Raw genomic sequence first — 49356 nt, forward strand, 5'->3', positions numbered from 1 at the left:
AAAACTCGGCAATCGCCGCGTAATGAAAGCGCGAGTTGGTATTGAGCAACGACCATTGCCGCGCCGCCACTGCGGCCATGCGCGGGTGACCATGGCCCAGCACCGCCACGTTGTTGAGCATGTCCAGGTAGGAACGGCCCTGCATGTCGATCAGGTGGTTGCGCCAACCCCGCTCGATGCGCGGCGGGTCGACGTAATAGTGCTTCTGCGAACGCGCGAAACTGGCGTCACGTCGCGCCAGCAGGGCTTCGGGGTCCAGTTCCGGCTCGGCATCACAGGCCAGGCCCAACAGTGTTGCGGGTGAGGGGCAAAGCGCCTGCCAGGCCGGCGCCCTGGAGGGCGTGCAAAACAACGGCGGCTCAAGCTCCACCCGGCACAACTGGACCGTGAGCGGCGCCTGCACTTGCCCCAGGACCTGCCCTTTGACCAGTGCCGAGCCAGGCGTCAACTGCGTCTTCACGCCCCATAAGCGCAGGCTCAATGGCGTACCCTGCAAACACACTAAACCGTCGGCGCCCGCGTGCAATGTCCCGGCAAAAGGCGCTTGTACGATACTGCCATGGGGAAGATGCAGCTCCACATGCAGGGCAAAGGTTTCCGGCTCGGCGGCGCTGTCGGGGCGCGTGCGCGACAACCGGTACTGCCCATATCGGCTGGCCGCCAGCCCATGCACCGCCGCCGCCTCATCCAGCAGCCGCTGGTCGATACCCGGCACTTCCCAGTTGCCGGCCTCGAAATGCGGGCTGAGTACGCCCAGGTCGATCAACGCAAACTCACGTCCTACCAGGCCAGGCAGCAAAGGGGCGAAGTCCTGCTCGGCAATCGTCGGCAACGTGTCACCGAGGCAACTGAAGATCGCGGCCTCCATCAACTCGAACGGTACCGATGTCGCCACATGGAAGATTTCCCACTCGTGCTCGGCGTTTTTCAACAGGTAAGCATTGTCCGGGTCCAGGCGTTGCTGCTGTTCGCTGCTCAGCACCAGCACCGCCGCACGGGCGACGATCAACGGCCATAGCACTTGCAGCTCTTCGCGTTGCAACGGCGTGATTGCGTGGCACGCCTGGATCGCCGGCAAAATAGCAAACGGGTCCCCTTCGGCATGGTGCAGCAGCGCCGCGCAGGTGACTGACAGGTCGGCAATGCGCCAGGTGTGTACCAGATCACCGAAATCAATCACGCCCTGGCATTGCCAATGCCGCTGGGCGTCGCGCTGCCACACGACATTGTCGTCAGTGATGTCCATATGCACCGCCTGCCATGGCAACCGTTGCGCCAGAGGCTTCACGTACGCTTCGACCTGCCGGGCCACCTGTGCCAGGGCGGCGCGCTGAGGCAGATCCTGCAGAGTCGTCAACAAATGGGTGATCAGTTCCTGTGCATGGCGCGGGTCCCACTGCAGGGTACGCTCCAGGCCCGGGTGCTCGAAGCCCGCCAGGGCCTGGCTCATCCGCCCGCACAGCGCTCCGAAGCCTTGGATCACTTCGCGGCTCAGGTGCGGCAAATCGGTCAGGGGCCGGCCGTCGATATACTCCAACAGCCGCAGATGCAGGGTTTGGTCATCGAGGCTTACCGTCAGCAGTTCGTCGCCCTTGAGGCTCTGGATGACCTTCGGCACACGTAGGTGCTCGCGTCCCTGCAGGTCCTTGAGGGCGGCATGCTGGGCCTGTAATTCAATGGCGGCGTAATCGCCCCGGCTGATTTTCAGAACAAACCGGCCACGCTCGCTGTCGATCTTGTAGTTGACGTCTTGTTGGCTACCCAATGACTGCAAGGAACCATCAAGGCCATAATGCTGCTTGAGTAATTGCGCCGCTTGGTCAGGGCTCACTTGTGGGCAAGGCAAACTGGCACGATGGATCAATGTGGCAAGCAACATTGTGACGCCCTCTGTTTTTTCAGGCGTCTATATCGCCATTGTTATGGGCAGTTAATCAACCCCTCATGCTCGCCGTGCTTGCACCAGCCCGCCTCACAACTCAAGCTATGCTTCTTTCGCCCAGTGTCCGTCTAAGGAAAAGGCCCTCGACATGCGCATTCTCATCACCGGCGGTGCCGGATTTATTGGCTCCGCCCTGATTCGCCACCTGATAGAACACACTGAGCACGAAGTGCTTAACCTGGACAAACTCACCTACGCCGGCAATCTTGAGTCGCTGACCAGCATCGCGTCCAACAGCCGCTATGAGTTCGTCCAGGCCGACATCGTCGACCAGGCCACCGTCAGCGCCGTACTGGCGCGCTTCGAGCCGCAGGCGATCATGCACCTGGCGGCCGAGTCCCATGTCGACCGCTCCATTGACGGTCCGTCGGATTTTATCCAGACCAACATCGTCGGTACCTACAGCCTGCTGGAAGCCACACGGGCTTATTGGCAGAAGCTGGCAGAACCGGCCAAAAGCGCGTTCCGCTTTCACCACATCTCCACGGATGAGGTATACGGCGACCTGCACGGTGTAGACGATCTCTTCACTGAAACCACGCCTTACGCACCCAGCTCACCTTATTCCGCGAGCAAGGCAGCCTCCGACCACCTGGTACGCGCCTGGCAGCGCACTTATGGCCTGCCGGTGTTGCTGACCAACTGCTCGAACAACTACGGGCCGTTCCACTTCCCCGAGAAGCTGATCCCGCTGGTCATCCTCAACGCCCTCGCGGGCAAGCCACTGCCGGTCTATGGCGATGGTTTGCAAGTGCGCGACTGGCTGTTCGTCGAAGACCACGCCCGTGCCCTGCTCAAGGTGGTAACCACCGGCGTAGTCGGCGAGACCTACAACATTGGTGGTCACAATGAGCAGAAGAACATCGATGTGGTGCGCGGCATCTGCGCCCTGCTCGAAGAACTGGCGCCGCAACGCCCGGCCGGCGTGGAAAAATTCACCGACCTGATCACCTTCGTCAAGGATCGCCCAGGCCACGATCAGCGCTACGCGATCGATGCCAGCAAGATCGAACGCGAGCTGGGCTGGGTTCCGCAAGAAACCTTCGAAACCGGTCTGCGCAAGACCGTGCAGTGGTACCTCGACAACCTGGAATGGTGCCGCAGGGTCCAGGATGGCAGTTATCAAGGTGAACGACTCGGCAACACTGACGCAAAGGATCTGATCGCATGATGAAGGGTATTGTATTGGCCGGCGGTTCCGGCACCCGTTTGCACCCCATCACCCTGGGCGTGTCCAAGCAACTGTTGCCGGTTTACGACAAGCCGATGATCTACTACCCGATCTCGGTGCTGATGCTGGCGGGGATCAAGGACATCCTGGTGATTTCTACACCAACGGACTTGCCGCAGTATCGTAACCTGCTGGGTGACGGCAGCCAGTTCGGCGTGCGCTTCAGCTATGCCGAACAGCCGTCTCCGGACGGACTGGCTCAAGCCTTCATCATTGGTGAAGAATTCATAGGTGAAGACCCGGTGTGCCTGATCCTGGGCGACAACATTTTCCACGGCCAGCACTTCGGCGAGCAGTTGCGCACCGCGGCCCAACGCCCGTCCGGCGCCACCGTGTTTGGCTATTGGGTCAAGGATCCTGAGCGTTTCGGCGTGATCGACTTCGACAAGGACGGCCGTGCCCTGTCCATCGAAGAGAAACCGGCGAAGCCCAAGTCGAGCTATGCCGTGACCGGGCTGTATTTCTACGACAACGACGTGATCCAGATTGCCAAGGCGGTCAAGCCTTCGCCGCGTGGCGAATTGGAAATCACCGATGTCAACAACGCCTACCTCAAGCGAGGTGACCTCCACGTTGAACGTTTCGGCCGCGGCTTCGCCTGGCTCGACACTGGCACCCATGACAGCCTGCTGGAAGCTTCAACCTACGTGCAGACCATCGAGCATCGCCAGGGCCTGAAAGTTGCTTGCCTGGAAGAGATCGCCTATCAGAACGGCTGGATCGACCGCGACTATCTGCTGGAGCGCGCCAAATACTTTGGAAAAACCGGCTATGGTCAATACCTGTACTCACTGGCCGACGAGGACACTAAATGAATGTAACCGCGACTGAATTGCCCGGTGTATTGATCATCGAACCGAAGGTTTTTGGCGATGATCGCGGTTTTTTCTATGAAAGTTTCAACGCCCGGCACTTTGAACAAGCCACTGGGTTGCAACAGCAGTTTGTGCAGGACAACCACTCACGCTCGCAAAAGGGCGTGTTGCGGGGCCTGCACTATCAGGTCGAGCACGCCCAGGGCAAACTGGTGCGTGTGACAGCCGGTGAGGTTCTGGACGTGGCGGTGGATATCCGCCGCAGTTCGCCCAACTTCGGCAAATGGGCCAGCGTGCGCCTGTCTGCCGGCAATAGTCGCCAACTGTGGATTCCACCGGGGTTCGCCCATGGTTTTGTGGTACTCAGTGATTACGCCGAGTTCCTCTACAAAACCACCGACTATTACACGCCGGCAGCCGAGCGTTGTATCAGTTGGAACGACCCCACGCTAAACATTGACTGGCAACTCGATGGCCCGCCGATCCTGTCTGCCAAAGACCAGAACGGCAAGAGTTTCAAAGACGCGGACGTGTTCTCGTGACCTCCCGTCTGAAAATCTTGATCACCGGCCAACACGGCCAAGTCTCCCAGGAGCTGCAACAGCGGCTCCTGGGCCTGGGCGAACTCATCGTACTGGGCCGCGACCAACTCGACCTGGCCAACGTCGAGCAGATCCGCCAACAGGTTCGCACCCATCGCCCCGGCCTGATCATCAATGCTGCGGCTCACACCGCTGTCGATCAGGCCGAAAGCGAACCGGATGCAGCGTTTGCCATCAACGCAACCGCGCCCGGCATCCTTGCCGAAGAAGCCAAGGCCCTGGGCATCCCACTGATTCACTACTCGACCGACTACGTGTTCGATGGCGCCAAGCCGGCGCCGTATACCGAAAACGACGCGCCAAACCCGCTGGGCGTCTATGGCCAGAGCAAGCTGGCGGGCGAGCAGGCAATTGCAGCGGTGGGCGGGGAGTACCTGATTTTACGAACCAGCTGGGTGTATTCGAGCCACGGCAAGAATTTCCTGCTGACCATGCAGCGTCTGCTGCAAGAAAAACCGCACATGCGAATCGTCGCTGACCAGATCGGCGCGCCGACCTGGGCCGGCAGCATCGCCGAGAGTACCCGCGCCCTGATCGAGCGCTGGTTGGCTGGTGCAGCGGGTGAATGGGGGGTGTATCACCTGACCGCCCAGGGCGAGACCTCATGGTTCGGCTTTGCCCAGGCGATTGGCGAACACCTGCGTGCGCAAGGCAAGCCTTGCGCCGAGCTGGAAGCGATCCCGTCCAGCGCTTACCCGACGCCCGCCCAGCGCCCGCTGAACTCGCGTCTGGATTGCAGCCGCCTGCAGCAACAATGGCAGGTCAGCCAGCCGCGTTGGCAAGACGCATTGCGCGAGTGTCTTGCAGGGCAGCACTAGGCATAATGCGCCTGTACCCACAGGCGCATGACTTCCATGACTCCACCCCTTCCACGAAGACCTCGCTGGCGCAGCCTCGCCCTGTTGGCGTTATGCCTGGCCCCGCTGCTGTGGCCGCTGGAACACTTGGCCGAGCGCTATTACGGCAGCGAGTTGGCGGGTCAGAACCGGCAAACCCTCGACCTGTACGTGGCCAACCTGTTGGGCACCCTGCACCGCTACGAAGTCTTGCCGCAGATCCTGGGGGACCTGCCCGCCCTGCGCACAGCCCTGGATGCACCTCAGGTGAGCACCAACCTGGCCAACGCCAACCAGTTGCTCCAGGACGTCGCCGCCCAGGCCGGGGCGGAAGTGATGTACCTGATGGACACCTCCGGCAAAACCCTGGCGGCTTCCAACTGGGACAAGCAAGACAGTTTCGTCGGCCGTAACTTCTCGTTCCGACCGTATTTCAGCGAGGCCATGGCTGGGCGTCTGGGGCGTTTTTTCGGCCTGGGCACCACTTCGGCCAAGCGCGGCTACTTCTTTGCCGCCGCCGTGCGCGATGGCGAAAAGATCATCGGCGTACTGGTGGTCAAGGTCGACCTGGACCATACCGAAAGCCTGTGGGGCAATACGCCGGAACAGCTTTTGGTGACCGACCACAATGGCGTGGTAATCCTGACCTCGCGCCCGCAATGGCGGTTTCGTGCCACCCGGCCACTGACCGCCGCAGAGCGTGAGGCGATTATCGCGATCCAACCTTACCCCACCCGCGACCCACAGCCGCTGGCGCTGAGTGCCACGGCATGGCTGCGTCAATCCACGGCCATCGCCGAAACCGGGTGGAATGTGGAGATCCTCGCGCCACGCTCACTGATCAATCGCCCGGTGCGCACGGTGGTCGCCGTCGGTGGCGCGACGCTGTTGGTGTTGATGCTGTTGCTGGGCCTGATGATGCAACGTCGGCGGCATTACCTGGAGCGCATTGCCTTCGAAGCCAAGGCGCGCCGCGAGCTGGAAGCACGCGTGGCCGAGCGTACCAGCGATCTGGAGGGCCTTAACCGGCGTTTGAAACAGGAAGTATTGGAACGCGAGCACGCTCAGCAGGAACTGGTGCGCGCCCAGGATGACCTGGTGCAAGCCGGCAAGCTGTCAGCCCTGGGCACCATGTCGGCGAGCATCAGCCACGAACTGAATCAGCCCCTGGCAGCGATCCGCAGTTATGCAGAAAACGCCGAGATCCTGCTCGACCACGAACGTACCAACGACGCCCGGGGCAACCTCAAGCTGATCAGCGAACTGACCGGGCGCATGGCCTCGATCATCGCGCACCTGCGTGCGTTCGCCCGGCGCGACCGCCATGCACCGGAAAGCGTGGCCCTGCAGCCGGCGCTGGATGATGCACTGGCGTTGCTGGCCAAGCGGCGGCGGTCGATGGAAGTCGAACTGATCCGCGATCTGCCGGAGGCGACCTTATGGGTGCAAGCCGGGGAAACCCGCTTGCGCCAAGTGCTTGGCAACCTGCTGGCCAACGCCCTGGACGCCCTCACCGAAAAAGGCCCGCCGCGAAAACTCTGGTTGAGTGCCCAAACCACCGAACAGGGCGTCAACCTGTACATTCGCGACAACGGCCCCGGGTTTTGCATGGAAGCCCTGGGCCGCGCCAGCGAACCGTTCTACACCACCAAGACCCGCACCCAGGGCTTGGGGTTGGGCCTGGCGATCTGCGAAACCCTGATGCGTGCCTTTGGCGGCGAACTGCTATTTGCCAACCACAAGGAAGGCGGCGCGTTGTTAACCTTGAAATTGCGTGCCGGTTCGCCGGGCGTCAGTCTGCAACCGTCCGAGGACCGCAGTGTATGAGTATCGATAACCAGATTCAGGTGGTGTTGATCGACGACGATCCACACCTGCGTCAGGCCCTGTGCCAGACCCTGGACCTGGCCGGGCTGGCTGTCCTGACGCTGGGTGAAGCGACCGGCCTCACTGCGCGCTTGACGCGGGACTGGCCAGGGGTAGTGGTCAGCGACATCCGCATGCCCGGCATGGACGGCCTGGAGCTGCTCGCCGAACTGCACGGCCAGGACCCGGACCTGCCGGTGCTGTTGATCACCGGCCACGGCGACGTGCCGTTGGCGGTGCAAGCCATGCGTGCCGGGGCCTACGACTTTCTGGAAAAACCCTTTGCCAGCGACGCCCTGCTCGATAGCGTGCGCCGCGCCCTGGCGCTGCGTCGCCTGGTGCTGGACAACCGCAGCCTGCGCCTGGCCCTCAGCGACCGCCAGCAACTGAGCACACGCCTGGTGGGGCACTCGCCACAAATGCTGCGCCTGCGCGAGCAGATCGGTGCCCTGGCGGCGACCAAGGCCGACGTGCTGATCCTCGGTGAAACCGGCGCCGGCAAGGAAGTCGTGGCGCGTGCGCTGCATGACTTGTCGAGCCGGCGCAGCGGGCCGTTCGTCGCGATCAACGCCGGCGCCCTGGCCGAATCGGTGGTGGAAAGCGAACTGTTCGGCCACGAGCCCGGTGCCTTTACCGGCGCGCAGAAGCGCCGTATCGGCAAGTTCGAATTTGCCAACGGCGGCACACTGTTCCTCGATGAAATCGAAAGCATGAGCCTGGATGTCCAGGTCAAGCTGCTGCGCCTGCTGCAGGAACGCGTGGTCGAGCGTCTGGGCGGCAACCAACTGATCCCGCTCGATATCCGCATCATTGCCGCCACCAAGGAAGATCTGCGCCAGGCCGCCGACCAAGGGCGCTTCCGTGCCGACCTGTATTACCGGCTAAACGTCGCTCCGTTGCGCATCCCGCCGCTGCGTGAACGAGGGGAAGATGCGTTGATGCTGTTCCAACACTTCGCGGACGAAGCCGGCAGCCGCCACGGCCTGCCATTGCAGGAGTTGCAACCGGGCCAGCGTGCGCTGCTGTTGCGCCACAGCTGGCCGGGCAATGTGCGCGAACTGCAGAATGCTGCCGAGCGCTTTGCATTGGGCTTGGAGCTGGCTCTGGACAACACCCAGGACAGCCCTTCCGCCGGCGTGCTCACCTCGACACCGGGCGGCTTGAGCGAACAAGTCGAACAGTTCGAAAAAAGCCTGATCGCCGCCGAACTGACGCGCCCCCACAGCTCCGTACGCAGCCTCGCCGAGGCACTCGGCATCCCGCGCAAAACCCTGCACGACAAATTGCGCAAGCACGGCTTGATCTTCGCCAACCAGAGTACCGACGAAGAATGATCCACACACACCAAGAGGCCCACATGAACCGCGACAGCCGTTACCTGGAATCCGTGCTGCACCATGACATCCCCCTCACCCGGGAAATGGGTCTCAAGGTACTCGACTGGCAACAGGGCCAATTGGCGCTGCATCTGCCGTTGCAGGCCAACATCAACCACAAGAGCACCATGTTTGGCGGCAGTCTCTACTGCGGCGCGGTATTGGCCGGCTGGGGCTGGTTGCACTTGAAGCTGCGTGAAGAAGGGGTTGAGGATGGGCACATCGTCATCCAGGAAGGACAGATCAGTTATCCGCTGCCGGTCACACGGGATGCCACCGTAGTGTGCCCTGCCCCCGAAGAAAAGGTGTGGAAGCGCTTCGTGGCGACGTACAAGCGCTATGGCCGTGCACGCCTGATGCTGGAAACGTGGATTGTGAACGAGGGCAGTGCAGATCGCGCTGTGGCCTTCACTGGGCAGTACGTCCTGCACCGCTAGATGCTACGACGCAAAACTGAATGTGGGAGGCGGGCTTGCTCCCGATAGCGCTGTCTCAGTAAACGAATATGTCGACTGGCCCACCGCTATCGGGAGCAAACCCCCTCCCACATTTTGGCGTGTGAGATCTTAACGGCGGGCCAGGGCCAGCAATCGCTCACGCCAGGCCGCCTTGGCCGGCAGAGCCAGGAAGAACGGATTCAGCAATGATTCCCGGGCCGGGTAACTGAACGGCTCGCCACTCAACTCCAACACTTCACCGCCTGCGCCTTCGAGCACACCTTGAGCAGCGGCAGTGTCCCATTGCGACGTCGGCGCCAGCCGCGGGTAGCAATCGGCACTGCCCTCGGCCAACAGGCAAAACTTCAACGAACTGCCGATATTGGCCAGCTTCAGCTCGCCCAACCCGGCGCTCAAACCGTCCAGCAGGCGCTCCTGCTCAGGGCTGGTATGGCGACGACTGGCAACCACCGTAAAGGGTTCGCCGACTGCCGGTGCCTCGCGCACCTGAATCTGCCTGGGCGCTTCATTTACATCGGAACGCCAGGCGCCCAGGCCCGCGCCACCGAAATAACAGCGACCACTGGTCGGCATGGAGACCACGCCAAATACCACGCGGCCCTGCTCAACCAGCGCGATGTTGACGGTGAACTCTTCACTGCCGCCGATAAATTCCTTGGTGCCATCCAACGGGTCCACCAGCCACCACCGCTGCCAGCCGGCACGTACGCTCTGGTCTATATTCGCGTCCTCTTCGGACAGCACCGGAATACTCGGGTCCAGCGCGGTCAAGCCGGCCAGAATCAGATGGTGAGCGGCCAGGTCCGCCGCCGTCACGGGGGAGTCGTCAGCCTTGGAGGTGACGGCAACATCGGCCCGCCAGTAAGGCAGGATGACCTCACCGGCCTGGCGGGCCAGCTCGATCACAGGAGCGATAAACGGATGGCCCAGAAACAGTTCGCTCATACGATAAACGCTCCACGCTGGGTCAACAGGTCTCGCACCAGATACAACGCGGCCAGGGCGCGGCCTTCGCTGAACTGCTCGTTCTGTGCCAACTGCGACAGCTCGCGCAGGTTGACCCGGTCCACCCGCATCGGCTCTGGCTCATCGCCTTCCAGGCGTTCTTCGTAGAGATCGGTGGCCAATACCACCTGGATTTTCTGGCTCATATAACCAGGCGACAGCGAGAGTTCGGTGAGATGTTCCAGTTGACGCGCGCCATAGCCGGCTTCTTCCTTGAGTTCGCGGTTTGCCGCCGCCAGCACGTCTTCACCGGGCTCGATCAATCCCTTGGGAAGGGACAACTCATATTCATCGGTACCGCCGCAGTACTCTTCCACCAGCAACGCATGATCGGCATCAATCATCGCCACAATCATCACCGCCCCATAACCGGTACCGCGCCCCACCAGGCGTTCGTAGGTGCGCTCAACGCCATTGGAAAAGCGCAATTGCACTTCCTCCACGCGGAACAAACGGCTACTGGCGACTATTTCTCGGGCGAGAACGGTGGGTTTCTGGCGCATAAGCGGCTCCTTGGCGTGATCGGGTTACTATACCGTGGCTTTTCCGATTGTCTGTGTCGGATATCTTTACTTACATGAGACCGCCCCATGCCCTCTTTGCCCTGGCACGCCATCGACACCGTCTTGCTGGACATGGACGGCACCTTGCTCGACCTGCATTACGACAACCACTTCTGGATGGAGCACCTGCCCCAGCGCTATGCCGAGCTGCATGGGGTGAGCCGCGCCATGGCCGAGATGGAGTTGCAGCCTCTGTTCGAGCGTAACGCCGGACAGTTGCAATGGTATTGCCTGGATTTCTGGAGCACGGAGCTGAACATTCCGGTGCGTGAGCTCAAGCTGGAAACCGCCCACCTGATCGCCTTGCGCCCGGATGCGGACACTTTTCTGGCGGCGATCAAGCAGGCCGGCAAGCGCGTGATCCTGATCACCAATGCTCATCGTGATTCGTTGTCATTGAAGTTGGAACGCATTGAACTGGCGCCGTATTTCGAGCGTTTGATCAGTTCCCACGACTATGGCTTCGCCAAGGAAAACCCGCAGTTCTGGCACGCCCTGCACGCCGACATCGGCTTCGACCCGGCACGCAGCCTGTTTATCGACGACACCTTGCCGATCCTGCGCAGCGCCCGGGATTTCGGGGTGAGCCATTTGCTGGCAGTGAGAGAACCGGACAGCCGAAAAGGCCCCAAGGACACCGCAGAGTTTGCCGCCGTCGGAGACTACCGTGATCTGATTGCCGGCCTTTAACGCAATGAGGGAGGGGGTTGCCCCCCTCCCTCATCAGGACCAGCCTGTTACTCAGGAATACGCAGCGTCTGCCCTGGGTAGATCTTGTCGGGATGCGACAACAACGGCTTGTTGGCCTCAAAGATCTTGTTGTACTGGTTGGCATTACCGTACACCGCCAGCGAGATCGCGCTGAGGGTGTCACCTTTTTTCACTACGACGAAACGGGCAGCCGCAACAGCTGGCCCGGATACAGTGATTTGATCATCCACACTGGCTACGCCGGCAATATTGCCTGCCGCCAGGATGATTTTTTCTTTCTCTTCCTGGCTGGCCACTTCACCGGTAATCGTGACCTTGTCACCGTCAACGGTGGCATGCACGTTCGGATTACCCAGCCCGACATCCTGGATATGCTTTTTCAGCTCGTCACTGGCGCTGGCATTACCGGGCGTCAGCAGATTGATCAGCTTTTCGCCTGCTTCCTTAACAAAACTGAGAATACTCATAGTGCGCTCTCCTTGGGATTTGGTTTCCAGATGCCCAAGACTAGACCAGTCCTACAGACTTGGGTTCCACGCCGACCAAAGACCCGTGATCGACGCCATCTATCAATAGATCAATACTGGCAATTAGACGCGACCCTTTGTCGCGCCTAGTCTAAGCCTAGATCAATCCGCTGGTAGCACTGCCGCAGAGTAGTACGCGCGGGTTTACAGCCCTGCGATGGAGACCCGCCATGAGCAATCATCACCAAGCCGACCAAACCCCTACCCCGCGCTACAAGCCCTATAAAGGCCCGGCCGGTGGCTGGGGCGCACTGATCAGCGTGGCGCAAGCCTGGCTGACCAGCGACAACGCGCTGAAAAACCTGCGCATGATGCTCAAGACCAACCAGAACGGCGGCTTTGACTGCCCAGGCTGCGCCTGGGGCGATTCGCCGGAAAGCGGCATGGTCAAGTTCTGCGAGAACGGCGCCAAGGCGGTCAATTGGGAAGCCACCAAACGCCGTGTCGACGCGGCTTTCTTTGCCAAGCACAGTGTCAGCGCGTTGCTGGAACAGAGTGACTATTGGCTGGAGTACCAAGGCCGCCTCACCGAGCCGATGCGCTATGACGCCGAGACGGACCGCTACAAGCCCATCAGTTGGGAAGCCGCCTTCGAGCTGATCGGCAAACACCTCAACGCACTGCCCAGCCCGGACATGGCCGAGTTTTACACCTCGGGCCGGGCCAGCAACGAAGCGGCCTACCTGTATCAGCTGTTCGTGCGCGCCTACGGCACCAACAACTTCCCGGATTGTTCGAACATGTGTCACGAGGCCAGCGGCGTGGCTTTGGCCCAGAGCGTGGGCGTGGGCAAAGGCACCGTGACCTTCGATGACTTCGAACATGCCGACGCGATTTTCGTCTGGGGCCAGAACCCCGGCACCAACCACCCGCGCATGCTTGAACCGCTGCGCGAAGCCGTCAAGCGTGGCGCTCAGGTGGTGTGCATCAACCCGCTCAAGGAGCGCGGCCTGGAGCGCTTCCAGCATCCGCAACATCCGCTGGAAATGCTGACCAACGGCGATAAGCCGACCAACACCGCCTATTTCCGCCCCGCACTGGGCGGCGACATGGCCATCCTTCGCGGCATGGCCAAGTTCCTGCTGCTGTGGGAGCGCCAGGCCCAGGCTGAAGGTAAGGAAGCCGTGTTCGATCACGATTTCCTCAACGCCCACACCGCCAACGTGCTCGATTACCTGGGCCAGATCGACGACACCTCCTGGGATGAAATCGTCAAGCAGTCCGGCCTGACTCTGGTGGAAATCGAGCAAGCGGCGCGAATGTACGCCACAGGCAAGAACGTAATCATGTGCTGGGCGATGGGCATCACCCAACACCGCCACTCGGTACCCACCATCCAGGAAATTGCCAACCTGATGCTGCTGCGCGGCAACATCGGTCGTCCAGGCGCCGGCCTGTGCCCGGTGCGTGGCCACAGTAACGTGCAGGGTGACCGCACCATGGGCATCAACGAACGCCCGCCGGTGGCCTTCCTTGATGCTCTGGAGCGCCGCTTCCAGTTCCAGGTGCCACGCACCAACGGTCACAACGTGGTCGAAGCGATCCACGCCATGCTCGAAGGCCGTTCCAAAGTGTTTATCGGCCTGGGCGGCAACTTCGCACAAGCCACGCCAGACAGCCTGCGTACCTTCCAGGCCCTGCGCAACTGCGACCTGACGGTGCAGATCAGCACCAAGCTCAACCGCAGCCACCTGATGCACGGCAAGGATGCGCTGATCCTGCCATGCCTGGGCCGTACCGATATCGACATCCAGGCCAACGGCCCGCAAGCGGTCACCGTGGAAGACTCGTTCAGCATGGTTCACGGCTCCAATGGCCAGCTGCAACCGTTGTCGAAGTTGATGAAATCCGAACCTGCGATCCTGGCCGGTATCGCCGCCGCTACCCTGGGCAGCAAGCCGGTGGATTGGAACTGGCTGGTGGCTGACTACGGACGCATTCGCGACCTGATCGCCGACACCATCCCGGGCTTCAAGGACTTCAACGAAAACATCAAGCATCCGGGCGGTTTCTACCTGGGCAACGCTGCCGGCGCGCGTCGCTGGAACACCCCTTCGGGCCGCGCCAACTTCCGTCCTAACATTCTGCCTGAAGACCTGATTCACGAGCGCACCCATGCGACCGGCCGCGTGCCGGACCTGATCATGCAGTCAATGCGTTCCCATGATCAGTACAACACCACTATTTACGGCCTGGATGACCGCTACCGTGGGGTGAAAGGCCAGCGTGACGTGCTCTTTGTCAACGAAGCCGACATCATCCGCCTGGGCTTCAAGCCAGGGCAGAAGGCCGACATCGTGTCGCTGTGGGAAGACGGGCGTGAGCGCCGTGTGAAGGGCTTCACCTTGCTCGCATTTGATATCCCGGCAGGGCAGGCAGCCGCTTACTACCCGGAAGTGAACCCGCTGGTGCCACTGGAAAGCACCGGGGATGGCAGCCATACACCGACATCGAAGTTCGTGGCTATTTGCCTGGAGGCGGCGAGTGACGACGGCCTGATCATGGCGCGCTCGGCGTAAATTCCAGGCACAAAAAAGGCCGCTTTTGCATAAAAGCGGCCTTTCCCAAGTAGCTAAAGACTCATAAAAAAGACTTAAGTTCCCCAGTAAAAACAGTAAGTTATAGAATTGTGTACAACTCGTGCTACTGGTCGGATTTCTATTGTCACAGTATCGATACAGCCCCAAGATCGCGCCGTCATCCTCTTGAGGTCTCCCTAATGAAGTTCTCCTCGATTCTCTTGTTGTCCCTTGGCCTGGTCAGTGGCGCAGCCATGGCCGGTGGCACCGCCGAAGCAGGCGTGGGCGGCGCATTGGGCGGGGTTCTAGGTTCAGTTGTTGGCCAGCAGCTAGGCGGCAACACCGGTTCGACCATCGGTGCGGCATTGGGCGGCGCAGGTGGCAGTGCGGTCGGCGCCGACAAACGCAGCCGTGGCGAAGCCGCCATTGGTGGCGCACTGGGCGCAGCAGGCGGCAACGTGGTTGGCCGCAGTGTCGGCGGCAGCACCGGTAGCCTGATCGGCGCAGCAGCCGGCGGCGGCGCAGGTGGCGCACTGGGCAACTACATGGGCAACAAGAGCGATGACGAAGACCGCCATTACCGTGGCCGTGACAACCGTCGCTACGACCGTGATGACCATCGCGGGCGCGGTCATGCTTATGGGCATCGCAAGAACAAGCATCACCACCGTTATGATGATTGATAAGGCCTGAAGCCTTCGGCCTGGGTGTAGGCGTGCGCGCCTACACCACCAAACGCTGCAATGCCTCGCGCAACATCCCCGGAATAGTGACCGGCTGGTTCGACCCTCGATCCACGAACACATGTACAAAACGCCCCGCCGCGCAGGCGTCCTCCTCGCCCGCCTTGAACACCGCCAATTCATACTGCACTGAGCTATTGCCCAACTTGCCCACCCGCAAGCCGACGTCAATGCGCTCGGGAAAGGCAACGGACGCGAAATAGTCGCACGCAGAACTCACCACAAATCCCACCACTTCACCGTCATGAATATCCAACCCTCCCTGTTCGATCAGGTAGGTATTCACCGTGGTGTCGAAGAAGCTGTAGTAGGTGACGTTGTTCACATGGCCGTACACATCGTTGTCGTGCCAACGTGTGATAATCGGTTGCAAGTGGGGGTAGTCGGCACGTGTTGGCACTGAATCAGGCATGGGCGCGTCTCGTGAAGTGAATTTACAGGCGCTTCAGATGGGCTTCGGCCCATTCGCGCACTTCGGCGTAAGGGTAATCCTCCAGCGCAGCAAACCCCGGGATACCCCGCGCCTTCAATGAATTGAACAAGGGCACGCTGATACCACCGAGAAACCGCGTCAACCGCTCGGAGCCGGGCAATTGGCCCGTCAATGCATGATGCCTGTGGATAAAATCCCCGCACAGCTCCATGAAATTTTTATCCACAAGGGGCGGTAAGCTTGGCGGTGGCGGAAGGTGCGCCACACGGCCGTGGCATACCGAACAGTGCCCGCAACGTTGAGGTGCGTTTTCGTCGCCAAAATATTCGGCCAGGCGCTGCCCCAGGCAGCGTTCGGTGGCGAACAGATCCAGCATGGCGTGAATCCGCGCCACCTCGGTAACCTCGTGCTGCTTGAAGCCTGTGTATAACTCGGCGCTCAAGGCCTGTGGATCAAAGTCGGTATCGAGCAGGCTGTAGACCTCGGTCATCTGCTTGCTTTCGAGTTCGATCAAGCCTTGCTCCTGAAAGTAATCCAGGGCTTTCACCACTCGATTGCGTTCGGCGTTGTGCTGCTGATACAGCGCGTCAAAATCCACCGTCGCCCAGGTTCGCGCACGCTTGCACACCTCGATGATCGCTGCGACGAACTGTTGTCGCTCCCCCGAAAACCTTGCCAGCAACGCCTCAGGTTCGACCAGGTATTTGAAACGGTATTCAGCATAGAACGCGTAGCGCGGCGCAATCACGCCCTTGAGTTCCAACTGCACCAGCAACGTCTTGAGCGGCAACTCGCGGATATTGCTGTGCTCAGACAATGACCTCAGCAAAAACTCCCATTGCCCCTCTGGCCGCGCCGCCTGCAATGCCTCCAGCACACGCAGAATGCCCTCTTGCTCGGGTGTATCACCGTAGACGAAATTTTCCAGCACGTTGAGGCTGTCGCGGTTAGCCAGTACCAGGCAGTCGGAGGCTTGAGCGTCGCGCCCGGCACGGCCGATTTCCTGACTGTAGTTCTCAATGGACTTGGGCAAGTCGAAGTGCACCACATTGCGGATATCACTTTTGTCGATGCCCATGCCAAACGCGATGGTGGCGACGATGCAATTGGAGCGTCCACCCATGAAGCGTTGCTGGATGCCCTCACGTTTATCGTGGGGCAAACCGGCATGGTAGGCCTGAGCCTGGATGCCATTGCGATTCAGGTGCTCGGCAATCTGCTCGGCGGTCTTCTGCAGGGTGACATAGACGATGCTCGGCTGGTTGGCGCGCTCGCTCATCCACTCGACCAAACGCCGACGCTTGTCGGGGCCGCTTACCGGCTCCACCAGCAAATTGAGGTTGGGCCGGTAGAAACCAGTGGTCACCACATCCTGCGGTGCAATGCTGAACTTGGCCTGCATGTCGGCAATCACCTTGGGCGTGGCCGTGGCCGTCAGCAGCAGCGCCTGTGGGATATTGAACTGCCGTTGGTAGTCTGGAAGCTTCAAATAGTCCGGGCGGAAGTTATGGCCCCACTCCGAAATACAGTGCGCCTCGTCCACCACCAGCAGAGAGATCTGCACGCTTTGCAGGAAATTACGAAAACGCTCGTTCTTCAAGCGCTCCACGGAAATCATCAGGATTTTCAGCTCGCCCGAGCGAGCACGGGCCATTACCTCATTGGCCTCATCGCGGCTCTGGGCCGAGTCGATACTGCCGGCTGAAATCCCGTGACGCTGCAGAAAGCCCAATTGATCCTGCATCAACGCCAACAACGGCGACACCACCAACGTCAGATGCGGAAGCAGCACGGCCGATAGCTGGTAACACAAGGACTTGCCCGACCCTGTAGGGAAGATCGCGGCTGCCGAACGGGCGGCCAGCACGGCCCTGACCGTTTGTTCCTGGCCCGGGCGGAACTGTGGATAACCGAAGACCTGTTGGAGGGTGTCGTGCATAGGCTGTCACTCCATTGACTGTTGAGATGGCTGGAAAACATAGCCTGTGAATCTCAGCGAATCGAGAAAGGTCGCAAGTAAAAAGAGACAGGATGATACATGGGGTCAGGGATGGCCCAGGGCCGAAGGGGGAATAATCCGAGGTGCCGGCAGGAAAGATACAGATCCAAATGTGGGAGGGAGCAAACCCCACCCCACATTCTTAGTTCTACAGCAGGGGCTGAATCAGCGGTTCTGTACCCGCTCGATCGCCGTGTCATACACCGGGTTGGCCTTCTGCTCCTTGGCTAACTGGTAGTGACGCAAGGCGTCCGGGAACTGCCCTGCAGCTTCGTAGATGCGCGCAATGTTGTAGTAGGCCCCTGCACGCACGGTTGCAGCGTTCGCACCGGTAGCCAGGGCGATAGCCTTGCGGTTGGCCCAGATCGACTCGGCGGTGTTACCGGCCTTCTGATACGCCAGGCCCAGGTTGCCATAGGCTTTACCGAAGCCGTTATCCAACTCGATGGCTTGACGGAACAGCTCGATGGCCTGGTCCAGATTACCTGCCTGGTAGGCTGCTTCACCCTGCACGTTCAGACGCTTCGCATCGGTTTGTGCGGAAGAGCTGACGGCCACCGCGGTCACTGCAACGCTGTCATCCAGCAACGCTTTGACTTCGTTGAGGACGTTCGGAGCATCGACTTGCACACCACTGAAATTGTTGATGTCCTGGAAATCACCGCTGCCGGTCATGCGGAAGACCGTCCACAAGTTACCGCTACGGTTCTTCGGCACGTAGTAGGTGCGTACCAGGGATTGGCCCATGTATACGAACACCTTGGCCTCACTGTTGGACAGCTGGCGAGAGCCTGGATTGCCGCTATTGGTGAAGTCATGCACGGCGTAGACATAACTTTCGCCGTAGTGCTTTTTCTGCAGGGTGATGGTTTCCGGGCCGTAGCTGTCGGTGTCATCCACATCCAGTTCGGCGTCGGTGCCTTTCTGGTTGCCGAAGAAGATATTGTTACCAGGGAAGATCATGTGAGAGTCGAGGTCTTCCGGGGTTTTGCCCCAGGTCAGCACGACCCGCAGGCCGTCGAGGTTTTCCATGACCGGGCTGATGGCGTAGGTCATCCCTGCGCAAGGACACTTCACCACCAGATTCGAGTAGCCGGCTTTTTTGATGATCAGCAGGTTGGACGCATCGTCGGCCGCTTCGCTGGTCAGTGTCACCTGGCCCTGGGCGTTGGTACGGCCCACGACGTTTTGCGCACCATTACGCTGCAACAGCACTTCGGCATCGGCAATCTTCTGGTCCTTGACCACCGCACTGAGCACCTCAATCGGCAATTGCTCGGCTTGAATTGAAAACGCCACCGCACACAATGACATCGCCGAGGCGACACGAAGCAAACCCATGCTTAACTCCCTTTAAGTGGTGGGCGGAATCGCCCTACGAGATTTTGCGGTGAAACATACGCTGAATTCAGACTGCTTGCGTTTTTTTTATACAGAATGTGACGTGGTTTTTATCCCGCCTGCTCGCTGATGTATCGCAGTGCTATGGCGGCTGTGTAGGGGACGTCTTCGGACGTGTCGGAGTGCTGTTTCCGGCTGGCCAACCCGCTCACAGTCCGCCGCCCATCAACGCATTTGCGCAGCCACGGACCTGCTGGAAGCTGCGCAACACGTTCAACTGCAACCCGCACAACCGCAAATCTAAGCGACACCCTGTGTAGGAGCGAGCTTGCTCGCGAAAATCGTCAACGATGACGCGGTAAACCAGAAGGCGCGCGGCCTCCTTTGGTTTTTCGCGAGCAAGCTCGCTCAAAGACCAGTGTTGCCTGTTGAATCACTGCCAAGCCTTCATGCCCCTGTGCAATGCCCTGGATATTTCGTCTTCCCGAGGTTGCCATTGTCTTCAGCGATTTCCTCTGTTTCTATTCTTGCCAGGCCCATAACGCCTATCCTCACCCACTTCTGCGTGCCCCCTACCAATGAACCTCGCCCCCAACTTCCCCGAAGACGTTGTTATGCAGCACCTCCTGCAACTGCTGCACGAAGAAATCGGCCTGCCGGAACACAAGACCCTTCGCCTGGAAACCTCGATCAACCTCGACCTGGGTTGCGACGGTGGAGAAGCCAAACTACTGATGGAAGCACTGGAACAGGAATTCGCGCTCGACCTGAGCGACTTCGACACTTATCGTTACTTCAACCCCCCGGTGTTTGATGTGTTTCTCAAACGTCGAGCCAAGGGACGAGGTGACAAAGTGCCGCTGACGATCGGTATGCTGTACCTGGCTATCAAGACCCAAAGCTGGGACACGCAAACGCTGGAAAACCTGAGCTGAAACACAAGGACCTTACATGGACGTAATAATGGGCCTGCTGGCAGCTCTGCTCTGGGGCGGCACGGATTTTCTCGTGGGTCTCAACGCCCGAGCCGTGGGCGTTAAACGCGCCGTCTATTTCGGCCAAGCCCTGGGTTTCCTGATCATGACGCTGTTCTTGGTCATTCTCCCCAGCCTCTTGTTCAAATCCCTGGATGCCCCGCTGAGCGTCTGGCTCCTGGGCATCGCCGCCGCCCTGCTCACTGTTTCCGGGGCCCTTGCGCTGTCCAAGGCCTTCGCCCTCGGCAAAGCGGCCATCGTCGCGCCGCTGGTGACGTCCTACGGCGTGGTGACCACCTTGCTGTCTTGGGCCAGCGGTGAGCACATCAGCCTGACGCAACTGGGCTGCATCGCCCTGTGCGTGGTCGGAGTGATGCTCTCCAGCATCCACAAGGACAACGACCTCCCCCACAACAACCCACGCCTTTCCATCGCCTACGCCATGCTCGCCGCGTTGCTGTATGGCACCAGTTTCTGGCTGCAAGGCCGCTACACACTGCCGGTGCTGGGGCCAATCATTATGCTGTGGCTCGGCTACCTGGTGGGTCTGTGCGTGCTGGTGGTTATGGTGCTTAACATCAAGGACGGTTTGAAAATCCCGCCGCTAAAAAACTGCGCGGCATTGACCGGGGCGAGTTTGATGAACCTGGGCGGTTTCTCGGCGTTTTCGTGGGGAGCGATGGCGGGGTCGGTGTCAGTAGTGACGGTGATCAGTACTTTGTCGGGCGGGATTGCAGCGATTCTGGGGTTTGTGTTCTTCAAGGAACGGCTGTCGGCGGTGCAGGTGTCAGGGGTTGCGTTAGTGCTGGTCGGGGCGATTATCTTGCACCTATAGATCGAGGCAGCAAGAGATTGAAGGTCTCTGATCGAAGAAGCCCCAAAACTTCAAAAATAAAAAAGCCGCCCACTAGGGGCGGCTTTTTTACAACGTTCGAACCTTACAACTTGGGACCCGCGGCCTTGATCGCATCGCTCACTTCAAACTTCTTGAAGTTCTCGATGAACAGGCCGGCCAGAGCCTTCGCCGCTTCGTCGTATGCAGCTTTGTCGGCCCAGGTGTTACGTGGGTTCAACAGGCCGGTTTCAACGCCCGGTACGGCCAGTGGCACGTCGAGGTTGATGGTGTCGAGGTGCTCGGTTTGCGCACCAATCAACGCGCCGCTCTGGATCGCTGCAATCACACCGCGAGTGGTCGGGATGTTGAAGCGCTTGCCGACGCCATAACCACCACCGGTCCAGCCGGTGTTGACCAGGTAGACCTTGGAGCCGAAGCCACGGATGCGCTTGATCAGCAGTTCTGCGTATTCACCGGCCGGGCGTGGGAAGAACGGCGCGCCGAAGCAGGTGGAGAAGGTCGACTTGATGCCGCTGCCGGAACCCATTTCGGTCGAGCCCACCAGAGCGGTGTAGCCGGACAGGAAGTGGTAGGCCGCTTGCTCTTCGCTGAGGATGGACACTGGCGGCAGCACGCCGGTCAGGTCGCAGGTCAGGAAGATCACAGCGTTTGGCTCGCCGCCCAGGTTCTTCTCGGAACGCTTGGCCACGTGCTCCAGCGGGTAGGCGGCGCGGCTGTTCTGGGTCAGGCTGACATCGGCATAGTCGGCGTGCTTGGCGTCGTCGATCACGACGTTTTCGAGCACGGCACCGTGCTTGATGGCTTTCCAGATTACCGGCTCGTTCTTCTCGGACAAGTCGATGCACTTGGCATAGCAACCGCCTTCGATGTTGAACACCACGCCTTCGCCCCAACCGTGTTCGTCGTCACCGATCAGGTAACGGCTTTCGTCGGCGGACAGGGTGGTTTTACCGGTGCCCGACAGACCGAAGAACAGGGTCACGTCACCGGCTTCGCCGATGTTGGCGGCGCAGTGCATCGGCAGTACGTCGGCGGCCGGCAGCAGGAAGTTCTGCACCGAGAACATGGCTTTCTTCATTTCACCGGCGTAACGCATGCCGGCGATCAGCACTTTTTTCTGTGCGAAGTTAAGGATCACGCAACCGTCGGAGTTGGTGCCGTCACGCTCTGGCACGCACTCGAAGTTGGCTACGTTAAGCACCTGCCACTCTTCACGACCGGCCGGGTTGTACTGGGCCGGGTTGATGAACAGGCAACGACCGAACAGGTTCTGCCAGGCAGTCTGGGTGGTCATTTTCACGGGCAGGTAGTGATCGTGCGCAGCACCGACGTGAACGTGGGAAACGAAATGCTCTTGCGCATTGTTGAAGGCTTCGACACGCGCCCACAGGGCGTCGAACTTGTCGGCCGGGAACTTGCGGTTGATCGGGCCCCAGGCGATGGCGTCCTGGGTGGAAGGCTCTTCAACGATGAAACGATCGACTGGCGAACGGCCGGTACGGTGACCGGTTTCTACGACCAGCGCGCCAGTATCGGCAAGCACGCCTTCACCGCGCTGCAGGGCTTCTTTGACCAGATCATCAACACTCAGATCGGTGTATACAGCGTTATTGGCTTGCGTCATGAGGTTCCCCGTCGGCCTGTAGCCGAGTGCTCCAAACGTTTTGTAGTAGAAAGTTGCGCACTACTACCGCGAAAAAAGTGGGCCGGATTATGCCAGAAAAGCCCAAAAAGAGTAGGGCCCTCCCGTCAGAACTGCGCTAATCCGGCGTTTGTCAGGTGATTTACCTGTGCTTAACCGTTTTAGTGGCGGGTGTCGGAAGGGGTGTCGATGCCTGCGCCGGCGAATAACTGGACTACATCAGCGGCATCGAACAGGTAGCGCTGGTTGCAGAACTGGCAGTCGATTTCAATATGGCCGCCGTGTTCCACCACCAGATTCTGTGCATCTTCAAGGCCCAGGCTGACCAGAGCATTGGCCGAGCGCTCGCGCGAGCAGCTGCAATGGAAGCGCAGGCTTTGGGCATCGAACAGCCGCACAGCTTCTTCGTGATAAAGGCGGTGCAAGATGGTTTCATTGTCCAGCGCCAGCAACTCTTCGGTGGTCAAGGTGCCGGCCAGTGCGGTGAGGTTGCGCCAGCTTTCGGCACGCTCGTCGTCGTCCTTGATGCGATCGGCCGGCAGTTGTTGCAGCAACAGGCCACGGGCACGCTTGCCGTCGGCTTTAAGCCAGAAACGCGTACCGACTTGCTGGGACATCACGAAGTAGTTGGTGAAGCAGTCCGACAGGGTTTCGCCATCGAGGTCGACAATCCCCTGATAGCGCTGGCCCTCGGTCGGGTCAACGGTGAGCGCCAGTACACCATTGGGCATCAGGTCGGCCAGGCACGCGTCCGCGGCAATCCGGTCAGCGTCGTAGCGGGCCAGGCCACGGATGTCGCGCTCGCTGGAGCACTCGATCATCAGCAGCGGAATCGGCCCTTCGGAACGCGCTTGCAGGATCAGCAAACCGTCGAATTTCATCGTACCCACCAGCAGCGCCGCCGCCGCCATCAGCTCGCCGAGCAGTTGCGCGACCGGCTCCGGATAGGGGTGCTTGGCGAGGACTTCGGCATAGCTGCGCTCCAACGAGACCAGTTCGCCGCGGGCGTCGGTCTCGTCGAAGATAAAGCGTTGGGTGAAGTCGGTATCCGGTAGATCAGTCATAGGTCTGGGTATCTGAGTTGAATAATATTGACGCGAAGATGACGCAGTTTATGAACAATCCGGTTTTGTTCCAAGCCAAGTGAAGCCCCAAGCGATTACCGGCGACTTTATTCGTCACCGCCACTGCCACGGAACTTGAACAGATCGCGGCGTTGCTTCTTGCTCGGTTTCCCATCGGTACTGACCCCCAGAGCCCCCGCCTTGCGCATGGCTGCTGCATGCTCACGCTTGGCGATACTCGCATCAGTCTCGGCATACAGCGTCTGAGCCTCGGGCGCGCCACGTCGTACAATCGACAGAGCCTGAACCACAATGGTCTTTTCATCAAAGCCGGTACGAATCTGGAACTCATCCCCTACGCGCGGTTCCTTGCCCGGTTTGCAGCGCTCGCCCCGGTGATGCACCTTGCCACTCTCGATGGCGGCCTTGGCCAAGGCACGGGTCTTGTAAAAACGTGCGGCCCATAGCCACTTGTCCAAACGGACTTTTTCGTCCTCTTCCTGCTTCTGAGCCACTTGAATTCCTCTCGCTGAAAAATGTCGCAACTTAACCGTTGAACCCCTTCGACGCATAAACCCCAAGGCTCACCTAAGATACGCCAGGTAGCACCCTGTTTTCGCGAGGATACGCCGTGACCGACTTCCCCGTTTCACTCACCTCGCCTGGCCAACGCTGCGTGGGCTGCCAGCAAAGCGAGCCGCTGGGTTTCGACTTCGCTTTCGCCTACCAGCCTATCGTAGACCTTCGCGATCATTCCATTTTCGCCAACGAGGCCCTGGTACGGGGGGTCAATGGCGAAGGGGCGCTATCGGTACTGGCGCAAGTCAACGAGAGCAACCGTTACCGCTTCGACCAGCGTTGCCGCACCCAGGCGATCGCCGGCGCAGCGGCATTGGGGATGCAAACCCACCTGTCCATCAACTTCATGCCCAATGCCGTCTATCGGCCGGAGCTGTGTATCCGCAGCACTCTGGAGGCGGCTCGGGCACATAACTTCCCGCTCGATCAGCTGATTTTCGAGACACTTGAAAACGAGCATGTAGATAACTATCGCCATTTGACGAATATTCTGCGTGAATATCGCGAATTCGGTTTCAAGACCGCCATCGACGATTTCGGCGCGGGCTATTCGGGGCTGAATCTGCTGGCCGATTTCCAACCTGACTTGATCAAACTCGACATGGCGCTGATCCGCGATGTCGATCAGGACCGTGTCCGTCAGGTGATCGTCCAGGGGATTGTCACAATTTGTGAGCAGTTGGGCGTTACCGTCATCGCCGAAGGCATTGAAAGTGCCGGCGAGCGCGACTTCCTGTCCGACTGCGGAATATTTCTGATGCAAGGCTTCTGGTTCGCCAAGCCTGCATTCAAAGCCCTGGCCGAGGTTTCCCCTCACGCCTGGGCGAATTGACCGGTTACCTATATTGAAGACATTTGACCATTTGACCGTTGTGGGTCTGCGCGAGTGGGTGGCCCTTCCTGATTTGGGGGTGGCGGGCCTGCGCGCGAAGATCGACACCGGCGCCAGCACCTCGAGCCTGCATGCCACCGATATAGAGCCCTTTGAGCGTGACGGTGAAAAGTGGGTTCGCTTTACCGCGCACCTGGGCAGCGTTGTGCAACTGCGTCACCGCCGTTGTGAAGCGCCCCTGGTGACGATGAAAACCATCAAGAGCTCCAACGGGCATGCGCAGGTGCGATACGTGATCAGCACTACGTTGGCGCTGGGTGACCGGGTATGGCGGGTGGAGTTCACCCTGGCCTGCCGCAAGGCCATGCGTTATCGCCTGTTGCTCGGTTCCAAGGCGTTGATTGACGGCCAGTTGGTGGTCAATCCCGGCGTCAAGTACGTTCAAGACAAGCCGGTGTTCCCGGTCTCAACTATTTCTGCCCCAGGTGCTGCATGAAGATCGCTGTGCTGTCGCGAAACCCGCGTCTGTATTCCACCCGCCGCCTGGTTGAGGCCGGTACCGAACGTGGCCACGAAATGGTGGTGATCGACACGTTGCGGGCCTACATGAACATTGCCAGCCACAAGCCCCAGATCCATTACCGGGGCAAACCGCTGGAGGGTTTTGATGCGGTGATCCCGCGCATCGGTGCGTCGGTCACTTTCTACGGCTGCGCGGTGTTGCGTCAGTTCGAAATGATGGGGGTATTCCCCCTCAATGAATCGGTAGCCATCGCACGCTCGCGGGACAAGCTGCGCTCGCTGCAACTGCTCTCGCGTCGGGGGATCGGCCTGCCGGTTACCGGCTTTGCCCACTCACCGGATGACATCCCCGACCTTATCGACATGGTCAACGGCGCGCCGCTGGTGATCAAGGTGCTGGAAGGCACCCAGGGGATTGGCGTGGTGCTGTGTGAAACGGCAACGGCCGCAGAATCGGTGATCGAGGCATTCATGGGCCTCAAACAGAACATCATGGTGCAGGAATACATCAAGGAAGCCGGTGGCGCGGATATCCGCTGCTTCGTAGTGGGCGACAAAGTGATTGCGGCGATGAAGCGCCAGGCCAAACCAGGGGAGTTCCGCTCCAACCTGCACCGCGGCGGCAGCGCCAGCCTGATCAAGATCACCCCGGAAGAACGCATGACCGCGCTGCGCGCCGCCAAAGTGATGGGGTTGAGCGTGGCGGGTGTGGATATCCTGCGCTCCAACCATGGCCCCCTGGTGATGGAGGTGAACTCGTCACCGGGCCTGGAAGGCATCGAGACCACCACGGGCAAGGATGTGGCGGGGATCATCATTCAGCATCTGGAGAAGAATGGCGGCCCGAATATGACCCGAACCAAAGGCAAGGGCTAATGAAGCAGCTGCAAGCTGCAAGAGAAGGCAGGCAGCTTTTTCTTGTGGCTTGTAGCTTATAGCTTGCAGCTGCTCCTATACCTATACCGCATCTCTAGGCAGCATCAAGCCAAGCGGCAGGCGCACACGAGCCTCCAGGCCACCTTCCTCACGATTACGCAGCTCAACATTGCCTCCGTGCATCGAGGCAATCCGCCGCACAATCGCCAACCCCAGGCCCGTGCCTTTGCCCCCACGGGCACGATCGCCACGGGTGAAGGGGTTGAAGATACCTTCCAGTTCCGCCGGGTCGATCCCCGTACCCCGGTCCATCACACTCAGCACGACATAGGGTGCGGCGCTGTCGCCGGACACGTAGGCCGCCACTTCCACATCTGAACCGGCATGATGCAAGGCGTTACCGATGAGGTTGTTCAGCAGACGCTTCATCGACACCCGACGCAGCGCAAACGGTTGGATCGGCTCCAGACGCATGCGCACCTGCTCACCGTTCTGGTTATAGGGGGCCACGACTTCACGCACCAGGTCCGTGAGGTCGACCTCTTCAACCACTTCATCGCGGCCATCACGGATAAACGCCAGGAACTGATCGAGAATCGCGTCCATGTCCTCGATGTCGCGGACCATGTCATCCGTCAGATCGTTGTGACTGCCCATCAATTCCAGGGACAACCGCAAGCGCGTCAATGGCGTGCGCAAGTCATGGGATACGCCCGCCAGCATCAGCTCGCGCTCGCGACCCGCCTGCTCGACATCCTCCGCCATCTGGTTGAACGCGCTGTACACCTCAGTCATCTCACTGGGCGTATCACTGACCGGCAGGCGCACGCTACGCCCCTGCCCCAGTTGGCGGGCTGCGAACACCAGGCGTTTCAGGGGCTGGTTGAGCTGGCGCACGAAAATCCAGGCGGATGCGGTAGAAAGCAAACCAATGGCCAGGAACCATCCCAACACGTTCCAGATCTTCTGCCCCCGCAGCGGATGCGGGTACAGCGGTACTTTCAGCCAATCCTGGCCCAGGCTGGGCGCCCTCACCCATAGCGCAGGCGACACATGCATGCGCAGCCGCACCTCGGTGTCGTCCCCCAGCTCGGCCTGCATCTGTCGCTGGTAGATCTCGCTGTAGGGCCAATGCTGTTCGCCCTCCGGCACACCCGCACCCGCCACGCGAACCAGCGTCGCGGCCTTGGCGATCTTCTCGCGGTTCTCCGGGTCGGCAGCCCAATAGGCGCGCAGGGTCAGGGCGACGCCGTGACTGTATTGCCGATCAACCAGCACGTCTTCGTTCATCAGCAGATAAACCAGCGTGAGGGCCTTGGAAAACAGAACGACGATCAGCACCAGCCAGAGCGTGCGGGAAAAGAAACTTTGCGGGAACCACAGCGGGGTTTTCATAGAGGACAGCTAGATACCTTGCAGGAACGAGGGGCGCTCGCAGAATTGCAGACGCCGGGCATCCCGTTGACTCTCATGGAGCCAAACACCGAAATACCCGCCCCTGCAAATCATGGATCAACTGGTTTTATTGCCATCCGGCACGAATACATAACCCACGCCCCACACCGTCTGGATATACCGCGGCTTGGACGGATCAGGCTCGATCATCCGGCGCAGACGGGAAATCTGCACGTCGATGGAACGCTCCAGGGCATCCCACTCCCGGCCACGGGCCAGGTTCATCAGCTTGTCGCGGGTCAATGGCTGGCGTGCGTTCATTACCAACGCCTTGAGGACCGCGAATTCGCCGGTAGTCAGCATGTGCACTTCATCGCCACGCTTGAGTTCACGGGTGGCCAGCGACAATTCGTAGTCGCCAAAAGTGACGCTTTCGTCTTCGCTGCCTGGCGCGCCCGGTACCGGCGGAGCCTGGCGACGCAATACCGCCTTGACCCGGGCCATCAATTCGTCCGGGTTGAATGGCTTGGCCAGGTAATCATCAGCGCCAAGCTCAAGGCCCTTGATGCGGCTCAGCTCATCGCCCTTGGCGGTCAGCATGATGATTGGAATCTGGTTGTTCGCACCGCGCAGGCGCTTGCACGCGGTCAGGCCGTCTTCGCCGGGCAGCATCAGGTCGAGTACGACCAGGTTGAACACTTCGCGCCCCAACAGGCGATCCATCTGCTCGGTGTTCGGCACCGCGCGGGCACGGTAGCCCTTGGAGTTGAAGAAGCGCTCCAGCAGGCTGCTCAGCCCTGGATCGTCGTCAACGATGAGAATTTTTTCGCCTTCAGCAGTTTGTACAGTGCTGCTCATTGGATGCTCCTCTTATCTCGGCGCGCATTATGGCTTAGGTGCCGTTATACGCACCGTGTGCATTGTTAGCAGATTTTTCCTCTGCCGCCAGCGAACCCGCGTGCGGCGACCAGCGGCGCAGTACCACCCAAGGTCGGAACGCTGGTTATAATGCGGCGCCTTCGTGCAGGGCAACGTCAGATCGTTACCGTTTACTGCCGGGCTTTTTTTCACCCGCTTGTCGTGATTTTTTCAATTTCGAGGGTCAATAGGCTGCCTCTTGACCCAGGCAGCGGCGCCAGACGGGCCGCTCAACCAGCCTTGCAAGCCTTGTTTTCCGGGCCTGCGAGCTGCTTTCAAGAATTTCAGGTGGTTTTATGGACAGCATCAACAGCCGCATCGCCGAGGAACTCGGTGTACGCCCACAACAGGTCGAAGCGGCCGTCGCTCTACTGGATGAAGGCTCCACGGTGCCCTTCATCGCCCGTTACCGAAAAGAAGTGACCGGCAGCCTCGACGACACCCAACTACGCCACCTGGAAGAGCGCTTGCGCTACCTGCGAGAACTCGACGAACGGCGCATCAGCATCCTCGCCAGCATCGAGGAACAGGGCAAGCTGACCCCACAACTGGAACGCGACATCAAGCTCGCCGACACCAAGACCCGCCTCGAAGACCTCTACCTGCCATACAAGCAAAAGCGCCGTACCAAGGGCCAGATCGCCCTGGAAGCCGGCCTGGGTGAATTGGCCGACAGCCTGTTCAACGACCCATCGCTGACCCCGGACACCGAAGCGGCCCGCTTCGTCAATGCCGACAAAGGCGTCGCTGACGTCAAGGCCGCCCTCGAAGGCGCCAAATACATCCTGATGGAGCGCTTCGCCGAAGACGCCAGCCTGCTGGAAAAACTGCGCACCTTCCTCAAGCAGGAAGCCACGCTCAGCGCCCGCGTCATCGCCGGCAAAGAGGAAGAAGGCGCCAAGTTCCGCGACTACTTCGAACACGACGAACCGCTCAAAAGCATGCCGTCCCACCGTGCGCTCGCCATTTTCCGTGGCCGCAACGAAGGCATTCTCAGCTCCTCACTGAAAGTCGGTGACGAACTGCCGGGCACCATGCACCCGTGCGAAGGCATGATCGGCCAGCAATTCGGCATCCAGAATCAGAATCGTCCTGCGGACAAATGGCTCGGTGAAGTCGTGCGCTGGACCTGGAAGGTCAAGCTCTACACCCACCTGGAAACCGATCTGCTGGGCGAGCTGCGCGACGGCGCTGAAACCGAGGCGATCAACGTGTTCGCCCACAACCTGCACGACCTGTTGCTGGCCGCCCCGGCAGGCCCGCGCGCGACCCTGGGCCTGGACCCGGGCCTGCGCACCGGTTGCAAGGTCGCCGTGGTCGACGCCACCGGCAAGCTGCTCGACCACGCCACCGTGTACCCCCACGTACCGCACAACAAGTGGGACCAGACCCTGGCGATCCTGGCCGCCCTGTGCGCCAAGCACTCCGTGGACCTGATCGCCATCGGCAACGGCACCGCCAGCCGCGAAACCGACAAGTTGGCCGCCGAACTGATCAAAAAATACCCAGCCATGAAGATGACCAAGGTCATGGTCTCCGAGGCCGGTGCTTCGGTGTACTCGGCGTCGGAATTGGCATCCAAGGAATTCCCGGACCTCGACGTGTCAATCCGTGGCGCGGTGTCCATCGCCCGTCGCTTGCAGGACCCGCTGGCCGAACTGGTGAAAATCGACCCTAAATCCATCGGCGTCGGCCAATACCAGCACGACGTGTCGCAGCTGAAACTGGCACGTGGCCTGGACGCGGTGGTAGAAGACTGTGTGAACGCCGTGGGCGTGGACGTAAACACTGCATCCGTAGCGTTGCTGGCGCGTATTTCCGGCCTCAACGCCACCCTGGCCCAGAACATCGTCACCCACCGCGATGAAAACGGTGCCTTCAAAACCCGCGCCGCGTTGAAAAAAGTCGCACGCCTGGGTGAAAAAACTTTCGAACAGGCCGCCGGCTTCTTGCGCGTGATAAACGGTGATAACCCGCTGGACGCGTCCGCAGTCCACCCGGAAGCCTACCCGCTGGTACAGCGCATCGCCGCCGAGACCGACCGCGACATCCGCTCGCTGATCGGCGACGCCGCTTTCCTCAAGCGCCTGGACCCGAAGAAGTACACCGATGAAACCTTCGGCGTGCCTACCATCACCGACATCCTGCAAGAACTGGAAAAACCTGGCCGCGACCCACGCCCCGAGTTCAAGACCGCTGAATTCCAGGAGGGTGTCGAAGACCTCAAGGACCTGCAGCCGGGCATGATCCTCGAAGGCGTGGTCACCAACGTGACCAATTTCGGGGCCTTCGTGGATATCGGCGTGCATCAGGACGGTTTGGTGCATATTTCCGCGCTTTCGGAGAAGTTCATCAAAGACCCACGCGAAGCGGTAAAAGCCGGTGACGTGGTCAAGGTCAAGGTCATGGAGGTCGACATCCCACGTAAGCGCGTTGGCCTGTCGATGCGCATGAGCGACACCCCAGGCGAGAAAATCGACGGCGCCCGTGGTGCCCGCCCGGGCTCGGCACCGCGCCAGTCGCAAAACAACGCGCCACGCAAGGAAACCGCGACTGCCGCACCGAGCAACAACGCCATGGCCTCACTGTTCGCCAATGCCAAACAGTTGAAGAAACGCTGATGGAAATCCCGGCCGGCTTGACCCAAAGCGCGTTCAGCGAGCTGATCGGCTGCCGCCTGCAACGCCTGGACGAGGGCGTTGCCGAGGTGGCCCTGACCCTGGAGCCGCAACTGCGCAACCGCGCGGGCAAGCTCCATGGCGGGGCGATTTTCAGCCTGGTGGACATTACGATGGGGCTGGCCTGCTCCAGCTCCCATGGGTTTGACCAGCAGAGCGCGACCATCGAGTGCAAGATCAACTACATCCGTGCCGTGTCTGACGGTGACGTGCTGTGTACCGCCCGGGTGCTCCACGCGGGTCGACGCACATTGGTGGTCGAAGCCGATGTGTATCAGGACGAACGATTAGTCGCAAAAGCACAAGGCACGTTCGCTGCCCTATAGCTCCCCACCCTCGATTTGAGTTAATTTCGGCGCTGCGATAACAGCGTCGGAATTTTCTTGCTGCGCTATAGCCCAATTCATGGAGTGAAGTCGGCTTTTACTGATCGGGTCATATCGACTCTAAACCAGGCGATCACGCCAGTTTTAACTTCACCCTTGTAGACCGTCCTGCCCACCCCCATATTGGGGCGACTGACGCGTGAAGGAATCCAACTTGAGCGAACTTCTCAACCGCCGCCTGGCCTTGCTCGGCAAGCGCGAACACCTCTCCCTGCTAGAGCAGTGCTTGCACGGCATCGAGCGCGAATGCCTACGTGTCACAGCTGAAGGTCGCCTGGCGCAAACACCGCATCCTGAAGCCCTGGGCGCCGCGTTGACCCACGAACAGATCACCACCGACTACTCGGAGTCGCTGCTGGAGTTCATTACTCCCGCCCTGCCCGACCCGGCCGACACCCTGAGCAGCCTGGACAAGATCCACAGGTTTGCCTACACCAAGCTCGGCAGCGAATACCTGTGGAGCCCCTCGATGCCGTGCCCGTTGCCGGCCGAGGAAGACATTCCGATTGCCTACTACGGCACCTCCAATATCGGACAGCTCAAGTACGTGTACCGCAAGGGCCTGGCCCTGCGTTACGGCAAGACCATGCAGTGCATTGCCGGCATCCACTACAATTTTTCCCTGCCGGAAGCGTTGTGGCCGTTGCTCAAGGAGACCGAAGGTTTCGTCGGCACCGACCGTGACTACCAGTCCGATGCCTACATCGCGCTGATCCGCAACTTCCGCCGCTACAGCTGGCTGCTGATGTACCTGTTCGGTGCCTCGCCGGCCCTGGACGCCGGTTTCCTGCGCGGTCGCTCGCACCAGTTGGAAGTGCTGGACGCCGACACCCTGTACCTGCCTTACGCCACCAGCCTGCGCATGAGCGACCTGGGTTACCAGAGCAACGCCCAGGCCGGCCTCACGCCGTGCTACAACGACCTGGCCAGCTACACCGATAGCCTGCGCACGGCGGTGGCGACGCCCTACCCGCCGTATGTCGAAGTCGGCACGCATAAGGACGGTGAGTGGGTTCAGCTCAACACCAACATCCTGCAGATCGAAAACGAGTACTACTCCAACATTCGCCCCAAGCGGGTGACCTACACCGGTGAGCGGCCGATCCAGGCGCTGATGGCCCGTGGTATCCAGTACATCGAAGTGCGCTGCCTGGACATCAACCCGTTCCTGCCGATGGGTATTGACCTGCCGGAGTCGCGTTTCCTCGACGCCTTCCTGCTGTACTGCGCCCTGAACGACAGCCCGCTGTTCGCTAACAACGCGTGCGGCAACGCCACGTCCAACTTCCTCAGTGTGGTCAAGGAAGGTCGCCGCCCTGGCCTGCAGTTGCAACGTGACGGGGCGGCGGTGGACATGAAGCAATGGGCCACCGAATTGCTGGAGAAGATCGCACCGTTGGCCGCGCTGCTGGATGAGAGCCACGGCATCACCGAGCACAGCCAGGCGCTGGACGCCCAGTTGGCGAAGGTCAAGGATTCGTCCCTGACGCCGTCGGCCCAAGTGTTGGCGGCAATGGCCGAGCGTAAAGAGAGTTTTGCGCAGTTCTCCCTGCACCAGAGCCAACTGCACGCTGAGCACTTCCGTAAAGAACCGCTGCCGGCGCAAGAACAGGCGCGCTTTGAGGAGCTGGCACGCACGTCGCTGGCACAGCAAGCGGAGCTGGAACAGAACGAAGTGGGCGACTTCGATGTGTTTGTTGGCTCGTACCAAGCCAGCATCCTGGCCATCAGCAACTAAAGAGACTTCAGTAGTGAGCGGGCTTGCCCCGCGCTGGGTGGCGAAGCCGCCCTAACCAAGGACGCCGCGGTGATTCAGAAAGACCGCAGCGCCTGGATTTGGGGCGGCTGCGCCCCCCAGCGCGGGGCAAGCCCGCTCACTACAGGTCAGCGTTCTTCTCATAAGCTAATTCTAATAAGTTATTTATTTTAGAGTTCTTAGATCATTTAGTCTCCTCACACGCCGACCCTCGGCCGCCTGATTGAGGAGCATCCCCTTTGAAACGTTTAATCCCACTGCGCCTTCTGGCGGCGTTGTCCCTGGCCAGTGCCAGCCTGTTTGCCCAGGCGGCGGATGTGACGATCGCTTACCAGACCACCGTAGACCCGGCCAAAGTCGCCCAGGCCGACGGTGCTTATGAGAAAGCCACCCAGGCCAAGATCAACTGGCGCAAATTCGACAACGGCGCCGATATCATCGCCGCCATTGCCTCCGGTGACGTGCAGATCGGCTACCTCGGTTCGAGCCCGCTGACCGCAGCCATTACCCGCAAAGTGCCGGTGCAAACCTTCCTCGTCGCCACTCAGATCGGCGGCGCCGAAGCCCTGGTGGCGCGCGATGGTTCGGGGATCAACAGCCCGCAGGACCTGATCGGTAAAAAGGTCGCCGTGCCGTTTGTCTCCACCGGGCACTACAGCCTGCTGGCGGCGCTGAAACACTGGAATATCGACCCGTCCAAAGTGACCATCCTCAACCTCGCGCCACCGGCAATCATCGCCGCCTGGAAGCGCGGCGACATTGACGCGACCTATGTCTGGGACCCGGCCCTGGGCGTAGCCAAGGAAAACGGCAAGGTGCTGATCACCTCCGGCGAACTGGCCAAGCTCGGCGCACCGACCTTCGATGCGTGGATCGTGCGCAAAGACTTCGCCGAAAAGCACCCGGAAATCGTCAGCGCGTTCGCCAAAGTCACCCTGGATGCCTACGCCGCCTACCGCAAAGACCCACAAGCCTGGCTGGCCGATAAAGGCAACGTCGACAAGCTGGTGAAGCTCTCCGGCGCCAAGGCCAGTGATATCCCGCTGCTGCTGCAAGGCAATGTCTACCCGCTGGCCGCTGACCAGGTGACCCTGCTGGGCGCACCGACCACCCAGGCCGTGACCGACACGGCAGCGTTCCTCAAGGAACAAGGCAAGGTCGACGCCGTACTGCCGGACTACGCACCTTACGTCAGCGCCAAATTCATCACCCACTGATCGGGAGTCCATAGCGATGGCCTTGCTACAACTGGAGCGCATCAGCGCACAGTACCCAGGCGCCACATCACCGGTACTGGCTGACATTTCACTGGACCTGGGGCCCCAGCAGTTGCTGGTCGCTCTCGGCCCGTCCGGCAGTGGCAAGACCTCGCTGTTGAACCTGATAGCCGGTTTCGTCGAACCCAGCGCCGGGCGCATCACCCTGGACGGCGTGCCGGTCAAAGGCCCCAGCGCCGAACGTGGCGTGGTGTTCCAGGATGACGCCCTGCTGCCCTGGCAGGACGTGCTGGCCAATGTCGGCTTCGGTCTCGAACTGGCCGGTGTGCCCAAGGCACAACGTGAAGTGCGCGCCCGGGAAATGCTGGCCCTGGTGGACCTGGCGGGTTTCGACAAGCGTCGTATCTGGCAACTCTCCGGCGGCCAGAAACAACGCGTGGGCCTGGCCCGTGCCCTGGCGGCCGACCCTCGTGTGTTGCTGATGGACGAACCCTTCGGCGCCCTCGATGCCTTCACCCGCGAACAGATGCAGGAACTGCTGCTGCAGGTCTGGCGGCGCACGGCCAAGCCGGTGTTCCTGATTACCCACGACATCGAAGAAGCGGTGTTCCTCGCCACTGATTTGATCCTGCTGGCCCCCAACCCTGGCCAGATCGTCGAACGCCTGCACCTGGACTTTGGCCAGCGTTACGCCGCCGGCGAATCGGCGCGAGCCATCAAGTCCGACCCACGCTTTATCGAAACCCGTGAGCACGTGCTGGGCAAAGTGTTCTCGCAACGGCAGGTGCGCGCATGAGCAGTTACGAACTTTCCTCCACCACCACCGCCAAGCGTCCGGCGCATGCGGTTATCGCGGTGCGTCGCAGCCTGAGCACGCGCTGGATCAGTGTGCTGACCCTGGTCGCGTTGCTGACGCTCTGGTGGGCCGTCACCGCCACTGGCCTGATCGAACCGCTGTTCCTGCCGCCACCGTCTGCAGTGCTGCAAAAAGGCTGGCTGCTGGCGACCACGGGCTACATGGATTCCACCTTGTGGCAGCACTTGGCCGCGAGCTTGAGCCGTATCGGCCTGGGCCTGGGCTTTGCGGTGCTGACCGCCGTGCCGGTGGGCATCGCCATCGGTGCCAACCGTATCGCTCGCGGCATTCTCGACCCGCTGATCGAGTTCTACCGGCCTATCCCGCCATTGGCCTACCTGCCGTTGATCGTGATCTGGTGCGGCATCGGCGAGTTGTCCAAGGTACTGCTGATTTACCTGGCGATCTTTGCGCCGATCGCCATCGCCACGGCGACCGGCGTGCGCACCGTCGACCCGGCCAAACTACGCGCCGCGCAATCGCTGGGCGCTACCCGTGCCCAGTTGATTCGCCACGTGATCCTGCCGAGCGCACTGCCCGACATCCTCACCGGTGTGCGCATCGGCCTGGGCGTGGGCTGGTCGACCCTGGTCGCCGCCGAGCTGATCGCCGCCACCAGCGGCCTGGGTTTCATGGTGCAGTCGGCGGCGCAGTTCCTGGTCACCGATGTGGTGGTACTGGGGATTCTGGTGATCGCCCTGATCGCCTTCGCCATGGAAATGGGCCTGCGCGCCCTGCAGCGTAAATTAGTGCCTTGGCATGGCCAGGCACACTGAGTGATGAGAACTGAATTGAGCAGCCTGACCGTTACCCCACTAAGCACTGCCCTGGGCGCACAGATCAGCGGCGTGGATATTACCCAGCCGCTGAGCACCGAACACCGCGATGCCATCGAGCAGGCGTTACTCAGCCACTCGGTGCTGTTCTTCCGTGGCCAGCCGATCACCCCACAGCAACAAGCACGCTTCGCGGCGAACTTTGGCGACCTGCACATTCACCCGATCTACCCCAACGTGCCGGAACAGCCCGAAGTGCTGATCCTCGATACTGCCGTCACCGATGTGCGCGACAACGCCGTCTGGCATACCGACGTGACATTCCTGCCCACCCCGGCACTCGGTGCGGTACTCAGCGCCAAGCAGCTGCCGGCGTTTGGCGGCGATACGTTGTGGGCCAGTGGCATTGCCGCCTATGAGGCGCTCTCCGAGCCGCTGAAGCTGTTACTCAACGGCCTGACCGCCACCCACGACTTCACCAAGTCTTTCCCGCTGGAGCGCTTTGGCAACAGCGCCGAAGACTTGGCGCGCTGGGAAGAAACCCGCAAGAAAAACCCGCCACTGTCGCACCCCGTCGTGCGTACGCACCCGGTGAGCGGGCGCAAATCACTGTTTGTCAGCGAAGGATTCACCACCCGGATCAATGAACTGGAACCGGCGGAAAGCGAGGCGATTCTCAAGCTGCTGTTTGCCCACGCCACACGCCCGGAATTCACCATCCGCTGGCGCTGGCAGGAGAATGACGTGGCCTTCTGGGACAACCGTGTGACGCAGCATTACGCGGTGGACGATTACCGGCCGCAGCGGCGGGTGATGCACCGGGCGACAATCCTGGGCGACGTTCCTTTCTAAAGCCTGACAAAGAACATATGTGGGAGGGGGCTTGCTCCCGATAGCGGTGAATCAGTCAACTTATGCATTGGCTGACTCACCGCCATCGGGAGCAAGCCCCCTCCCACATTGACCCTGTGGTGCCAGGTTATTCAGCGGTGGATGGCTTTTCCCACAGGTTGATCCCGCCTTCCTGCGCAAACCGATCAATCTCCGCCAGCTCCTGCGCGCTGAAGCTCAAGTTCTTCAACGCCCCGACGTTTTCGATGATCTGCTCCGGCCGGCTGGCGCCGATCAACGCACTGGTCACTCGAGGGTCGCGCAAGGTCCAGGCCAGCGCCAATTGCGCCAGGCTCTGGCCGCGGCGCTGGGCGATTTCGTTCAGTGCACGCACATGGGCGATGTTGGTTTCAGACAAGTGTTTGGCTTGCAACGAACCACCACCCGGGCGGTTGACCCGCGCATCCGCCGGTACGCCGTTGAGGTACTTGTCGGTGAGCAGCCCCTGGGCCAGCGGCGTGAAGGCAATCACCCCGGCGCCGAGTTCTTCGGTGGTCTCCAACAGGTCTTTTTCCACCCAGCGGTTGAGCAGGTTGTACGCCGGCTGGTGAATCAGCAACGGCACTTTCCACTCTTTGAGCAGGGCGGCCATTTCGCGGGTCTTCACGCCGGAATACGACGAGATACCGATGTACAACGCCTTGCCTTGTTGCACGGCAGTGGCGAGGGCGCTGGCGGTTTCTTCAAGTGGAGTGTCGGCATCAAAACGGTGGGAATAGAAGATATCCACGTAGTCGACGCCCAGGCGTTGCAGGCTCTGGTCCAGGCTCGCCAGGACGTATTTGCGCGAACCGCCACCCTGGCCGTAAGGGCCGGGCCACATGTCCCAGCCGGCCTTGCTGGAGATGATCAGCTCGTCGCGGTAGTGCTTGAAATCTTCACGCAGCAGACGGCCGAAATTGATCTCGGCGCTGCCATAGGGCGGGCCGTAGTTGTTGGCCAGGTCGAAGTGGTTGATTCCCAGGTCGAACGCGGTGCGCAGCAGGGCGCGCTGGGTGTCGATCGGGGTGCTGTCGCCAAAGTTGTGCCACAGGCCCAGGGACAGTGCCGGTAGCACCAGTCCACTGCGGCCTACGCGGCGGTACGGGATAGATTCATAGCGGTTTTCGGCAGCAATGTAAGTCATCGAATCCTCTCTTGGACGTAGGCAAATAAGGCCCGGAAATAAGCTTATTCCCAGGCCTTTTAACCAGCTGAATCGCTTAAGTCTGCCTGTCCGTTTTACAGCAATTTCCTACCAGAGGGGAACGACATAGCTGACATAGAAACGGTTTTCATCTTGCACAGTCGCACCGCTGATGTCCGGGCTGGCGTGGGCGTTTTTCCAGGTCACGCCGAGGCCCTTCAGGGTACCGGTGGGGACTTGATACGCCACGGCGACGTTACGTTCCCATTCGCTGGTCGTGCCTTGCGCCGTGCGGATGTCATCACCGTGGGCATAGCCGGCGGAGAACGTCAGGCCGGTGAGACCGAGTTTGCCGAAGTCATATTTGTACTGCGCAAGCCAAGTGCGCTCGCCGGCGTGCTGGAATTTGTTCAACTGCATGTTGGTGAGTGCCGGGGTGTCGGCGCCTGAGCCTGGGCCCTGGCGGTTGTCACCGCTGTTCAGGCCGGAATCCAGGTACGGGAAGTCGCTGTCGCCGCTGTTCTTCTGGATACCCAGGCCGACGGTATGCCCGTCAAGGCTGTAGCTCTCAAGCAAGCTGGCGGTGGTCTGGTTGATGCGCCCCTTGTTCACGCCATCGCCATAGAGACCGCTCGCGGCGTAGTTCTTGTCGCCATCGGCATTGCCACCCACACCCAGGCTGCGGAACACACGCACATCGGTATCGATGGCACCCACCGACAACGCGTCATGGCGCTTGGCGCCGAGGAAGAACTGCTGGTAGTAATCCTCAAGGTTGGAGTACCACAGGCTGACCGTGGTGTTCTGGATGCCGGTGTAGTCCGCACCGCCAAACAGGAAGCGATCACTCTCTTTGGTACCGCCGGCGGTGATCATGCCCTGGTCGCCGGTTTCATTGCGGATCTTGGTCTTGAAGATATCGCCGCCGGTGAAGGTAAAGTCGCTGAGGTCCTTGGACACCAGTTGCACGCCGGTATTGGTCTGCTGGTACAGGCGCCCGTCGGTGTTGGCCAGTATCGGGTTGTTACCGTAGAGCGTGCCGACGCGCAGTTCATCCTTGGCGAAACGCATCTTGAACGTCGGGCTCAACACGCCGAACTGGTCGGCGGACTTGCCGTTGTCCAGCGGGAACATACTGCCGGGGTAGCGGCCCTGGTGATCCTTGTCGTTGAGGTCACCACCGGAGTCCAGCTTCAAACCGTAGAACGCCTGCAGGTCCAGGCCAAAACCCACCGGGCCTTCGGTGTAGCCGGACTTGAAGTTGAACTCGAACCCCTGGCCCCAATCGCGAATGCTGTGGGCCTTGGCATTGCTGTTCACCACATCACGCCCCTGCTGGTTGAGATAGCGGTTGAGCAGGGTCACATCGGCGTGGCTGTCATCGACAAAATCGGCATGGGCGGACAGCATAAAGCTCGCCACGGCGACACCCACCATGGGGCTTAATAACGTCTTCATCGGTACCTGTCTCCGTCACTGTTCTGAAATGAAAGCGTCAAACGCTTCACACAATTACGCAGTGGCGAGATGACAGTTCGGAGTCAAAATGCGGCTTTTACGGATGAAATTAAGTTTAAGAAAGCCCTCTATTACGCGGCTTAGAAGGCGGTTTCGAAGATTTCCGCGAGCCAGTCGACAAACACCCGCACTCTCGGCGACATGTGTCGATTCTGCGGATAAAGCACAGACACCGGCATCAAGGGAGGCGGTGTTTCGCGAAGGATTTCACGCATCACGCCCCGCTCGATCAGGTCGGCCATGCGGTAGTGCGGACACTGGATAATCCCCAATCCGGCCACCGCGCTGGCGGAGTAAATCTCCGCGCCGAACACCGACAGCGCGCCCTCGATAATCACTTCCCGCAGCTCGCCATTGACCATGAACTCGAACGGAAAAAGCTTGGCCGTGGTACGCGAAACGTAGTTCACCGCGCGGTGCCCACTCAACTCGGCCAGGCTCTTGGGTTCGCCGTACTTACGCAGGTAGGCAGGGCTCGCGCTGGTCACTTGGCGCAGGTTGGCCACACGCCGACCAATCAATGCGGAATCGCCCAGGTTGCCCGCACGCAGCACGCAATCCACGCCTTCGGCGATCAGGTCGACAAACCGGTCCGCCTCGCTGATGGACAGCTCGATATCCGGGTAACGCGCCATGAATTGCGGCAACGCCGGCACCACAAAATACTTGGCCAACGTGCCGTGCAAGTCCACGCGCAAACGGCCCTTGGGTGCCACGCTGCGAAACGCCAGCTCGGCTTCTTCCAGTTCCGCCAGCAACTGCACACAGCGCTGGTAATACGCCTCGCCATCCAGGGTCGGGCGCACGCGGCGAGTGCTGCGCTCCAGCAGCCGCGTACCGAGCCAGGCTTCGAATTGGTTGAGCGTGTGGGTCAGGGTCGCACGGGGCAGGTTCAGATCATCGGCCGCCAGCGTGAAGCTGGATCGCTCGTAGATACGCACGAAGACCTTCATGGCTTTGACTTGATCCACATTGACTCCTGCTACGCACTGATTGTTGGTGTTTATTGAACAGTCAAGGCAACTCTGGCGCATTTATCGGCCTGGGTAAACATGTGAACCTGCGTCCATACCCCGTTCAAGGAACCCAGACCATGACGACTCAAGTTGCAATCATCACCGGCGCTTCCCGTGGCATCGGCGCTGCCATCGCCCAACAACTCGCAGCCGACGGTTACGCCGTGGCGATCAACTACGCCAGCAGCGCCACCGAGGCGTCGAAACTGGTGGTGCAACTGCGTCAGGCCGGCCACCAAGCCATAGCGATTCGAGGCGACGTCGCCAAACCCGCCGACATCAAGCGGCTGTTCGATGAAACCGAAGCGCAATTGGGCAAGATCGATGTGCTGATCAACAACGCCGGCATCCTCAAGACGCTGCCCCTGGCCCAGCACAGCGATGAACTCTACGACCGGAACTTCGATATCCACACCCGTGGCACTTTCAACGCCCTGCGTGAAGCCGCCACGCGCTTGAACGACGGCGGGCGCATCGTCAACTTTTCCAGCAGCACCGTCGGCCTTAATTTGCCCGGCTACGCGGTGTACGTCGCCAGCAAGGCAGCGGTGGAGTCCCTGACCCAGGTGTTTGCCAAGGAGATGCGCGGGCGCCGGATTACCGTCAACGCCGTGGCTCCCGGCCCGGTCGCCACCGAGTTGTTCCTGCACGGCAAGAGCGAAGAGCAGATCCAGGGCATGGCCAAGATGCCGCCGCTGGAGCGCCTTGGCCAACCGGAAGATATCGCCCGTGTGGTGGCGTTTCTGGTGAGCCCTGCTGGCGGCTGGATCAATGGGCAAATCCTGCGCGCCAACGGTGGGCTCGTATAAACCACTCAACCATTGAAAACACGGAGGTGCGCCATGCTCCTGTTGATCCCCGCGCTCGCCCCGCTTTACCGCTTCGCCGAGCCCCTGGCCTACGCACTCCTGCGCGCAGGCTTCGGGGTGATCATGGTCACCCACGGCCTGCCCAAATTACTGGGGAATGCCCATGGTTCGATGGCCGACCCGATGGCAGCGTCCATCAACCTGATCCAGAACCGCCTGCACCTGCCGCAGCCAGAGCTGATCGGCCTGTTGGTCGCCGTGCTGGAAGCTGTCGGTGGATTGCTGTTGATCCTCGGCCTGGGCACACGGCTGATCGCAGCCATGCTGACCGTGCAGATGCTGACCATTGCTTACTTGCTGGGGCCGACGTGGCCATGGATCGACCGGGGCATCGAGTACCCGGTGCTGATGGCTCTACTAGCGTTGTACCTGATGTTTCGCGGTGCAGGTCGCTATTCCGTGGACAATGCGCTGGGCAAGGCATTTTGAATGCTGCACTTCCCGGGAGTATCCGCTGCCGACCACCAGCCCCTCGGAGCAGGTGATCGGCAGCAGGTACCGTGGGCAGCCCGAGGCCTGAGCCTCAGCGCACCAGATGCAGGAACTGCAGGTGTCGCTCGTACTGGTCGAGGATGTCGTTGATGATCTGCTCCTTGGTATAGCCCACCAGGTCGTAGTCCTGGCTGCCTTCGCTCAAGTGCACTTCGGCGCGGTAATAGCGGCGGTTGTTGATCTCTTTCTTGCCCATGCCACCGCGGGCAAACGACGGCGTGAAGTAGCCGCGCATCTGCACCTGGTAAACAAACGGGCGCTCCTCGCCATGACCGATCTCCAGGCTGACGCTGTCATTGGCCGGGTCCGGCTGCGTGACCACGTTCAAGCCCTTCTCGACAAATACCGCCGTCACTTCTTCAATGGCCGGGCGCACGGTGGTGTCGAGGAAGCGGTATACCTCATCTCGTGATGGGAAGTGCACCGCCTGGCTCAAGCGCTGGCGCCAACCACCCCGGCCTTTACGCGCCGCCGACACCGGCGCCAGCGAATGCAACTGGGCGATCTGCTTCTGCGACTCCAGGTAAAAGGCCTTGTGCAGCCCCCACATCATCAGCAGCAGGATCAACGAGAACGGCAACGAGGTCAGCACCACCGCCGATTTGAGCGAGTCGATACTGCCGGCAAACAGCAAGGCACTGGTGACCAGCGCGGTCATCGCGCCCCAGAACACCCGCAGCCATTTCGGCCCGTCTTCATCGGCGCTGCCGCCCTTGGACGACAAGGTCGACAGCACCACGGTGCCGGAGTCGGCCGAGGTCACGAAGAACACGAAGCTGATAAACACCGTGACGGCGATGACGGTTTTGCTCCACGGGTAGGTTTCCAGCAGCAGGTAGAGGCTCATCGAGGGCTCATCAATGGCCGACTGACCGAGCGCCGCCATACCGTGGTTGAGCACTTGATCGATGGCGCTGTTGCCGAAAATCGACATCCACGCCAGGGTGAAACCCAACGGGATCAGCAGCACACCGAACACAAACTCACGAATGGTCCGGCCACGGGAAATCCGTGCGATAAACAGGCCCACGAAGGGCGACCATGCAATCCACCAGGCCCAGTAGAACACCGTCCAACCGCCCAGCCAGTCGCTGGGCTTGTCGTAGGCATACACGTCGAAACTCTTGGTCGGCAACGCGCCGAGGTAGTCACCGACGTTCTGGATCAGCGTATTGAGCAGGTGCTGGGTAGGCCCGGCGAACAACACGAACAGCAGCAGCGCACAGGCCAGCAGCATGTTGATGTCGGACATCACGCGCACGCCCTTGTCCACACCGGCCACGGCCACGATGATCGCCGCGCCCATCATCAGCGTGATCAGGCCGACCTGAATCCACTGGGTGTGAGCGATACCGAACAGGTAGTCCAGGCCCGAGTTGAGGTGCAGCACTCCGAAGCCCATGTCGGCCCCCAGGCCGAACACCGTTGCGATGATGCCGAAGCCATCCACCGCGTAGCCGATGGGGCCGTTGATGCGTTTGCCGATCAGCGGATACAGCGCCGAACGCAACGCCAGCGGCAGGTTATGCCGGTAGGCGAAATACGCCAGGGCCATGCCGACAAAGGCGAACACGCCCCAGCCATGCAGGCCCCAGTGCAGAAACAGGATCTGCATGGCCTGGCGCGCGGCATCGGCGTTCATCGGCGCGCCTTGCGGCGGTTGCACCAGGTGCGTCAAGGGTTCCGACACGCAGAAGAAGAACAACGTGATGCTGATCCCGGCGGCGAACAGCATGCCGGCCCAGGACAGGTAGCTGAACTCGGGCTCGTCGTGGTCGGCACCGAGTTTTATCTTGCCGTAGCCCGATAGCGCGGTGACCACCACGAAGACCAGATAAAGCGTCATCGCCAGCATGTAGTACCAGCCGACCGTGTTGGCCGCCCAGTTTTGCGCCGCCAGCAGCCAGGCACCGGCCTGTTGCGGGATAGCGATGACAGTGACGCCAAACAGCAGAATGGCGGTTGCGGCAAAGTAGAAAACGGGCGCATTCATGCGCACTATGCCACTGGATGGGGTGGACGATGCACTCATGAACGATGCACCCCGACGACACGGGTTGTGGCTGGAAATAACGGACTCAGCAAAGGTAAGCCTCCTGTTGTGAGCGGGCAGCGAACCACCGGTTTTAACTTGAACGAACGTTCAAGTTAAACATGAATCGGCGGTCCGGGACTAATCGCAGGGCTGAGTGGTAGGTAATTCCTACACTATCTCAGGGATCGGTATGACGCTCAGGCGAGACAATTCGTTCAGCGACTGCAGAGTGAATTGGAATGTTATTACCCATGTGGGAGGGGGCTTGCTCCCGATAGCGCTGCGTCAGCCAACACATGCACTGACTACAGACCGCTATCGGGAGCAAGTCGAATCGTCGCACCGCCCCTCCCACATTCAGTCCAAATGCGGCTTATTTCTGCGAGCCGTCGTCATGTTGCAGATTGGCCTGGGTGATGTTCGCCCCGGCCGGCACGTTGCGGGTCAGCCACACGTTGCCGCCAATGGTCGAGCCCTTGCCGATGATGATACGCCCCAGGATCGTCGCCCCGGCATAGATCACCACATCGTCCTCGACGATCGGATGACGCGGATGGCCCTTCTGCAATTGCCCATCCTCATCCGCCGGGAAGCGCTTGGCCCCCAGCGTCACCGCCTGGTAGATGCGCACACGCTCGCCAATGATCGCGGTCTCGCCGATCACCACCCCGGTCCCATGGTCGATAAAGAAACTCGGGCCGATCTGCGCGCCGGGGTGGATATCGATGCCGGTGGCCGAGTGGGCAATCTCGGCGCTGATGCGCGCCAGCAAAGGCAGGCCGGCGCGGTACAGATGGTGCGCCAGGCGGTGGTGAATCACCGCCAGGATGCCGGGGTAGCACAGCAGCACTTCGTCCACACTGCGTGCGGCCGGATCGCCGTGGTAAGCGGCCAGCACATCGGTGTCCAACAGGCTGCGCAGGGACGGCAAGGCCAGCGCGAAATCCTGGATCAACCGGATGGCCAGGGCGTCGACCTGGCTGTCATCCTGACCGCCTTGGCGCGCGGCATAGCGCAGCTCCAGGCGGGCCTGGGCAAGCAAGGCATTGAGCGCGACGTCCAGGGTATGCCCGACGTAAAAGTCTTCACTTTCCTCACGCAAATCCACCGGCCCCAGGCGCATGGGAAACAGCGCACCGCACAACGCTTCGAGGATCTGCGCCACGGCGTCGCGGGAAGGTAATTCGCGGCCGCCATGCTCGCCGCTCAGCCGGCCATTGCGGGTGCGCCACTGGTCCCGGGCGCTGCGCAGCTGGCTGACGATGGTCTGCAATTGCCAATGACTGGAACGCTCACTCACGGTATTCACTCCTGACGTAATGGCGCTCACTTTACGGTATGCACCCTGGCCGCCCTTAAGAACCAATGGTGCGATACTAAGAACCATACGGCATAAGCGATTGACGGTTGCCCGTTGAAAAGTGCCTGCCTATAGTCGCCTCATTACTTAGCCACCGTGCGTAGCCATGATCAAACAACAGCTCGACCGCTTTAACCGTCTGGAACTGCTGGGCGGCGCCACTGCCCTGGAAAAACTCGAGCGGCTGTCGGCCTGGCTGGGCAGGGATATCTACGTCAAACGCGACGACACGACGCCCCTGGCCATGGGCGGCAACAAGCTGCGCAAGCTTGAATACCTGGCAGCCGATGCCATCGCCCAAGGCGCCGACACCCTGGTGACCGCCGGCGCCATCCAGTCCAACCACGTACGCCAGACCGCCGCTCTCGCCGCCAAACTGGGCCTGGGTTGCGTGGCCTTGCTGGAAAACCCGACCGGCACCGAAGACCCCAACTACCTGGGCAACGGCAACCGGCTATTGCTGGACCTGTTCGACGCCAAAGTCGAATTGGTGGAGAACCTCGACCACGCCGACGAACAGCTCGACGCCCTCGCCGAGCGCCTGCGCAGCAACGGCAAGAAGCCGTACCTGGTGCCCATCGGCGGTTCCAATGCCCTCGGCGCCCTGGGCTATGTACGCGCCGGGCTGGAACTGGCCGCGCAGATTGAAGACAGCGGCCTCCAGTTCGCCGCCGTGGTGCTGGCCTCCGGCAGCGCAGGCACCCACAGCGGCCTGGCCTTGGCGCTGAGTGAAGCCCTGCCGGATTTGCCGGTAGTCGGCGTCACCGTATCGCGCACCGACGAAGCCCAGCGCCCCAAGGTCCAGGGCCTGGCCGAACGCACCGCCGAGTTGCTCGGTGTGAGCCTTCCCGAAGCGTTCAAGGTCATTTTGTGGGACGAATACTTCGGCCCCCGTTATGGCGAACCGAACGCCGGCACCCTTTCAGCGGTCAAGCTATTGGCGAGCCAGGAAGGCTTGCTGCTGGACCCGGTCTACACTGGCAAGGCCATGGCAGGTTTGCTGGACGGCATCGGGCGTCAGCGCTTCGAGGACGGGCCGATCATTTTCCTGCATACCGGTGGGGCGCCGGCGTTGTTTGCCTATGACGCGGTGTTCAACTGAATAAACGCGGACCGAATGTGGGCTAAATGTTGGGGCTTGCTCCCGATAGCGGTCTGTCAGACAGATATGTGCTGACTGACACACTGGTATCGGGAGCAAGCCCCCTCCCACATTTTAAAACAGCCGCATATTCACAAAAAGAATATCAAATTAAATTTATATTATTTTCAAGTCTTAAAAACAGACTTTATAGTCGCGCCGCAGGCGAAGACGCGCACTGCGCTTTAAGGCACGATACGCCTACTGCGTCACCTGCTTCGCTCAACATAAAAACACAGGGGCTCTTCATGACTATTTCCGTATTGCGCCGCACGTTGCTGGTTGGCACTTTGGGTCTGGCGCTGGGCGCCGGTTGGATGGGCCAGGCGGTTGCCGGCGAGCAGTTGAACACCATCAAGAAAGCAGGCGAGATCAAGATCGGCCTGGAAGGCACCTACCCGCCGTTCAGCTTTGTCGATGAAAGCGGCAAGCTCAGCGGCTTCGAAGTCGAGCTGTCCGAAGCGCTGGCCAAGGAGCTGGGCGTCAAGGTCAAGCTGCAAGCCACCCCATGGGACGGCATCCTCGCCGCCCTGGAATCCAAGCGCCTTGACGCTGTGGTCAACCAAGTGACCATCTCCGAAGAGCGCAAGAAGAAGTACGACTTCTCCAAGCCGTACACCGTCTCCGGTATCCAGGCGCTGACCCTGAAGAAAAATGTCGACACCATCAAGAGCGCCGACGACCTGGCCGGCAAGAAAGTCGGTGTGGGCCTGGGCACCAACTACGAGCAATGGCTCAAGGACAACCAACCCAAAGCCATCATCAAGACCTACAACGATGACCCGACCAAGTTCCAGGACCTGCGCATCGGCCGTACCGATGCCATCCTGATCGACCGTCTGGCCGCCTTGGAATACGCCAAGAAAGCTACGGACACCGCCGCTGCCGGCCCTGCTTTCTCCCGTCAGGAAGCCGGTATCGCACTGCGCAAAGGTGAGCCTGAATTGCTCGACGCCGTGAACAAGGCCCTCGACAAGCTGCGCGCTGACGGCACCTTGAAGAAGCTGTCCGAGAAGTACTTCAACGCTGACGTCACCGAATAATGGAAGCAGGTTTCCAACTCGCGCTTGACTCCGCGCCCTTTCTGCTCAAGGGCGCGTACTACACGGTGATTCTCAGCCTCGGCGGGATGTTTTTCGGCTTGCTGCTGGGCTTCGGCCTGGCCTTGATGCGCCTGTCGCGCTTCAAGCTGTTGAGCTGGACCGCCCGGGTCTATGTCTCGTTCTTTCGCGGCACGCCCTTGCTGGTGCAACTGTTCCTGATCTACTACGGCTTGCCGCAAGTGGGCATCGAGCTGGACCCGATCCCGGCGGCGCTGATCGGCTTTTCGCTGAACATGGCCGCGTATGCCTGTGAAATCCTGCGTGCCGCCATCGCCTCCATCGAGCGCGGCCAATGGGAAGCGGCCGCCAGTATCGGCATGACCCGTGCACAGACCCTGCGCCGGGCCATCCTGCCGCAGGCCATGCGCACGGCGCTACCGCCGTTGGGCAACAGCTTTATTTCGCTGGTCAAGGACACGGCGCTGGCCGCCACCATCCAGGTGCCCGAGCTGTTTCGCCAGGCACAACTGGTGTCGGCGCGCACCTTCGAAATTTTCACCATGTACCTGTCCGCAGCCCTGATCTACTGGATACTGGCAAGCATCCTGGCGCATTTTCAAAATCGCCTGGAAGACCGGGTCAACCGGCATGACCTGGAGTCTTGAAGCATGATCGTGGTTGAAAAACTGACCAAACAATTCAACGGTCAGGTGGTGCTCAACGGCATCGACCTTGAGGTAAAGGAAGGCGAAGTCGTCGCTATCATCGGCCCTAGCGGTTCCGGCAAGACCACCTTCCTGCGCTGCCTGAACTTCCTCGAAGAACCCACCAGCGGCCGCATCAAGGTCGGTGATATCGAGATCGACGGCAGCAAGCCGCTCAACCAGCAACAGGGCCTGGTGCGACGTTTGCGCCAGCACGTGGGTTTTGTGTTCCAGAACTTCAACCTGTTCCCCCACCGCACAGCGCTGGAAAACGTCATCGAAGGGCCGATAGTGGTCAAGAAGATGCCACGCGAAGCGGCGACCGAGTTGGGTCGCAAGCTATTGGCCAGGGTTGGCCTGGCGGGCAAGGAAGCGTCGTACCCCAGGCGCTTGTCCGGTGGCCAGCAGCAGCGCGTGGCGATTGCCCGTGCGCTGGCCATGGAGCCGGAGGTGATCCTGTTCGATGAACCCACCTCGGCCCTCGACCCGGAACTGGTGGGCGAAGTACTGGCGACTATCCGCAGCCTCGCCGAAGAAAACCGCACCATGGTGATCGTCACCCACGAAATGAGTTTTGCTCGGGACGTGGCCAATCGAGTGATCTTCTTCGACAAGGGCGTGATCGTGGAACAAGGTGAAGCCAAAGCGCTGTTTGCCAACCCCAAGGAAGAACGGACCAAACAGTTCCTGAGCAAGTTTCTCGCCCACTGACACTGCAACACCTGTAGTGAGGGGGCTTGCCCCGCGCTGGGCTGCGCAGCGCTCCCAAAAATTTGGGGCCGCTACGCAGCCCAGCGCGGGTGTAGAACCGTAGACATCGTTTACATCTGAAACCGGGGACATCGTTTACACATTTGAAGCTTGGAC

The 49356-nt window shown here is 60.6% G+C and carries 45 protein-coding genes (1 of these 45 only partly in view); 28 read left to right on the forward strand and 17 right to left on the reverse strand.

Translation table 11 applies throughout. The features are described from left to right. Positions 1–1879, reverse strand: partial view of an aminotransferase gene (locus ACQRBV_RS07660; RefSeq protein ID WP_411985328.1) — the 5' portion only. The gene continues 1031 nt to the left of window position 1, outside the view; 1879 of the gene's 2910 nt are visible here — the first part of the coding sequence; its start codon is at positions 1877–1879; the stop codon falls past the left edge of the window. 151 nt (positions 1880–2030) lie between these two features. Between ACQRBV_RS07660 and rfbB the strand changes: the two genes are divergently transcribed. Genes rfbB through ACQRBV_RS07695 form a run of 7 tightly spaced genes read left to right on the forward strand, consistent with a single transcriptional unit; the run spans position 2031 to position 9105 of the window. After that, positions 2031–3113, forward strand: a complete 1083-nt coding sequence (rfbB, locus tag ACQRBV_RS07665) for a dTDP-glucose 4,6-dehydratase (protein WP_090367463.1) — start codon at positions 2031–2033, stop codon at positions 3111–3113. Beyond that, positions 3110–3988, forward strand: a complete 879-nt coding sequence (gene rfbA, locus ACQRBV_RS07670; RefSeq protein WP_161547672.1) for a glucose-1-phosphate thymidylyltransferase RfbA — start codon at positions 3110–3112, stop codon at positions 3986–3988. The genes rfbB and rfbA overlap by 4 nt, the downstream gene beginning before the upstream one ends. Further along, a complete protein-coding gene (gene rfbC, locus ACQRBV_RS07675; protein ID WP_090367467.1) occupies positions 3985–4530 on the forward strand; it encodes a dTDP-4-dehydrorhamnose 3,5-epimerase in 546 nt (181 codons plus the stop codon). The genes rfbA and rfbC overlap by 4 nt, the downstream gene beginning before the upstream one ends. Further along, positions 4527–5408, forward strand: a complete 882-nt coding sequence (rfbD, locus tag ACQRBV_RS07680) for a dTDP-4-dehydrorhamnose reductase (protein ID WP_411985329.1) — start codon at positions 4527–4529, stop codon at positions 5406–5408. Before rfbC ends, rfbD begins: the two co-directional genes overlap by 4 nt. A gap of 36 nt (positions 5409–5444) precedes the next feature. Further along, on the forward strand, positions 5445–7253 hold the full coding sequence (locus ACQRBV_RS07685; protein ID WP_060754647.1) for a sensor histidine kinase: 1809 nt from the start codon (positions 5445–5447) through the stop codon (positions 7251–7253). Further along, entirely contained in the window at positions 7250–8626 is a 1377-nt protein-coding gene (locus tag ACQRBV_RS07690; RefSeq protein ID WP_411985330.1) for a sigma-54-dependent transcriptional regulator, read from the forward strand. Before ACQRBV_RS07685 ends, ACQRBV_RS07690 begins: the two co-directional genes overlap by 4 nt. 23 nt (positions 8627–8649) lie before the next feature. Beyond that, positions 8650–9105 (forward strand): YiiD C-terminal domain-containing protein, encoded by a 456-nt coding sequence (locus tag ACQRBV_RS07695; protein WP_411985331.1) that lies wholly within the window; start codon positions 8650–8652, stop codon positions 9103–9105. 129 nt (positions 9106–9234) lie between these two features. On the opposite strand, the gene cysQ is transcribed toward ACQRBV_RS07695, so the two are convergent. Both cysQ and nudE read right to left on the reverse strand, forming a co-directional pair. Further along, positions 9235–10071, reverse strand: a complete 837-nt coding sequence (gene cysQ, locus ACQRBV_RS07700) for a 3'(2'),5'-bisphosphate nucleotidase CysQ (protein WP_060754650.1) — start codon at positions 10069–10071, stop codon at positions 9235–9237. Continuing rightward, positions 10068–10634, reverse strand: a complete 567-nt coding sequence (gene nudE / locus ACQRBV_RS07705) for an ADP compounds hydrolase NudE (protein ID WP_060754651.1) — start codon at positions 10632–10634, stop codon at positions 10068–10070. The genes cysQ and nudE overlap by 4 nt, the downstream gene beginning before the upstream one ends. An 87-nt stretch (positions 10635–10721) precedes the next feature. Between nudE and yrfG the strand changes: the two genes are divergently transcribed. After that, positions 10722–11384, forward strand: a complete 663-nt coding sequence (gene yrfG, locus ACQRBV_RS07710) for a GMP/IMP nucleotidase (RefSeq protein WP_090367477.1) — start codon at positions 10722–10724, stop codon at positions 11382–11384. 47 nt (positions 11385–11431) lie between these two features. Here the strand turns inward: yrfG and lysM are convergent, their stop codons facing one another. Further along, positions 11432–11872, reverse strand: a complete 441-nt coding sequence (lysM, locus tag ACQRBV_RS07715) for a peptidoglycan-binding protein LysM (RefSeq protein WP_411985332.1) — start codon at positions 11870–11872, stop codon at positions 11432–11434. 230 nt (positions 11873–12102) lie between these two features. Here lysM and ACQRBV_RS07720 point away from each other — a divergent pair, with 230 nt between their 5' ends. Together ACQRBV_RS07720 and ACQRBV_RS07725 are read left to right on the forward strand one after the other, a co-directional pair. Then, positions 12103–14451, forward strand: coding sequence for an FdhF/YdeP family oxidoreductase (locus ACQRBV_RS07720; RefSeq protein WP_244384631.1), 2349 nt, complete (start codon positions 12103–12105; stop codon positions 14449–14451). Between the two features lie 200 nt (positions 14452–14651). Then, on the forward strand, positions 14652–15134 hold the full coding sequence (locus tag ACQRBV_RS07725) for a glycine zipper domain-containing protein (protein ID WP_060754655.1): 483 nt from the start codon (positions 14652–14654) through the stop codon (positions 15132–15134). A 40-nt stretch (positions 15135–15174) separates the two neighbouring features. Here ACQRBV_RS07725 and ACQRBV_RS07730 read toward each other — a convergent pair whose 3' ends face one another. From ACQRBV_RS07730 to ACQRBV_RS07740, 3 genes are all read right to left on the reverse strand, one after another. Continuing rightward, positions 15175–15606 (reverse strand): acyl-CoA thioesterase, encoded by a 432-nt coding sequence (locus ACQRBV_RS07730; RefSeq protein WP_198760778.1) that lies wholly within the window; start codon positions 15604–15606, stop codon positions 15175–15177. 22 nt (positions 15607–15628) lie between these two features. Further along, entirely contained in the window at positions 15629–17566 is a 1938-nt protein-coding gene (locus ACQRBV_RS07735) for a RecQ family ATP-dependent DNA helicase (protein ID WP_411985333.1), read from the reverse strand. A 225-nt stretch (positions 17567–17791) separates the two neighbouring features. Then, on the reverse strand, positions 17792–18967 hold the full coding sequence (locus tag ACQRBV_RS07740) for a tetratricopeptide repeat protein (protein ID WP_060754658.1): 1176 nt from the start codon (positions 18965–18967) through the stop codon (positions 17792–17794). A 578-nt stretch (positions 18968–19545) separates the two neighbouring features. Between ACQRBV_RS07740 and ACQRBV_RS07745 the strand changes: the two genes are divergently transcribed. Continuing rightward, positions 19546–19902, forward strand: a complete 357-nt coding sequence (locus ACQRBV_RS07745; RefSeq protein WP_411985334.1) for a DUF1493 family protein — start codon at positions 19546–19548, stop codon at positions 19900–19902. A gap of 16 nt (positions 19903–19918) precedes the next feature. Further along, positions 19919–20776 (forward strand): DMT family transporter, encoded by an 858-nt coding sequence (locus ACQRBV_RS07750; protein ID WP_244701516.1) that lies wholly within the window; start codon positions 19919–19921, stop codon positions 20774–20776. Positions 20777–20879: 103 nt separating this feature from the next. Here the strand turns inward: ACQRBV_RS07750 and ACQRBV_RS07755 are convergent, their stop codons facing one another. From ACQRBV_RS07755 to ACQRBV_RS07765, 3 genes are all read right to left on the reverse strand, one after another. Beyond that, entirely contained in the window at positions 20880–22421 is a 1542-nt protein-coding gene (locus ACQRBV_RS07755) for a phosphoenolpyruvate carboxykinase (RefSeq protein WP_060754661.1), read from the reverse strand. A 179-nt stretch (positions 22422–22600) separates the two neighbouring features. Then, entirely contained in the window at positions 22601–23503 is a 903-nt protein-coding gene (gene hslO, locus ACQRBV_RS07760) for an Hsp33 family molecular chaperone HslO (RefSeq protein ID WP_060754662.1), read from the reverse strand. A gap of 107 nt (positions 23504–23610) precedes the next feature. Then, on the reverse strand, positions 23611–24018 hold the full coding sequence (locus tag ACQRBV_RS07765) for an RNA-binding S4 domain-containing protein (RefSeq protein ID WP_060754663.1): 408 nt from the start codon (positions 24016–24018) through the stop codon (positions 23611–23613). 116 nt (positions 24019–24134) lie between these two features. Between ACQRBV_RS07765 and ACQRBV_RS07770 the strand changes: the two genes are divergently transcribed. From ACQRBV_RS07770 to rimK, 3 genes are read left to right on the forward strand one after another with little or no spacing between them, the layout of a single operon-like run. Beyond that, positions 24135–24914 carry an EAL domain-containing protein gene (locus ACQRBV_RS07770; RefSeq protein ID WP_060754664.1) on the forward strand — a complete coding sequence of 260 codons (780 nt, stop codon included), beginning with the start codon at positions 24135–24137 and terminating at the stop codon, positions 24912–24914. 46 nt (positions 24915–24960) lie between these two features. Beyond that, positions 24961–25410, forward strand: coding sequence for an ATP-dependent zinc protease family protein (locus ACQRBV_RS07775; protein WP_169868620.1), 450 nt, complete (start codon positions 24961–24963; stop codon positions 25408–25410). Continuing rightward, positions 25407–26312 carry a 30S ribosomal protein S6--L-glutamate ligase gene (gene rimK / locus ACQRBV_RS07780; protein WP_010214091.1) on the forward strand — a complete coding sequence of 302 codons (906 nt, stop codon included), beginning with the start codon at positions 25407–25409 and terminating at the stop codon, positions 26310–26312. Before ACQRBV_RS07775 ends, rimK begins: the two co-directional genes overlap by 4 nt. Before the next feature lie 81 nt (positions 26313–26393). Here rimK and ACQRBV_RS07785 read toward each other — a convergent pair whose 3' ends face one another. Continuing rightward, positions 26394–27707 (reverse strand): ATP-binding protein, encoded by a 1314-nt coding sequence (locus tag ACQRBV_RS07785; RefSeq protein WP_060754665.1) that lies wholly within the window; start codon positions 27705–27707, stop codon positions 26394–26396. A 117-nt stretch (positions 27708–27824) separates the two neighbouring features. Further along, complete coding sequence (gene ompR, locus ACQRBV_RS07790; RefSeq protein WP_090367501.1) at positions 27825–28565, reverse strand: two-component system response regulator OmpR; 741 nt, start codon at positions 28563–28565, stop codon at positions 27825–27827. Positions 28566–28921: 356 nt separating this feature from the next. On the opposite strand from ompR, the gene ACQRBV_RS07795 reads away from it, so the two are divergent. The 7 genes from ACQRBV_RS07795 (at position 28922) to tauD (ending at position 37146) form a co-directional block, all read left to right on the forward strand. Continuing rightward, positions 28922–31246: a Tex family protein gene (locus ACQRBV_RS07795; protein ID WP_411985335.1), complete on the forward strand. Its 2325-nt coding sequence runs from the start codon at positions 28922–28924 to the stop codon at positions 31244–31246. Further along, a complete protein-coding gene (locus ACQRBV_RS07800) occupies positions 31246–31629 on the forward strand; it encodes a PaaI family thioesterase (protein WP_060754668.1) in 384 nt (127 codons plus the stop codon). The genes ACQRBV_RS07795 and ACQRBV_RS07800 overlap by 1 nt, the downstream gene beginning before the upstream one ends. 214 nt (positions 31630–31843) lie before the next feature. Further along, positions 31844–33427 (forward strand): glutamate--cysteine ligase, encoded by a 1584-nt coding sequence (gene gshA, locus ACQRBV_RS07805; RefSeq protein WP_090367503.1) that lies wholly within the window; start codon positions 31844–31846, stop codon positions 33425–33427. Positions 33428–33684: 257 nt separating this feature from the next. Continuing rightward, positions 33685–34662 (forward strand): taurine ABC transporter substrate-binding protein, encoded by a 978-nt coding sequence (gene tauA / locus ACQRBV_RS07810; RefSeq protein WP_411985336.1) that lies wholly within the window; start codon positions 33685–33687, stop codon positions 34660–34662. 16 nt (positions 34663–34678) lie between these two features. Next, complete coding sequence (tauB, locus tag ACQRBV_RS07815) at positions 34679–35458, forward strand: taurine ABC transporter ATP-binding subunit (protein WP_060754671.1); 780 nt, start codon at positions 34679–34681, stop codon at positions 35456–35458. Continuing rightward, positions 35455–36294: a taurine ABC transporter permease TauC gene (gene tauC / locus ACQRBV_RS07820; protein ID WP_161547665.1), complete on the forward strand. Its 840-nt coding sequence runs from the start codon at positions 35455–35457 to the stop codon at positions 36292–36294. The genes tauB and tauC overlap by 4 nt, the downstream gene beginning before the upstream one ends. Before the next feature lie 3 nt (positions 36295–36297). Beyond that, positions 36298–37146 carry a taurine dioxygenase gene (gene tauD / locus ACQRBV_RS07825; RefSeq protein WP_411985337.1) on the forward strand — a complete coding sequence of 283 codons (849 nt, stop codon included), beginning with the start codon at positions 36298–36300 and terminating at the stop codon, positions 37144–37146. A gap of 127 nt (positions 37147–37273) precedes the next feature. Here the strand turns inward: tauD and mgrA are convergent, their stop codons facing one another. From mgrA to ACQRBV_RS07840, 3 genes are all read right to left on the reverse strand, one after another. After that, positions 37274–38311 (reverse strand): L-glyceraldehyde 3-phosphate reductase, encoded by a 1038-nt coding sequence (mgrA, locus tag ACQRBV_RS07830; RefSeq protein ID WP_244701510.1) that lies wholly within the window; start codon positions 38309–38311, stop codon positions 37274–37276. Between the two features lie 108 nt (positions 38312–38419). After that, positions 38420–39748, reverse strand: coding sequence for an OprD family outer membrane porin (locus ACQRBV_RS07835; protein ID WP_411985343.1), 1329 nt, complete (start codon positions 39746–39748; stop codon positions 38420–38422). Positions 39749–39909: 161 nt separating this feature from the next. Further along, positions 39910–40800 (reverse strand): LysR family transcriptional regulator, encoded by an 891-nt coding sequence (locus tag ACQRBV_RS07840; RefSeq protein WP_411985338.1) that lies wholly within the window; start codon positions 40798–40800, stop codon positions 39910–39912. Between the two features lie 122 nt (positions 40801–40922). On the opposite strand from ACQRBV_RS07840, the gene ACQRBV_RS07845 reads away from it, so the two are divergent. Further along, positions 40923–41654: an SDR family oxidoreductase gene (locus ACQRBV_RS07845; protein WP_411985339.1), complete on the forward strand. Its 732-nt coding sequence runs from the start codon at positions 40923–40925 to the stop codon at positions 41652–41654. A gap of 33 nt (positions 41655–41687) precedes the next feature. Beyond that, positions 41688–42143 carry a DoxX family protein gene (locus tag ACQRBV_RS07850; protein ID WP_205344089.1) on the forward strand — a complete coding sequence of 152 codons (456 nt, stop codon included), beginning with the start codon at positions 41688–41690 and terminating at the stop codon, positions 42141–42143. A 94-nt stretch (positions 42144–42237) separates the two neighbouring features. On the opposite strand, the gene betT is transcribed toward ACQRBV_RS07850, so the two are convergent. Together betT and epsC are read right to left on the reverse strand one after the other, a co-directional pair. Further along, on the reverse strand, positions 42238–44199 hold the full coding sequence (betT, locus tag ACQRBV_RS07855) for a choline transporter BetT (RefSeq protein ID WP_162843546.1): 1962 nt from the start codon (positions 44197–44199) through the stop codon (positions 42238–42240). A gap of 415 nt (positions 44200–44614) precedes the next feature. Further along, on the reverse strand, positions 44615–45541 hold the full coding sequence (epsC, locus tag ACQRBV_RS07860; protein ID WP_411985340.1) for a serine O-acetyltransferase EpsC: 927 nt from the start codon (positions 45539–45541) through the stop codon (positions 44615–44617). A gap of 166 nt (positions 45542–45707) precedes the next feature. Here epsC and ACQRBV_RS07865 point away from each other — a divergent pair, with 166 nt between their 5' ends. From ACQRBV_RS07865 to tcyN, 4 genes are all read left to right on the forward strand, one after another. Continuing rightward, a complete protein-coding gene (locus ACQRBV_RS07865) occupies positions 45708–46703 on the forward strand; it encodes a D-cysteine desulfhydrase (protein WP_090367515.1) in 996 nt (331 codons plus the stop codon). A 287-nt stretch (positions 46704–46990) separates the two neighbouring features. Then, on the forward strand, positions 46991–47785 hold the full coding sequence (gene tcyJ / locus ACQRBV_RS07870; protein WP_104995227.1) for a cystine ABC transporter substrate-binding protein: 795 nt from the start codon (positions 46991–46993) through the stop codon (positions 47783–47785). Further along, positions 47785–48450: a cystine ABC transporter permease gene (gene tcyL, locus ACQRBV_RS07875; RefSeq protein WP_060754680.1), complete on the forward strand. Its 666-nt coding sequence runs from the start codon at positions 47785–47787 to the stop codon at positions 48448–48450. Before tcyJ ends, tcyL begins: the two co-directional genes overlap by 1 nt. Positions 48451–48453: 3 nt before the next feature. Further along, positions 48454–49200 (forward strand): L-cystine ABC transporter ATP-binding protein TcyN, encoded by a 747-nt coding sequence (gene tcyN, locus ACQRBV_RS07880; RefSeq protein WP_104995226.1) that lies wholly within the window; start codon positions 48454–48456, stop codon positions 49198–49200. The last annotated feature ends 156 nt before the right edge of the window (positions 49201–49356 follow it).

This window comes from Pseudomonas sp. R11F (assembly GCF_050312575.1).
GTDB classification, from domain to species: Bacteria; Pseudomonadota; Gammaproteobacteria; order Pseudomonadales; family Pseudomonadaceae; genus Aquipseudomonas; species Aquipseudomonas palleroniana.

Excerpts from the sequence above, each read along its gene's own strand:
- rfbB (WP_090367463.1), top strand. The coding sequence starts at position 2,031 with ATGCGCATTCTCATCACCGGCGGTGCCGGATTTATTGGCTCCGCCCTG.
- rfbA (WP_161547672.1), top strand. The coding sequence starts at position 3,110 with ATGATGAAGGGTATTGTATTGGCCGGCGGTTCCGGCACCCGTTTGCAC.
- rfbC (WP_090367467.1), top strand. The coding sequence starts at position 3,985 with ATGAATGTAACCGCGACTGAATTGCCCGGTGTATTGATCATCGAACCG.
- ACQRBV_RS07685 (WP_060754647.1), top strand. The coding sequence starts at position 5,445 with ATGACTCCACCCCTTCCACGAAGACCTCGCTGGCGCAGCCTCGCCCTG.
- ACQRBV_RS07690 (WP_411985330.1), top strand. The coding sequence starts at position 7,250 with ATGAGTATCGATAACCAGATTCAGGTGGTGTTGATCGACGACGATCCA.
- ACQRBV_RS07695 (WP_411985331.1), top strand. The coding sequence starts at position 8,650 with ATGAACCGCGACAGCCGTTACCTGGAATCCGTGCTGCACCATGACATC.
- cysQ (WP_060754650.1), bottom strand. The coding sequence starts at position 10,071 with ATGAGCGAACTGTTTCTGGGCCATCCGTTTATCGCTCCTGTGATCGAG.
- nudE (WP_060754651.1), bottom strand. The coding sequence starts at position 10,634 with ATGCGCCAGAAACCCACCGTTCTCGCCCGAGAAATAGTCGCCAGTAGC.
- yrfG (WP_090367477.1), top strand. The coding sequence starts at position 10,722 with ATGCCCTCTTTGCCCTGGCACGCCATCGACACCGTCTTGCTGGACATG.
- lysM (WP_411985332.1), bottom strand. The coding sequence starts at position 11,872 with ATGAGTATTCTCAGTTTTGTTAAGGAAGCAGGCGAAAAGCTGATCAAT.
- ACQRBV_RS07720 (WP_244384631.1), top strand. The coding sequence starts at position 12,103 with ATGAGCAATCATCACCAAGCCGACCAAACCCCTACCCCGCGCTACAAG.
- ACQRBV_RS07725 (WP_060754655.1), top strand. The coding sequence starts at position 14,652 with ATGAAGTTCTCCTCGATTCTCTTGTTGTCCCTTGGCCTGGTCAGTGGC.
- ACQRBV_RS07730 (WP_198760778.1), bottom strand. The coding sequence starts at position 15,606 with ATGCCTGATTCAGTGCCAACACGTGCCGACTACCCCCACTTGCAACCG.
- ACQRBV_RS07735 (WP_411985333.1), bottom strand. The coding sequence starts at position 17,566 with ATGCACGACACCCTCCAACAGGTCTTCGGTTATCCACAGTTCCGCCCG.
- ACQRBV_RS07740 (WP_060754658.1), bottom strand. The coding sequence starts at position 18,967 with ATGGGTTTGCTTCGTGTCGCCTCGGCGATGTCATTGTGTGCGGTGGCG.
- ACQRBV_RS07745 (WP_411985334.1), top strand. The coding sequence starts at position 19,546 with ATGAACCTCGCCCCCAACTTCCCCGAAGACGTTGTTATGCAGCACCTC.
- ACQRBV_RS07750 (WP_244701516.1), top strand. The coding sequence starts at position 19,919 with ATGGACGTAATAATGGGCCTGCTGGCAGCTCTGCTCTGGGGCGGCACG.
- ACQRBV_RS07755 (WP_060754661.1), bottom strand. The coding sequence starts at position 22,421 with ATGACGCAAGCCAATAACGCTGTATACACCGATCTGAGTGTTGATGAT.
- hslO (WP_060754662.1), bottom strand. The coding sequence starts at position 23,503 with ATGACTGATCTACCGGATACCGACTTCACCCAACGCTTTATCTTCGAC.
- rimK (WP_010214091.1), top strand. The coding sequence starts at position 25,407 with ATGAAGATCGCTGTGCTGTCGCGAAACCCGCGTCTGTATTCCACCCGC.
- ACQRBV_RS07785 (WP_060754665.1), bottom strand. The coding sequence starts at position 27,707 with ATGAAAACCCCGCTGTGGTTCCCGCAAAGTTTCTTTTCCCGCACGCTC.
- ompR (WP_090367501.1), bottom strand. The coding sequence starts at position 28,565 with ATGAGCAGCACTGTACAAACTGCTGAAGGCGAAAAAATTCTCATCGTT.
- ACQRBV_RS07795 (WP_411985335.1), top strand. The coding sequence starts at position 28,922 with ATGGACAGCATCAACAGCCGCATCGCCGAGGAACTCGGTGTACGCCCA.
- ACQRBV_RS07800 (WP_060754668.1), top strand. The coding sequence starts at position 31,246 with ATGGAAATCCCGGCCGGCTTGACCCAAAGCGCGTTCAGCGAGCTGATC.
- tauB (WP_060754671.1), top strand. The coding sequence starts at position 34,679 with ATGGCCTTGCTACAACTGGAGCGCATCAGCGCACAGTACCCAGGCGCC.
- tauC (WP_161547665.1), top strand. The coding sequence starts at position 35,455 with ATGAGCAGTTACGAACTTTCCTCCACCACCACCGCCAAGCGTCCGGCG.
- tauD (WP_411985337.1), top strand. The coding sequence starts at position 36,298 with ATGAGAACTGAATTGAGCAGCCTGACCGTTACCCCACTAAGCACTGCC.
- mgrA (WP_244701510.1), bottom strand. The coding sequence starts at position 38,311 with ATGACTTACATTGCTGCCGAAAACCGCTATGAATCTATCCCGTACCGC.
- ACQRBV_RS07835 (WP_411985343.1), bottom strand. The coding sequence starts at position 39,748 with ATGGTGGGTGTCGCCGTGGCGAGCTTTATGCTGTCCGCCCATGCCGAT.
- ACQRBV_RS07845 (WP_411985339.1), top strand. The coding sequence starts at position 40,923 with ATGACGACTCAAGTTGCAATCATCACCGGCGCTTCCCGTGGCATCGGC.
- ACQRBV_RS07850 (WP_205344089.1), top strand. The coding sequence starts at position 41,688 with ATGCTCCTGTTGATCCCCGCGCTCGCCCCGCTTTACCGCTTCGCCGAG.
- betT (WP_162843546.1), bottom strand. The coding sequence starts at position 44,199 with ATGAATGCGCCCGTTTTCTACTTTGCCGCAACCGCCATTCTGCTGTTT.
- ACQRBV_RS07865 (WP_090367515.1), top strand. The coding sequence starts at position 45,708 with ATGATCAAACAACAGCTCGACCGCTTTAACCGTCTGGAACTGCTGGGC.
- tcyJ (WP_104995227.1), top strand. The coding sequence starts at position 46,991 with ATGACTATTTCCGTATTGCGCCGCACGTTGCTGGTTGGCACTTTGGGT.
- tcyL (WP_060754680.1), top strand. The coding sequence starts at position 47,785 with ATGGAAGCAGGTTTCCAACTCGCGCTTGACTCCGCGCCCTTTCTGCTC.
- tcyN (WP_104995226.1), top strand. The coding sequence starts at position 48,454 with ATGATCGTGGTTGAAAAACTGACCAAACAATTCAACGGTCAGGTGGTG.